This window comes from Mycobacterium sp. SMC-11 (assembly GCF_046250095.1).
Taxonomy (GTDB): domain Bacteria; phylum Actinomycetota; class Actinomycetes; order Mycobacteriales; family Mycobacteriaceae; genus Mycobacterium; species Mycobacterium heraklionense_A.
In genome coordinates this window covers 3,594,381-3,652,051 of the sequence record NZ_CP176430.1, presented here as the reverse complement: position 1 = coordinate 3,652,051, position 57,671 = coordinate 3,594,381, and the positions used below count along the sequence as shown (strand labels likewise).

At 67.3% G+C, this 57,671-nt stretch carries 45 protein-coding genes and 5 riboswitches (2 of these 50 cut by a window edge); of the genes, 25 read left to right on the top strand and 20 right to left on the bottom strand.

All coding sequences use genetic code 11. From position 1 onward, the window contains the following. Both ACKY0X_RS17365 and ACKY0X_RS17360 read right to left on the bottom strand, forming a co-directional pair. A protein-coding gene (locus ACKY0X_RS17365) for an RND family transporter (RefSeq protein ID WP_409427048.1) crosses the window boundary here: on the bottom strand, positions 1-2,756 show its 5' portion. It extends 142 nt beyond the left edge of the window; only the first 2,756 of its 2,898 coding nucleotides appear in the window; it begins with the start codon at positions 2,754-2,756; its stop codon lies off the left edge, out of view. Continuing rightward, positions 2,753-3,184 (bottom strand): MmpS family protein, encoded by a 432-nt coding sequence (locus ACKY0X_RS17360; protein ID WP_046283431.1) that lies wholly within the window; start codon positions 3,182-3,184, stop codon positions 2,753-2,755. Before ACKY0X_RS17360 ends, ACKY0X_RS17365 begins: the two co-directional genes overlap by 4 nt. 113 nt (positions 3,185-3,297) lie before the next feature. On the opposite strand from ACKY0X_RS17360, the gene ACKY0X_RS17355 reads away from it, so the two are divergent. Beyond that, a complete protein-coding gene (locus ACKY0X_RS17355) occupies positions 3,298-6,582 on the top strand; it encodes an error-prone DNA polymerase (protein WP_409429678.1) in 3,285 nt (1,094 codons plus the stop codon). Between the two features lie 134 nt (positions 6,583-6,716). Then, entirely contained in the window at positions 6,717-7,364 is a 648-nt protein-coding gene (locus ACKY0X_RS17350; protein WP_409427047.1) for a nitroreductase family protein, read from the top strand. A gap of 15 nt (positions 7,365-7,379) precedes the next feature. Here ACKY0X_RS17350 and ACKY0X_RS17345 read toward each other — a convergent pair whose 3' ends face one another. The 4 genes from ACKY0X_RS17345 to ACKY0X_RS17330 form a co-directional block, all read right to left on the bottom strand. Further along, on the bottom strand, positions 7,380-7,862 hold the full coding sequence (locus ACKY0X_RS17345) for a hypothetical protein (RefSeq protein ID WP_409427046.1): 483 nt from the start codon (positions 7,860-7,862) through the stop codon (positions 7,380-7,382). A 24-nt stretch (positions 7,863-7,886) separates the two neighbouring features. Next, positions 7,887-8,267, bottom strand: a complete 381-nt coding sequence (locus tag ACKY0X_RS17340) for a hypothetical protein (RefSeq protein ID WP_409427045.1) — start codon at positions 8,265-8,267, stop codon at positions 7,887-7,889. A gap of 59 nt (positions 8,268-8,326) precedes the next feature. Continuing rightward, positions 8,327-9,043, bottom strand: a complete 717-nt coding sequence (locus ACKY0X_RS17335) for a DUF1326 domain-containing protein (RefSeq protein WP_409427044.1) — start codon at positions 9,041-9,043, stop codon at positions 8,327-8,329. Between the two features lie 150 nt (positions 9,044-9,193). Then, positions 9,194-9,646 (bottom strand): tRNA (cytidine(34)-2'-O)-methyltransferase, encoded by a 453-nt coding sequence (locus ACKY0X_RS17330; RefSeq protein WP_409429677.1) that lies wholly within the window; start codon positions 9,644-9,646, stop codon positions 9,194-9,196. A 293-nt stretch (positions 9,647-9,939) separates the two neighbouring features. On the opposite strand from ACKY0X_RS17330, the gene ACKY0X_RS17325 reads away from it, so the two are divergent. From ACKY0X_RS17325 to ACKY0X_RS17300, 6 genes are all read left to right on the top strand, one after another. Then, positions 9,940-10,272, top strand: coding sequence for a DUF732 domain-containing protein (locus ACKY0X_RS17325; RefSeq protein WP_409427043.1), 333 nt, complete (start codon positions 9,940-9,942; stop codon positions 10,270-10,272). 411 nt (positions 10,273-10,683) lie between these two features. Further along, the gene (locus ACKY0X_RS17320) at positions 10,684-13,602 is read left to right on the top strand and encodes an ATP-binding protein (protein ID WP_409427042.1); all 2,919 of its coding nucleotides are present in this window, start codon (positions 10,684-10,686) and stop codon (positions 13,600-13,602) included. Continuing rightward, positions 13,602-14,045 carry a roadblock/LC7 domain-containing protein gene (locus ACKY0X_RS17315; RefSeq protein ID WP_409427041.1) on the top strand — a complete coding sequence of 148 codons (444 nt, stop codon included), beginning with the start codon at positions 13,602-13,604 and terminating at the stop codon, positions 14,043-14,045. Before ACKY0X_RS17320 ends, ACKY0X_RS17315 begins: the two co-directional genes overlap by 1 nt. Before the next feature lie 17 nt (positions 14,046-14,062). After that, on the top strand, positions 14,063-14,488 hold the full coding sequence (locus ACKY0X_RS17310) for a DUF742 domain-containing protein (RefSeq protein ID WP_409429676.1): 426 nt from the start codon (positions 14,063-14,065) through the stop codon (positions 14,486-14,488). Then, a complete protein-coding gene (locus tag ACKY0X_RS17305) occupies positions 14,466-15,065 on the top strand; it encodes a GTP-binding protein (protein ID WP_409427040.1) in 600 nt (199 codons plus the stop codon). The genes ACKY0X_RS17310 and ACKY0X_RS17305 overlap by 23 nt, the downstream gene beginning before the upstream one ends. Then, on the top strand, positions 15,062-15,631 hold the full coding sequence (locus tag ACKY0X_RS17300) for a pentapeptide repeat-containing protein (protein WP_409427039.1): 570 nt from the start codon (positions 15,062-15,064) through the stop codon (positions 15,629-15,631). Before ACKY0X_RS17305 ends, ACKY0X_RS17300 begins: the two co-directional genes overlap by 4 nt. A 9-nt stretch (positions 15,632-15,640) precedes the next feature. Here ACKY0X_RS17300 and ACKY0X_RS17295 read toward each other — a convergent pair whose 3' ends face one another. Beyond that, a complete protein-coding gene (locus tag ACKY0X_RS17295) occupies positions 15,641-17,662 on the bottom strand; it encodes a DUF1214 domain-containing protein (RefSeq protein WP_409427038.1) in 2,022 nt (673 codons plus the stop codon). Positions 17,663-17,796: 134 nt separating this feature from the next. Beyond that, entirely contained in the window at positions 17,797-18,396 is a 600-nt protein-coding gene (locus ACKY0X_RS17290) for a TetR/AcrR family transcriptional regulator (RefSeq protein WP_409427037.1), read from the bottom strand. 123 nt (positions 18,397-18,519) lie between these two features. Between ACKY0X_RS17290 and ACKY0X_RS17285 the strand changes: the two genes are divergently transcribed. Continuing rightward, positions 18,520-19,704 carry a cytochrome P450 gene (locus tag ACKY0X_RS17285; protein WP_409427036.1) on the top strand — a complete coding sequence of 395 codons (1,185 nt, stop codon included), beginning with the start codon at positions 18,520-18,522 and terminating at the stop codon, positions 19,702-19,704. Between the two features lie 28 nt (positions 19,705-19,732). On the opposite strand, the gene ACKY0X_RS17280 is transcribed toward ACKY0X_RS17285, so the two are convergent. Together ACKY0X_RS17280 and ACKY0X_RS17275 are read right to left on the bottom strand one after the other, a co-directional pair. Next, entirely contained in the window at positions 19,733-22,408 is a 2,676-nt protein-coding gene (locus ACKY0X_RS17280; RefSeq protein WP_409427035.1) for an ATP-binding cassette domain-containing protein, read from the bottom strand. Positions 22,409-22,418: 10 nt separating this feature from the next. Next, the gene (locus tag ACKY0X_RS17275; protein WP_409427034.1) at positions 22,419-23,603 is read right to left on the bottom strand and encodes an NADH:flavin oxidoreductase; all 1,185 of its coding nucleotides are present in this window, start codon (positions 23,601-23,603) and stop codon (positions 22,419-22,421) included. 62 nt (positions 23,604-23,665) lie between these two features. Here ACKY0X_RS17275 and ACKY0X_RS17270 point away from each other — a divergent pair, with 62 nt between their 5' ends. The 7 genes from ACKY0X_RS17270 to ACKY0X_RS17240 all read left to right on the top strand — a co-directional run bounded on the left by ACKY0X_RS17270 (position 23,666) and on the right by ACKY0X_RS17240 (position 29,989). Then, positions 23,666-24,514 (top strand): bifunctional methylenetetrahydrofolate dehydrogenase/methenyltetrahydrofolate cyclohydrolase, encoded by an 849-nt coding sequence (locus ACKY0X_RS17270; RefSeq protein WP_409427033.1) that lies wholly within the window; start codon positions 23,666-23,668, stop codon positions 24,512-24,514. Beyond that, positions 24,511-24,801 (top strand): DUF3017 domain-containing protein, encoded by a 291-nt coding sequence (locus ACKY0X_RS17265; protein WP_409427032.1) that lies wholly within the window; start codon positions 24,511-24,513, stop codon positions 24,799-24,801. The genes ACKY0X_RS17270 and ACKY0X_RS17265 overlap by 4 nt, the downstream gene beginning before the upstream one ends. A gap of 313 nt (positions 24,802-25,114) precedes the next feature. Beyond that, a complete protein-coding gene (locus ACKY0X_RS17260) occupies positions 25,115-26,005 on the top strand; it encodes a cyclopropane mycolic acid synthase family methyltransferase (protein WP_409427031.1) in 891 nt (296 codons plus the stop codon). 26 nt (positions 26,006-26,031) lie between these two features. Further along, entirely contained in the window at positions 26,032-26,892 is an 861-nt protein-coding gene (locus ACKY0X_RS17255; RefSeq protein ID WP_409427030.1) for a cyclopropane mycolic acid synthase family methyltransferase, read from the top strand. 32 nt (positions 26,893-26,924) lie between these two features. Continuing rightward, the gene (gene kasB, locus ACKY0X_RS17250) at positions 26,925-28,178 is read left to right on the top strand and encodes a 3-oxoacyl-ACP synthase KasB (RefSeq protein ID WP_409429675.1); all 1,254 of its coding nucleotides are present in this window, start codon (positions 26,925-26,927) and stop codon (positions 28,176-28,178) included. Between the two features lie 39 nt (positions 28,179-28,217). After that, positions 28,218-29,081, top strand: a complete 864-nt coding sequence (locus ACKY0X_RS17245) for a cyclopropane mycolic acid synthase family methyltransferase (protein WP_409427029.1) — start codon at positions 28,218-28,220, stop codon at positions 29,079-29,081. 8 nt (positions 29,082-29,089) lie between these two features. Next, positions 29,090-29,989 carry a cyclopropane mycolic acid synthase family methyltransferase gene (locus ACKY0X_RS17240; protein ID WP_409427028.1) on the top strand — a complete coding sequence of 300 codons (900 nt, stop codon included), beginning with the start codon at positions 29,090-29,092 and terminating at the stop codon, positions 29,987-29,989. On the opposite strand, the gene ACKY0X_RS17235 is transcribed toward ACKY0X_RS17240, so the two are convergent. After that, positions 29,986-30,423, bottom strand: a complete 438-nt coding sequence (locus ACKY0X_RS17235) for a DUF732 domain-containing protein (RefSeq protein ID WP_409427027.1) — start codon at positions 30,421-30,423, stop codon at positions 29,986-29,988. The genes ACKY0X_RS17240 and ACKY0X_RS17235 overlap by 4 nt on opposite strands. A gap of 260 nt (positions 30,424-30,683) precedes the next feature. Between ACKY0X_RS17235 and ACKY0X_RS17230 the strand changes: the two genes are divergently transcribed. After that, entirely contained in the window at positions 30,684-32,861 is a 2,178-nt protein-coding gene (locus ACKY0X_RS17230; RefSeq protein WP_409427026.1) for a cellulase family glycosylhydrolase, read from the top strand. 245 nt (positions 32,862-33,106) lie between these two features. Beyond that, positions 33,107-34,609 (top strand): PE-PPE domain-containing protein, encoded by a 1,503-nt coding sequence (locus ACKY0X_RS17225; RefSeq protein WP_409427025.1) that lies wholly within the window; start codon positions 33,107-33,109, stop codon positions 34,607-34,609. A 36-nt stretch (positions 34,610-34,645) separates the two neighbouring features. Here ACKY0X_RS17225 and ACKY0X_RS17220 read toward each other — a convergent pair whose 3' ends face one another. The 4 genes from ACKY0X_RS17220 to ACKY0X_RS17205 form a co-directional block, all read right to left on the bottom strand. Continuing rightward, positions 34,646-35,509 (bottom strand): cyclopropane mycolic acid synthase family methyltransferase, encoded by an 864-nt coding sequence (locus ACKY0X_RS17220; protein WP_409427024.1) that lies wholly within the window; start codon positions 35,507-35,509, stop codon positions 34,646-34,648. A gap of 115 nt (positions 35,510-35,624) precedes the next feature. Next, on the bottom strand, positions 35,625-36,377 hold the full coding sequence (locus ACKY0X_RS17215; RefSeq protein ID WP_409427023.1) for a class I SAM-dependent methyltransferase: 753 nt from the start codon (positions 36,375-36,377) through the stop codon (positions 35,625-35,627). Beyond that, positions 36,374-37,513 (bottom strand): homoserine O-acetyltransferase, encoded by a 1,140-nt coding sequence (locus ACKY0X_RS17210; RefSeq protein WP_409427022.1) that lies wholly within the window; start codon positions 37,511-37,513, stop codon positions 36,374-36,376. Before ACKY0X_RS17210 ends, ACKY0X_RS17215 begins: the two co-directional genes overlap by 4 nt. A gap of 11 nt (positions 37,514-37,524) precedes the next feature. Next, positions 37,525-38,865, bottom strand: a complete 1,341-nt coding sequence (locus ACKY0X_RS17205; protein ID WP_409427021.1) for a bifunctional o-acetylhomoserine/o-acetylserine sulfhydrylase — start codon at positions 38,863-38,865, stop codon at positions 37,525-37,527. 140 nt (positions 38,866-39,005) lie between these two features. Further along, positions 39,006-39,125, bottom strand: a riboswitch (SAM riboswitch). A 144-nt stretch (positions 39,126-39,269) separates the two neighbouring features. Between ACKY0X_RS17205 and ACKY0X_RS17200 the strand changes: the two genes are divergently transcribed. Both ACKY0X_RS17200 and ACKY0X_RS17195 read left to right on the top strand, forming a co-directional pair. Continuing rightward, the gene (locus ACKY0X_RS17200; RefSeq protein WP_409427020.1) at positions 39,270-41,504 is read left to right on the top strand and encodes an NADP-dependent isocitrate dehydrogenase; all 2,235 of its coding nucleotides are present in this window, start codon (positions 39,270-39,272) and stop codon (positions 41,502-41,504) included. A 92-nt stretch (positions 41,505-41,596) separates the two neighbouring features. Beyond that, positions 41,597-41,749, top strand: a riboswitch (cobalamin riboswitch). Between the two features lie 33 nt (positions 41,750-41,782). Further along, positions 41,783-43,381, top strand: a complete 1,599-nt coding sequence (locus ACKY0X_RS17195; protein ID WP_409427019.1) for a PPE domain-containing protein — start codon at positions 41,783-41,785, stop codon at positions 43,379-43,381. Here ACKY0X_RS17195 and ACKY0X_RS17190 read toward each other — a convergent pair. Beyond that, entirely contained in the window at positions 43,363-44,019 is a 657-nt protein-coding gene (locus ACKY0X_RS17190) for a pyridoxamine 5'-phosphate oxidase family protein (protein ID WP_409427018.1), read from the bottom strand. The two genes, ACKY0X_RS17195 and ACKY0X_RS17190, sit on opposite strands and share 19 nt — an antisense overlap. 40 nt (positions 44,020-44,059) lie before the next feature. Between ACKY0X_RS17190 and ACKY0X_RS17185 the strand changes: the two genes are divergently transcribed. Further along, positions 44,060-45,367, top strand: a complete 1,308-nt coding sequence (locus tag ACKY0X_RS17185; protein ID WP_409427017.1) for an aminotransferase class I/II-fold pyridoxal phosphate-dependent enzyme — start codon at positions 44,060-44,062, stop codon at positions 45,365-45,367. Positions 45,368-45,432: 65 nt separating this feature from the next. Next, positions 45,433-45,550: riboswitch (cobalamin riboswitch) on the top strand. A 97-nt stretch (positions 45,551-45,647) separates the two neighbouring features. Next, positions 45,648-47,384 (top strand): PPE family protein, encoded by a 1,737-nt coding sequence (locus tag ACKY0X_RS17180; protein ID WP_409427016.1) that lies wholly within the window; start codon positions 45,648-45,650, stop codon positions 47,382-47,384. Positions 47,385-47,520: 136 nt separating this feature from the next. Here ACKY0X_RS17180 and ACKY0X_RS17175 read toward each other — a convergent pair whose 3' ends face one another. The 4 genes from ACKY0X_RS17175 to ACKY0X_RS17160 are packed head-to-tail and all read right to left on the bottom strand — an operon-like array spanning position 47,521 to position 52,160. Then, entirely contained in the window at positions 47,521-48,099 is a 579-nt protein-coding gene (locus ACKY0X_RS17175) for a hypothetical protein (RefSeq protein ID WP_409427015.1), read from the bottom strand. A 13-nt stretch (positions 48,100-48,112) separates the two neighbouring features. Beyond that, positions 48,113-49,930, bottom strand: a complete 1,818-nt coding sequence (locus ACKY0X_RS17170; protein ID WP_409427014.1) for an ATP-binding cassette domain-containing protein — start codon at positions 49,928-49,930, stop codon at positions 48,113-48,115. Continuing rightward, positions 49,927-50,967 (bottom strand): FecCD family ABC transporter permease, encoded by a 1,041-nt coding sequence (locus ACKY0X_RS17165; protein WP_409427013.1) that lies wholly within the window; start codon positions 50,965-50,967, stop codon positions 49,927-49,929. Before ACKY0X_RS17165 ends, ACKY0X_RS17170 begins: the two co-directional genes overlap by 4 nt. Next, positions 50,964-52,160 (bottom strand): ABC transporter substrate-binding protein, encoded by a 1,197-nt coding sequence (locus ACKY0X_RS17160; protein WP_409427012.1) that lies wholly within the window; start codon positions 52,158-52,160, stop codon positions 50,964-50,966. The genes ACKY0X_RS17165 and ACKY0X_RS17160 overlap by 4 nt, the downstream gene beginning before the upstream one ends. Before the next feature lie 56 nt (positions 52,161-52,216). Then, a riboswitch (cobalamin riboswitch) is annotated at positions 52,217-52,368 on the bottom strand. Positions 52,369-52,377: 9 nt separating this feature from the next. Next, a riboswitch (cobalamin riboswitch) is annotated at positions 52,378-52,503 on the top strand. Positions 52,504-52,531: 28 nt separating this feature from the next. Between ACKY0X_RS17160 and cobN the strand changes: the two genes are divergently transcribed. The 3 genes in view from cobN to ACKY0X_RS17145 are tightly spaced (each overlapping or abutting the next) and all read left to right on the top strand, a layout consistent with a single transcriptional unit that may run on beyond the window. After that, positions 52,532-56,125 carry a cobaltochelatase subunit CobN gene (gene cobN, locus ACKY0X_RS17155; protein ID WP_409427011.1) on the top strand — a complete coding sequence of 1,198 codons (3,594 nt, stop codon included), beginning with the start codon at positions 52,532-52,534 and terminating at the stop codon, positions 56,123-56,125. Then, on the top strand, positions 56,122-56,859 hold the full coding sequence (cobF, locus tag ACKY0X_RS17150; protein ID WP_409427010.1) for a precorrin-6A synthase (deacetylating): 738 nt from the start codon (positions 56,122-56,124) through the stop codon (positions 56,857-56,859). The genes cobN and cobF overlap by 4 nt, the downstream gene beginning before the upstream one ends. Beyond that, on the top strand, positions 56,859-57,671 hold the 5' portion of the coding sequence (locus ACKY0X_RS17145; protein WP_409427009.1) for a cobyric acid synthase. The gene runs 639 nt beyond the window's last position; only the first 813 of its 1,452 coding nucleotides appear in the window; the start codon lies at positions 56,859-56,861; the stop codon falls past the right edge of the window. The genes cobF and ACKY0X_RS17145 overlap by 1 nt, the downstream gene beginning before the upstream one ends.

The window sequence follows — 57,671 nt, the reverse complement described above, 5'->3', positions numbered from 1 at the left end:
AGGGTGTCGATGAGCAGACCCAGTCCGATGGTGGAGCCCACCTGGCCGATCACGCGCAGGTCGGAGACCAGCATCGACATCATGGTGAACGCGAACACCAGGCCCGCCGAGGTGACCACGGAGCCACTGCCGCCCATCGCGCGGATGATGCCGGTCTTGAGTCCGCCGTGCAGCTCTTCCTTCATCCGGGAGACCAGCAGCAGGTTGTAGTCCGAGCCGACCGCCAACAGGATGATCACCGACATCGCCAGCACCATCCAGTGCAGGTCCAGGCCGATGATGTGCTGCCAGATCAGCACCGAGATACCGAAACTCGTGCCCAGCGAGAGCAGCACCGTGCCGACGATCACCGCCGAGGCCACCACGGCCCGGGTGATCAGCAGCATGATGATGAAGATCAGGCACAGCGAGGCGATACCGGCGATGATCAGGTCGTAGGCCGACCCGTCCTTCATGTCCTTGAACATGGCCGCGGTGCCGCCGAGATAGACCTTGGAGCCCTCCAGCGGGGTGCCCTTGAGCGCCTCGTGCACCGCGTGCTTGATCGGCGCGATGTGGCTGACGCCCTCCGGGGACATCGGGTCGCCCTCGTGGCTGATGATGAACCGCACCGCGTGCCCGTCGGGGGACAGGAACATCTTCATGCCGCGCTTGAAGTCGGGGTTGTCGAACGCCTCGGGCGGCAGGTAGAACGAGTCGTCGTTCTTGGACTCGTCGAACGCCTTGCCCATGGCGTTCTGGCCTTCCATCATCTTCTCCATCTGAAGCTGCAGGCCCTCCATGGTGGACTGCATCTTCAGCTGGGTGGTCCGCATGTTTTCCATCGTCTCGATCATCGGCGGCATGATCTCGAGCATCCGCGGGATCAGCCGGTCGAGGTTGTCGATGTCGGGCAGCACCTTTTCGAAATCCTCGGTCATCTGGTCGAGGCCGTCCATCACGTCGAAGATCGACCGGATCGACCAGCAGATCGGGATGTCGAAGCAGTGCGGCTCCCAGTAGAAGTAGCTGCGCATCGGACGCCACATGTCGTCGAAGTCCGCGATCGAGTCGCGCATCCGCTGGATGTCGTCGAGCATGTGGTGCATCTTGAGGTCCATGCTGTGGGTTGTCTCGGACATCGCGCGGGTGACTTCGAGCATGTCCTTCATGCTCTGAACCGAGACCGCCATGTCGTCGCCCATCTTGAGCATGTTCTTCATGCTGTCGAGCTGGTACTTCATGTTCAGCTGCTGGGTGGTGCCCTGCATGCTGATCGCGAACGGGATCGTGGTGTGTTCGATCGGCGTGCCCAGCGGCCGGGTAATGGTCTGCACCCGCCCGATACCCGGCACCTCGAACACCCGCTTGGCGATCCGGTTGATCACCAGGAAGTCGGCCGGATTGCGCAGGTCGTGGTCGGTCTCGATCATCAGCAGTTCCGGACTCATCCGGGCCTGGGAGAAGTGCCGGTCGGCGGCGGCGTAGCCGATGTTGGCCGGCACGTAGTCCGGCAGGTACTGCCGGTCGTTGTAGTTGGTCTTGTACCCAGGCAGCGTGAGCAGGCCGATCAGGCAGACCGCCGTGGTGGCCACCAGCACCGGCCCCGGCCAGCGCACGATCATCGCGCCGATCCGCCGCCAGGTGCGGATTCGCATCGCCCGCTTGGGCTCCAGCATGCCGAAGCGGCTGGCCACCGCCACGACCGCCGAGCCGAAGGTGAGGGCGGCCAGCACGATGACCAACATGCCGATCGCCAGCGGAACGCCCAGCGACTGGAAGTAGGGCAGTCGGGTGAAGTGCAGACAGAAGGTTGCACCGGCGATGGTCAGACCCGAGCCCAGGATCACGTGCGCGGTGCCGTGATACATGGTGTGGAAGGCCGATTCTTTGTCCTCGCCGAGCGCTCGGGCCTCTTGATAGCGGCCTAGCAGGAAGATCGCGTAGTCCGTCGAGGCGGCGATCGCGAGTGTCACCAGCAGGTTCACCGCGAACGTCGACAGGCCGATGATGTTGTAGTAGGCCAACACGGCCACCACGCCGCGGGCAGCGCTGAGCTCGAAGACCACCATGCCCAGCACCAACAGCACCGTGCCGACGGAGCGGTAGATCGACAGCAGCATCGTGATGATCACCACGAAGGTCAGCGCGGTGATGATCTTCAGGCTTTTGTCGCCGGCGATGTGCTGATCGGCGTTGAGGGCGGCCCCACCGGTGACGTAGGCGTGCACCCCCTCAGGTGCCGGGGTGTCGGCGATGATCTGCTGGACGGCCTCGACCGATTCGTTGGCCAGGGTCTCGCCCATGTTGCCGGCCAGATACACCTGAACGTAGGCGGCCTTGCCGTCCGGGCTCTGCGATCCCGCCGCGGTCAGCGGGTCGCTCCAGAAGTCCTGGATGTGCTCGACGTGGGTGTGGTCGGCCTCCATCTTGGCGACCAGTTGGTCGTAATACTTGTGCGCGTCGTCGCCGAGCGGCTGGTCGCCTTCGAGGACCACCATCGCCGAGCTGTCCGATTTGAACTCGTCGAACACCTTGCCGATGCGCATCATCGCGATCATCGACGGAGCGTCGCGGGGGGCCATCGACACCGCGCGCATCTTCCCGACCTCGTCGAGCTGCGGTACGACGACGTTCACCAGTACGGTGATCGCCAGCCAGGCCAAGATGATGGGCACCGCGAGCCGGCGGATCCACGCTGGGATACCGCCGCGCTTGGGCGGCGGCGTGGCCGGCAGGGTGTCGGTCGGGGTGTCGTCGCTGGTGTGCTTGCTCATGCGGATTTCACAATGCAGAAGGTCTGGGCGCTCACGGGGCCGGTGGCGATTCTTTCTTCTTTGATGACGCCGTCGATGGTGACGCGGCAGCCGATGGTGGCGCCGTCACCTTGGGCGACGATGTTGGGGCTCACCGCCGGGTTGGTGGTCGACAGGGTCAGCGACCACGGCAGGCTGGCGCCGTCGATCCGCTGCGGCGTGGCATCGAGGTCCAGGTAGTTGATGTCGGCGTAGGTGCCGTCGGGGCTGAAGATGTCGTAGACCACGACCTTGGGGTGGAACGGCTTGGTGTCCTCGAACGGGACGGTCCCATTGCCGCTGTCGTCGGCTCCGAAGTAGCCGCGGACTCGCTGCACGGTGAACCCCCCTACCGCGACGACGACGATGATGAGCAGGGGTAACCACGCGCGTCTGAGAGCGCCGAACATGAAAGCAGTGGCCCTTTCGCATCGTGCCGGAACTGACACAGATTAGTGCATCAAAGTTCTTTTTCACACCCTTCCCAGGGTGTTTCGTACATATGTTCGATATCTTAGGGGGTGTGGGCTGGGGTAGCGGGCCGCCGAGCTGGGCGGAAATGGAACGTGTTCTAGATGGTAAGCCTCGTCACACCGATATCGCGGCCGGTGTGTCGACGGATCACGGCCCGTCGTTCCCGCAGGTCGAGCCACTTCGGCCGGCAGGGCGGACCGTGCCCTACGCCGAGTTACATGCGCACTCGGCGTACAGCTTTCTGGACGGGGCCAGCAACCCGCAGGAGCTGGTCGTCGAGGCTGCCCGGCTGGGCCTGCGGGCGATCGCGCTGACCGATCACGACGGTTTGTATGGGGTGGTGCGGTTCGCCGAGGCGGCCGCCGAGCTGGACGCTGCGGGCCTTCAGATTGGCACCGTGTTCGGCGCCGAGTTGTCGCTGGGGAGGGTGGCGCGCACCGATGCCCCGGACCCGCCCGGTCCGCACCTGCTGGTGCTGGCCCGCGGGCCGGAGGGTTATCGGCGGTTGTCGCGGCAGATCGCCGCCGCGCACTTAGCCGGCGAGAAGGGCAGGCCGCGTTTCGATCTGGATGCGCTGACCGAGGCGGCGGGCGGGCACTGGCACATCCTGACCGGCTGCCGTAAGGGCCATGTTCGCCAGGCGCTGGCCACCGGCGGCCCGGATGCGGCCGCCGCCGCGCTGGCCGATCTGGTGGATCGGTTCGGGGCCGCGCGGGTCAGCGTGGAGCTGACCCGGCACGGAGACCCCTACGACGACGAGCGCAACGCCGCACTGGCCGCGCTGGCGCCCCGGTTCGGGGTGGGGCTGGTGGCCACCACCGGCGCGCATTTCGCCCGGCCGGATCGGGGCCGGCTGGCGATGGCGCTGGGTGCGGTGCGGGCCCGCCAGTCGCTGGATTCGGCCGCCGGCCGGCTGGCTCCGCTGGGCGGCTCGCATCTGCGCTCGGGCGCGGAGATGGCTCGGCTGTTCGCGGCGCATCCGGCGGCGGTGCCGGCGGCGGCCGAACTCGGTGAGCGGTGTGCTTTTCCGTTGACGCTGATCGCCCCGCGGCTGCCGCCGTTTGCCGTCCCAGACGGTCACACCGAGGACAGCTGGCTGCGACAGCTGACCCTGGCTGGCGCGCTCGGGCGCTACGGCCCGCCCGACCGCATGCCCGCCGCGTACGCCCAGATCGAACGCGAGCTGGAAGTCATTGCGCAACTGGGCTTTCCCGGATATTTCCTGGTGGTACACGACATCACCCAGTTCTGTCGGCGCAGCGACATCTTGTGCCAGGGCAGGGGATCGGCGGCCAACTCCGCGGTCTGCTACGCCCTCGGGATCACCGCGGTGGACCCGGTGACCAATGGACTGCTGTTCGAGCGCTTTCTGTCGCCGGCCCGCGATGGCCCGCCCGACATCGACATCGACATCGAATCGGATGAGCGCGAAAAGGTGATCCAGTACGTCTACGACAAGTACGGCCGAGACCACGCCGCCCAGGTGGCCAACGTCATCACCTACCGGGGCCGCAGTGCGGTGCGGGACATGGCCCGCGCGCTGGGCTATTCGCCGGGGCAACAGGACGCCTGGAGCAAACAGCTGAGCCGATGGGGCCGGCCCGGCCGGGAGGACGACTCCGATCTTCACGGCATCCCCGAACAGGTGATCGAGCTGGCCGATCAGGTCGCCGACCTGCCCCGGCATCTGGGCATCCACTCCGGCGGCATGGTGATCTGTGACCGCCCGATCGCCGACGTGTGCCCGGTGGAATGGGCCCGGATGCCCGGACGAAGCGTGCTGCAGTGGGACAAAGATGACTGCGCGGCAATCGGTTTGGTGAAATTCGACCTGCTGGGGTTGGGGATGCTGTCGGCATTGCATTACGCGATCGACCTGGTGGCGCAGCATTGCGGCGTCGAAGTGGATCTGGCCGCGATCGATCTGTCCGAGCCGGCGGTGTACGAGATGCTCGCGCGCGCCGACACGGTCGGGGTGTTCCAGGTGGAATCGCGCGCGCAGATGGCCACCCTGCCGCGGCTGCGCCCACGGGAGTTCTACGACTTGGTGGTGGAGGTGGCGCTGATTCGGCCTGGGCCGATCCAGGGCGGATCGGTGCACCCCTATATCCGCCGCCGCAACGGTATCGACCCGGTGACCTACGAGCATCCGTGCATGGCGCGGGCGCTGGAGAAAACCTATGGGGTTCCGCTGTTTCAAGAACAGCTGATGACGCTGGCGGTGGACTGCGCCGGATTCACCGCGGGCGAAGCCGACCAGCTGCGCCGCGCGATGGGGTCCAAACGATCACCGGAGCGGATGCGCCGATTACGCGACCGGTTCTACAGCGGCATGGCCGAGTGTCACGGCATCACCGGCGAGGTGGCGATGCGGATCTACGAGAAGCTGGAAGCCTTTGCCAACTATGGATTTCCGGAGAGTCACGCGATGAGCTTCGCGTCGCTGGTGTTCTACTCGGCCTGGTTCAAGCTGCACTACCCGGCGGCGTTCTGCGCCGCGCTGCTCCGAGCCCAACCGATGGGCTTCTATTCGCCGCAGTCGCTGGTCGCCGACGCTCGCCGGCACGGGGTCGCGGTGCACCGCCCGGACGTCAACGCCAGCCTGGCGCACGCCACGCTGGCCGAAGCCGGCACGCAGGTCCGGCTCGGACTGGGTGCTGTCCGTGGCATCGGTACGGACCTCGCCGAGCGGCTGGTGGCCGACCGTGAGGCTCACGGTCCATTTACTTCAATGCTGGATCTGACTGCGCGGGTGCAGCTTTCAGTTCCCCAGACTGAGGCGTTGGCAACCGCCGGCGCGTTCGCCGATTTCGGGGTGTCACGCCGGGAGGCGCTTTGGACGGCCGGGGCTGCGGCGGGGCAGCGGCCGGACCGGCTGCCCGGGGTGGGGGTTTCGACGCATACCCCGGTGTTGCCCGGGATGAGTGAGATCGAGTTGTCGGCTGCCGACGTATGGGCCACCGGGGTGTCCTGCGACAGCTTCCCGACCCAGTTTCTGCGTGCCGATCTCGATGCGCTCGGGGTGGTTCCGGCGGCGCGGCTGACCGCGGTTCCCGACGGCACCCGGGTGCTGGTGGCCGGGGCGGTGACGCATCGGCAGCGGCCGTCGACCGCGCGCGGAGTCACGTTCGTCAACCTCGAAGACGAGACCGGAATGGTCAACGTGCTGTGTACGCCGGGGGTGTGGAAGCGGCATCGACGGCTGGCGCAGACCGCGACGGCACTGCTGATCCGCGGGCGGGTGCAGAACGCCAGTGGGGCGGTCACCGTGCTGGCCGATCGGCTGGGGTCCCTTGAGTTGACTGTGAGTTCGCGCTCTCGGGATTTCCGGTAGTGCCCGGCGGTCAGCGAGGTTCGACGCAGGAGAGCCGAAGCTGGACCGCCGCAGCAAGCCCGGCGGTCAGCGAGGTTCGACGCAGGAGAGCCGAAGCTGGACCGCCGCAGCAAGCCCGACGGTAACCTCCAGCCATGAACCTCAACTTGTCCGCCGACGAAGTCCTGACCACCACGCGATCGGTCCGCAAACGCCTCGATCTCGACAAGCCGGTTCCCCGCGAGGTGCTGATGGAGTGTCTTGAGATCGCCCTGCAGGCACCCACCGGTTCCAATGCTCAGGGCTGGCAGTGGATGTTCGTCACCGACCCGGTCAAGAAGCAGGCGCTCGCCGACATCTACCGCGCGAACGCCATGCCGTATCTGAACCGGATGCGGCCGGACTACGGCGAGGGCGACGTGCGCAGCGAGCGGATGGAGTTCGTCAGCGGCTCAGCCCGATACCTGGCCGAGAACCTGCAGGACGTGCCGGTGCTGATGATCCCGTGCCTGGAAGGCAAGCCCGAAACCGCGTCGTTGGGGTTCGGCGCATCCTTCTGGGCGTCACTGTTCCCGGCTGCGTGGAGCTACTGCCTGGCGCTGCGCAACCGCGGGCTGGGTTCCTGCTGGACGACGCTGCACCTGCTGGGCGACGGCGAGCAGCAGGCCGCCGAAGTGCTCGGCATCCCGTTCGAAGAGTACAGCCAGGGCGGGCTGTTTCCGATCGCCTACACCAAGGGCACCGACTTCAAGCCGGCCAAACGGCTGCCGGCTGAGCAGGTCGCGCACTTCGACACTTGGTGATCGCAAGCGCTGCGGTCAGCAGTCCATTCCGCCCCACAGCGACTGGGCGCCGGTGTGGCCGATGCGGATGACCAGCCAGGTCGACACAGCCGCGAATATCAGGGTGCCTGCCCCGGTGGCGACAATGCCGATGCGACGGATCGCCGGTGGCAGCGCTCCCACCTCATCGGCAAACAGTGGGGTATGCAGCGCCCACCAGACGATCATGGCGACGGCGAGCAGTGCGGACCACAGGACGAGCTGAGCTCCCAATGCGGCGTGGCGATGGAGGATTTCACCTCCCATCACCCGTTGTTGGAGCCAACTGCCGGCCGTTGTGGTCAGCGGGATCGCCACCAGCGTGCCCACCGCGACGAACGACGCGGCGCCACTGATGCGGCGGCGTGCGGCGGGCCAGAGCACGGCAACCACGGCCAGTAGGGCAGTCGCGGGTACTAAGACCGCTACCAGGTGTGCGAGCAGTGGATGTGCCGGCAGGCCATCAATGGTGTCAAGCATGAAGACTCCCTGTCCGGTTGCGAATCACGCTTTGTCGCAGCACTTTTTGTCCGACTTGTGCATGGGCATGCCCGGCTTCATAGGCTTCTTGTTCGGTCCCATTTCGCCGGGGGGCATCTCGCCGTGCTTCTTCATGTTGGGGCCCATTTCACCGTGCTTCTTCATGTTCGGACCCATCTCACCGGCGGGCATCGGCGAGCCATCGGAATCATGGCCGTGGGGCGCGGGCGAATGCATCGCGTGGGACGCCGCGGTCGGAGTCGTGCCTAAAGTGAGTGCCCCGGAGGACCCTGCCCAGGCTCCGGCGACGAAGACTGCCACCGCGAGGCCGGTGAAGGCCAGGGTGCCGGCGACTCGGCGCTTGTGCTCGCCGAACTTGGTACGGAGTTTGCGGAAGATTGCCATCGTGTGTTCCTTTCGGTGCTGGTGGGATCGCTTCTTCTACAGTCGATCTGACGGTGGGCTTAGGCGTTGCACTGGCAGCCTGAACGGCTTTCAGCGCCGGGACTGTCTTGCAGGGCACCGTGGTCATCCGGGTGCGGTTGCCAGTCGAACGGGAAGTGCTTGCTTGAACCGCCGCGGTATTCGTGGGAGAAGTCGAAACCCTGTGCCTGATCGCGTTTGACCACGCCCCAGGTCGCGACCTGGCCCGGGCCGACCTCCGCGCCCGGCGCGTTGGCGGTGGTGACCCGCCGGTTCGGATCCGACGTCGGGCCGGTGAGCGCCTCGACGCGTACGTCGACCTTGCCCGGTATCTCCGCGCGCCAGTACGCCAGATCATCCGCGGCCTGGAACGTGATCGGTGCGTACTCGATCCTGTCCAACGTGCCGATCAGGCTGCCGAATTCACCCGGCCAACCGCCCTCTTTCCCGGTAAAGATGCGCTCGAGGGCATACCGCTGGTCCATGTCTGCTTTGGCGTCGATGTAGAACATCAATTTCATCGTGGCGTTGGGATCCTCGATCCACATGTTGCCCTCGAACTCACCGAGGGCGATCACGCCCAGGTCGGCGAGTTCGACGTCGCCGTAGTGCCCCTCGTGGATCTGCCAAACCAGGGTGAACAGGCAGTCTCCGTGGGTGGGCTCCTGGGCGAAACTGCACGGGCAGGGCAGCTTGCAACTGCACACGTCAAACCACTCGCCTCGCAAATGCCAATCCACGGCCGTCGGTGTCGTCATGAACTCCTCCTCGGTAGATACCCCTAGGGGGTAGGGGTATGCGCAAGACCGTACATGGTCCCGCCGAGTGGTGACAAGTGCTTCGGCTCGCGGACCGGTTGGCCTGCGCCGCCGGAAGAAGGTCCCGCTCCCTGACGGGGGCTGGAGGTGCTACACCCCGTCGGCGAACCCGTGCTGGCGCCACGCCTCGTAGACCGCGACGGCGGCGGCGTTCGACAGGTTCAATGAGCGCCGCCCGGCCAGCATCGGGATGCGCACTCGCGCGGTGATGTGCGGGTCGGCCAGCGTCGCCTCGTCCAGGCCGGTGGGTTCGGGGCCGAACATCAGCACGTCGCCGGGCTCATAGCTCACGTCGGTGTAGGGGATGTGGGCGCCGGCGGTGAACGCGAACACCCGGGCCTCGCCCAGCGCCTCCCATGCCGCCGGCAGCGACGAGTGCACGCGCACCCAGGCCAGGTCGTGATAATCCAAGCCGGCCCGCCGCAGCTTTGGTTCGGACAGGTCGAAGCCCATGGGCTCCACCAGGTGAAGCTCCGCGCCGGTCGCCGCGACCATCCGAATCGCATTGCCGGTGTTGGGCGGGATGCGGGGCGAATAGAACATCACTTTGAACACAGGCAGCATCCTTGTATGACGGCAGGCCGAGAAGCGAACGGCCTCCGGTCGCCGCGTATCGGGCAGGGTATTCCTGGCGAGGCCAATCGAGACGTTCACGTGTGGGATGCCGGGCCGGTCCGGGGGCTCGAAAATCGTCGACAAACGCAGGTAATGGTCGTCGGGAACTGGATCCGGTTTTCGCTCCGAGACGAATTCCCGGGACGAATCGCGAACCTTGTTCGGGCGCGGTAATCTCGCATTCCGGGCTATGCCGATCACAAAAAGAATAGGGAACCGAAATGCTTGTTGGTAAAGCGGGGGTAGTTGCTCCCATTGCGGCGATGGGACTCTCGGTCGGCGTTTTGACTGCGCCCGCAGCGCACGCCGATGAGCAGACCTTCATTGACGCACTGCGCGAAAACGGTTGGTCGGGTGTGAGTTTCGGAGCGACGGGCCACCCGCTGGCGCCGGGGCTGATCACGCGTCCGGATGTCGCGATCGCGAGCGGTCACGACGTGTGCAACCAGTTGCAGCTCGGGTTGACGCCAGACCAGATGGTCGCAACCACGCTCCCGGCTGCTCAGGATAATTATCGGATTTTCATAACGGCCGCGCAGCAACATTTGTGCTGACTGGCTAGCGCCGTAGTTATGGCGCGTCCTTTCTTCGGGGCAGGCGCTAGGGACCCGTCTTGTCGGGGCTTGGTGCCTGCCCTGTTTATTCGACCGTCGCGCCGGCGTGGAGGCTGCCCGCGTCGTGGCAACTGCACCTGACGCAGGCGTGCCAGCGGCTTATGGGGGTCGAACACGGCGAGTCGGTCTGTTTGCTCGACCGAAGTACGCCAAGACACGCGAAGGTCTCGGAAAGTGTTCTGTTCAGTAAAAATTCTGGTCAGGCCTGCGGTCGACTGGCATACTCGTCGAATTGCTATGCCGTGAAACACACCGCAACCCGCTGTGCGGGTGCGATGTCCCGGAGAGTCCGATGAATGAGGCGCAGACGGTGAATTTCAGCCGAGCGGTCGGCGAATCGGCCGCCGACCGGTGACGCTCTTTGACCACCCGGAAGAGGTGGACCAGGTCTTTGGGGAGTCAGCCGAACCAGCCGAGGGCGGCCACAAGCCGGAATCCGCAGCCGTCAAACGTCCGTCGCGATGGTCGGTGCGCAACTGGCCGGTGCGATGGAAGGTGTTGGCGATCGCGTTGCTGCCGCTGACGCTGGCCGGGCTGTTCGGCGGGCTGCGTATCTCCAATGCGCTCACCGAGGCCAACCGGCTTCGGCTGGTCGCCGACCGCGCCGAGATGATTCCAGCGATCACCAATTACATGTCGGCGTTGGGCGACGCGCTGGTGGCCGCTTCCTCAGACGGCGATGCCGAAGGCGCCCGGAAGAACTTCGAGAACCGCAAGTACGAGCTGCAGTCTCGGCTGTCGCACACCGACGTAGCGATCGATGTGCGGTCCGGGGTGGAGTCGCTGATCGAACGCGGTCAGGGGTTGCTGAGTTCGGTCTCGACCACCGGTGTCGGCCTGCGCGACGAGGTGACCGGCTACGCGCCGATCCTGCTGACCGCCGAGGACGCCATCAACGGGTCGGTCCGGGTGGACAGCGAGCGGATCCGGGCGCAGACCGAGGGCCTGAGCCGTGCCGTCGGCGCGCGGGGCCAGATGATGATGCAGGAACTGCTGGTGAATCGGGGAGGCGAGCTTCCCGATCCGGAGCTGCGCAGCTCGATGATGACCTTGGCCGGTACCGAGCCGTCGACGCTGTTCGGGATGAGCGAGGTGCTCGGGGTGGACTCCCCGGACGCCAAGTCGCTGCAACAGCAGCTGGTGACCCGGATGTCGATCATGTCCGACCCGGAGCAGGTGCTGCCCAACAACCCGGTGCTGCGTGACTCCATCCGTACCACCGACCAGATCGCCGCCCAGCTCATCAGCGAGAACACCGGGGCAGTCACTGCGGCGGTGGAAGACCGGGCCGCGGACCGGCGCGCCGCCGCCCTGCGCGACATCGTGCTGGTGCTGGCCGCGATCACCGCCACGCTGCTGGCGGTGTGGCTGGTGGCGCGCTCGTTGGTGCGCCCGCTGCGGACCCTACGCGACAGCGCCTTGCAGGTCGCCCACGTCGACCTCGAACAGGAGATCGCCCGGTTGCGTGCCGGTGTGCCCGGTTCAGACCGCGACCCCGACCCGCTGCCGGTGTACACCACCGAGGAGGTGGGGCAGGTCGCCCACGCGGTCGACGAGCTGCATGCCCAGGCGCTGCTGCTCGCCGGTGATGAGGCACGGCTTCGGCGCCTGGTCAACGAGATGTTCGAGACGATGTCGCGGCGTAACCGGTCCCTGGTCGATCAGCAGTTGGCGCTCATCGACCGGTTGGAGCGCAATGAGGACGACCCGGATCGACTCGAGAGCCTGTTCCGGCTGGACCACCTGGCCGCCCGGATGCGGCGCAACGGCGCGAACCTGTTGGTGCTGGCCGGTGCGCGGGTGCCGCATGAGCGGGGCAGGCCGGTTCCGCTGGCGACCCTGATCAGTGCGGCCGCCTCAGAGGTGGAGGGCTACGACCGGGTGCAGACCGTGCTGGTGCCCGACACCACCGTGATCGGCGCCGCCGCCGCGGACTGCATACACCTGCTCGCGGAACTGATCGACAATGCGCTGCGCTATTCGGCGCCGACGGAGCCGGTGCGGGTGGTAGCCGGTTTCGAGAACGACGGCGGGGTCGTGGTCGAGGTCGTCGATGTCGGATTGGGGATGACCGACGCTGACCTGCGGATGGCCAACATGCGTCTGGCGGCCGGCGGCGAGTTCAGTCCGGAGAACGCCCGCCACATGGGTCTGTTCGTGATCTCTCGACTGGCCGCTCGCCACGAGATCGAGGTCCGGCTGTTCCCGGCTTCGCAGGGATCTCGTGGCATCACCGCCGAGGTGTATCTGCCGCCGCACCTGCTGACCGCCAGGCCGTTCGAGGAGTCGTCGCCGGTACCCGCGACGCCCGCCCAGCCCTACTTCGCCCCCGCCGAGCAGCCGCAGCCCGCACCGCAGCGGTATGAGCCCGAACCCGAACCATACGAATACGAGCCCGAGCCCTACCAGTCGTATGCGTCCTACGAGGACGCCGAACCTGCCGAACCCGGTCCCGTCGTCTCACTGCTGCCGCGACGTACCCCGGGGTCCAGCGGCATCACCGGCGTGCCCTCTGAACAACCGGCACAACCGGCGCCGCCGCCGACCGCCCCCGAGCGAGTACGCCGCGAGCTGCCGCAACCGTGGTGGGAGGCCGAGGAGCGGGGCGCAGGGCAGCCGGAAGCGCCGGCCCCAGCCCCGCACGGGGTACCCGAGCCGGTGGCCGAGAAGTTTGCTCCCGCTGATACGTCGGGGTATTTCGCGGCGCGTGCCCGGCTCGGCGCCGCTGCCTCTGAGCCTCAACGCGAGCCCGAGCCCGAGCCCGAGCCCGGGCTCGAGAGTGAGACCGACTCGATTTACCAGCGGATGCTCTCGGAGTCGGTGGGCATCGACCCCAACGAGCCCAGCCTGCGCGCCGATCTGGACTGGCAGTCGGTCTGGGACCGCGGTTGGTCGGTAGCCGCGGAAGCGGAGAACGTGCCGGTGGTCGCTCATACCGAACACGGCCTGCCGGTCCGCGAGCCCGGTGCTCGCCTGGTGCCCGGCTCAGCCGCGGCAGAGGCGCCGGCCGAGGAAGACCCTGATGCCGCAGCGCACGATCCGGCTGACGCAGAACGGCCGGTAACATCCAACGGCGTACCGCCCCAACCCTCCCACGAGCCACTGGAACGGGATCCCGCGGCGATCCGCACTTCGATCAGCAGTCACTTCGGGGGAGTGCACGCCGCGCGATCGCAGGCCCGAGAAAACGGCCTACAAGGCGGCTTGGAGAAGGGCCTAGAAAAGGGCCCAGACAATGGCCTCGACACCGACCAGGGACAGAACCAGTAATGACTTTCCCAACCGATCCCACCGCGCAGCGCCGTCCCGCCGAAAGCTCGTTGGACTGGCTGGTCTCCAATTTCGCCCGCGAGGTGCCCGGGGTGTCACATGCGGTGCTGGTGTCGGTCGACGGTCTGACAGTGGCGGCCAGCGAGCACCTGCCTACCGAGCGGGCCGACCAGCTGGCGGCGGTGGCGTCCGGATTGGCCAGCCTGGCGACCGGGGCGTCGCAGTTGTTCGAAGGCGGCCGGGTTCTGCAGTCCGTGGTGGAGATGGAGCACGGCTACCTGCTGCTGATGCGAGTCGGAGACGGCTCGCACCTGGCGACATTGGCGAGCACGTCCGGCGATATCGGCCAGATCGGGTACGAGATGGCGGTTCTGGTGGAACGGGTCGGAGCGGTGGTCCAGTCGGCGCGCCGGTCGGCGCCGTCGCGGGGCAGCCACTCGTGAGGTGCCGGTGAATGGTGATGGACATGCCCGAGCGTTGGTCGCGCCCGCAGGCGCCGCAGGTCTCAGAGGCCCCAGAGGTCCTGGAGCACCTTGAAACTGAGGCCAACTTGGTCCGCCCGTATACGCTGACCGCCGGTCGAACCCACACCGACGTGCCGTTGCCGCTGGAGGCCCCGGTGCAGACCCTGCGGGTAGCCCAGCCCAATCAATGGCCGGCCAGCGATCCGCGTGGGCGGATCGTCGAACTGTGTCAGGGCGCGCCGTCGGTCGCCGAGATCTCTGCCCGGCTGAACCTGCCACTGGGCGTCGCGCGGGTGCTGGTGGGTGATCTGGTCACGTCGGGATACCTTCGAGTGCGTGCCACACTGACTGAGGCATCCACCCGGGACGAACGCCGAGACCTGATAGGAAGGACCCTTCGTGGCCTACGAGCGCTCGGATAGGTCCTGGGATAGGCCAGCTCCGCGAGACTCGGCATCGACGAAGATCGTCATCGCCGGCGGATTCGGGGTCGGCAAGACCACGTTCGTCGGTACGGTCTCGGAGATCATGCCGTTGCGCACCGAAGCGCTGGTCACTGATGCTTCGGCCGGTGTCGACGGTCTAGAGGCCACCCCCGACAAGCGGACCACCACGGTGGCGATGGACTTCGGTCGCATCACGCTGGCCGAGGACTTGGTGCTCTACCTGTTCGGTACGCCGGGCCAGCGGCGGTTCTGGTTCATGTGGGACGACCTGGTGCGCGGTGCGATCGGGGCGATCATCCTGGTCGACTGCCGCCGACTGCAGGACAGCTTCGCCGCTGTGGACTTCTTCGAGCACCGCAATCTGCCTTTCCTGATCGCGGTCAACGAGTTCGACGCCGCGCCGCGTTATCCGGTCGCCGCGGTGCGCAAGGCGCTGGCTCTAGCCGAACACATCCCGGTGATCGCCGTCGACGCCCGCGACCCCCGGTCGGCCCGCGATGCGCTGATCGCGATCAGCGAATACGCGCTGTCCACCCTGGCGCCGCAGACTTGAGCGACACACAAGAGTGGACCGGGCGTGAATTCGCCGGCCACGACTTTCGCGATGCGGACCTGTCGCGGCTGCGCACCGAGCGGGTGGTGTTCGACGAGTGCGACTTCACCGGTGCCGACCTCGGTGAGTCGGTGCACCGCGGATCGGCGTTCCGCAACTGTCGCTTCGAGCGGGCCTCGCTGTGGCATTCCGAGTTCGTCCAGTGCAGCATGCTCGGCTCCCAATTCGTGCAGTGCCGGATGCGGCCGCTGGTGTTCGACGAGGTGGACTTCACCCTGGCCGGGCTCGGCGGCTGTGACCTGCGGGCGGTGGACCTGAGCGGCTGCCGGCTGCGAGAGGCCAACCTGGTGGAGGCAGACCTGCGCAAAGCGGTGCTGCGGGGCGCCGACCTGAGTGGCGCCCGGACTATCGGCACTCGACTGGACGAGGCGGACCTGCGTGGCGCGCGAGTCGACCCCACGTTATGGACCACGGCCTCGCTGACCGGCACGCGGATCGACATCACCCAGGCGCTGACCTATGCGGCCGCCCACGGGCTACGGCTGGACAGCGAATCCGGCAGTTGAGTGGACGCGTCAGAAAAGCGAATTCAGCTCGGAAAAAGCCGAACTCAACAGTCCGGCGATGTTGGACAGTGAGCTGTCCGCGTCCAACTGGGTCAACTGCGGCATGAGGCTCCACTGCAGGGTGCTCAGCAGGCCTGCCTCGGTCGGGAAACCCCCGTTGGCGGTCATGACCGCGGTCGCCAGATCATCGCGGGCGTTGAGGATGCCGGCGGTGATGCTGGTGTTGGGGTCGAACAGCGCATCGTTGAGGATCGAAAACAGTTGTTGGCCACCGGCTTGTAAGTCGGTGAATACCTGAACCCAGTTGCCGGACGCCATGCCGGCCTGCACGGCTTGAAAGGTCTCGGTGAAGTTCTGCCGCAACAGTTCTTGGGTCAGCAGGATCGGCAGGTTGATGTCATGGCCGGCCAGGGGCAAGGCGTTGAAGAACGCCGTGAGGCTGCCAGCCGGGTTCGTCAGGAAGTCCTTGGCGACGGCAAACATGTCGGGGCTGAGCGCCGGTGTCAGCCGCAGCCACATGGGAGTGAACGGATCCTCGCCGAACACAGCGGCGAATTGACTGGCGCCCATGGCATCCCGGAGGTCGTGCATCCATAACTGCTGGGTGACCCATTCAGTGTTGGCAGCTCGCGCGACGTCCATCGCGTAGTCGTAGGTCAGCACGCGTTCGTTCATCATGGCGGCGAACTCGGCCGGGCTCACCGTAGGCGTGTCGGCCGGCAGGTACTGGCTCACATCTGCCACCGGAACCACTTGCGTGGTCACGGCCAGGCCCGTCAGGTCGGTGCCTTCGGGAAGGTTCAGGTACCGCGCGTAGACGGCGCCGCTTTCTAGACCGCCGGTGTCCAGCCAGTTCGCCACACCCGGGTTCTGCGCGCTGACCACGTAGTAGGTGTAGCCGTCCTCGGAGTGAAATGACTGAGTGTTGTTGTAGCTGTTGATTGACAAGGGGTAGGGCAGTGTTTGGCCCCAGGCGGTGTAGAGGTTGATCCCGCCGTACTTGGCGACATCGACGTCGGGCACTTTGACGATCAGCGCCTGGTCCGGTTGGAGGTTGAAGCTTCCTGCCGAGTTGTACTGGGCGGCCGCGGCCCCGATGACGCCCGCGCTCGCATTTGCGAAGGGGCTCATCGTGTTCTCGGGCACAGTGATTCCGCCTTGCTGGGCCAGCGCGAGCATGGTGCCATTGGTCCGGGCCATCCCGTCGAGCACGCTCCGCAAGGCCGATTCGATGGCTTCGGGGGACAGTCCGGTCGCGGTCACACCTGTGGTGGCGGAGGAGCATTCCGCGACACATTCGATGTTGATGGTCGAGGGGCCCAATCCCCAATCGCCCATGGTGGACCTGGCCAGCAGGTAGTTGGCGTCGGCACTGCTGACCCAGTTGACTGAGTCGTCGTCGGGCTTATGCGGAGAGACGTAGATGGTGTAGGTGCCGTCGGGATTGATCTTCAAGCCGGTCTCGAGCTCCAGCGAGTCCACGGTATGACTTCCCGTCGGGCCGATCGAGTTGGTGTTCACGCTGAGTTCTGCAGAGCCGGAGGCGAACTTCCCGCTGATGACGTAGCTGGAATCGGGGTTCAGGCCCTGCGTGATCCGGTAGAAGACATCGGGGTTGTTCAACAGCGCCCATTGCCGCACATTGGCGGCATTTCCGAGTGTCAGGTCCGGTATCTGCGCAAACAGCTGGTCCGGGTTCTGGGCGTGCAGCGCAAGTATCAGTTGTTGCAAAAGCAGGTTCTGCCACAGGCCGGGCAGTAGCTCGATGTTTCCCGGCGTCGCCCACGGCATCGCGCTGTCGGCGGTGACCATGGCCTGCTGACCGGCCAGGATCTGGTCGATGACGGACTGTAATGCCGCATCGGACGACGTCAGTAACACCGGCAGTGCGGTCGCGCCGGCTGTCGTGGGGGCGGCGAGGGTCATGGCCATCACGGTCGTGGCGACTCCGGCCGCGCGCATGGCGGGACGGGCGGTGAGCCCGCGCCGGTGTGTGCGTGCTACCTGGCCGGGCGCCTTCGGGTGTGCCATGGGGAGTCCTCTCTGCAGATTCCTCAGATAGCCATTACAGGCTGTAATGTCATGTTGTAACGACAAAATAGCAGGCGCTGTTTTCGACGGTCAAGGGTCTGTTTGTCGTCGGCCGGGCCGCGCAGGCTAGCTGCTCACGCGGGTCGCTCGGAGTCACGCGCAAGGACTCCGTGCAGCAGGGCTTCGGTCAGTGACTGCGCGTAGGCGTCGAGGTCGGTCACGTTGCGAATCGACAGTGCCTGCATCGCCGCGCCGACGATCATGTCCAGCACCGTGTCGGGGTCGACGGGGCGCAACACTTCGCCGTTGCGCGCGAACAGTTCCCGTAGGTCGGCGCTGAACACCGCGCTGTGCCGTTCACCGATGCTGGCCTGCAGTGCGGGATCGGAACGCATGTCGACGATCAGGCCGGGAAGCGCCGCGGCCGCCGCGGGATCGCCCAGCCAGCTGACGATGTTGTGGATCAGTGTTTTGAGCTCGATTACGGCGTCGCCGGACGGTTCGACTCGGGTGGCATCGGCGGGAAAGGCGGCGTCGTAGACGACGTGGGCCTTCGACGGCCACCGGCGGTAGATGGTGGGCCGGCTGACGCCGGCGGCCTCGGCGATGGCGTCCACCGAGGTGTCGCGGTAGCCGCGTTCGATCAGCAGTCGGCGGGTACTGGACAGCACCTCGCTATCCACATTCGGGTCACGAAAGGGGCCCAAGCGATGCTGACCGTCGCCGCGCGTCATGAAATCTCCCACCGTCGGGCGTCCTAGGACATTGCGGAGGCCAAGCCTAGCCAGCCGCGACTCCTTGACTGTCATTACAGCATGTGTTTACAGTCCGTATCGACAACGAGCGCAGGAGGCAGCGTGACAGTCCTGATCGACGGTGCGGACATCGATTTCGGCACCGATGAACTAGCCGATCTACACGGCGCTTTCCGGGTGCTGCGTAGCCGCGGCCCCTATGCGCGGACGACGTACCGCGGCATGCCCGCCGTGGTGCTGCTCACCCACGAACTCGTCAACGCCGGGTTCAAGGACGAGCAGACCTTCCCGGCGGCGGCCATGTACAACCTGACCACACTGCCGGTGATGGGCAAGACCATGCAGTGCATGACCGGCCAGGAACACCGCATGAATCGGGCCCTGGTGTCGGGGGAGTTCCGGCGCTCCTTAATGTCGACCTACACCGCGGAACTTCTCGAACCGATCGCACACCGGCTCGTCGACGGATTCGTCGGCAGTGGGACCGCTGATCTGACCGTCGATTTCACCAGGCAGTTCCCGCTGCAGGTCACCAGTGCGATGCTTGGCCTGCCGATGGCGGACTGGCCGAATTTCGCGCAGTGGGCCCACGACCTGTTCTTCTACCCGACCGATCCCGAGGCGGCCCTGCGCGCCTCGGCGGCGTTCACCGACTATCTCAAACCGTTCGTCGCCGAAAAGCGCGAGAACCCCGGCGACGATCTGGTGTCCAAGCTGGTGACCGCCGAGGTCGACGGTGTGCGGCTCACCGATGAGGAGATCTACGTCTTCACCCGGCTGCTGTTTCCCGCCGGGGTCGACACCAGCTACCCGAGCCTGGGCAACCTGTTGTGGGCGCTGCTGACCCATCCCGAGCAGCTCGACCGGCTCCGCGCTAACCCTCAAGCCATCCGGTGGGCGGTGCAGGAGGCGATGCGGTGGGAGCCGGGGCCGGCGATCGTGCCGCGGCTCGCTCCAGCCGACCTGACCTGGCGGGGTATCGAGATGCCCGCCGGTACGTGGGTATTGCTGGCCATCGCCGCGGCGAACCGGGACCCACAGGTCTATCCAGATCCCGACCGGTTCGATATCGGCCGCCACGCGGTCGCAGCGGTGAGTTTCGGCAGCGGGCCGCACGTGTGCCTGGGCCAGTTCCTGGCGGTGGCTCAGCTGGAGACGGCGGTGCGGGTGCTGCTGGATCGCCTGCCGGGGCTGCGGCTGGTCGAGCCCGAATCGGTGCGGATCGCCGGTCTGCTGGGCCCCGAGTTGCGTGGTCCGTCGCAGCTGCGAGTCGCCTTCGATACCTAAATCGCCTGAGACGCCGGCGCTCAGAACCTCAGCGCTTGAGCCGGATCTTCCACCACACCATCACGCTGTAGAACACCGACAGCAGCGCCAACATCCCCATGTCGAGCAGGAAGATGCCCTTGGTGTGGTCCCACAGGTGGTCCTTGGGGATCTGCGGCACATTGACCAGTTTGTTGAAGTCGATCGCCGAGGCGCCCGCGGCGTAGCCCCACCGGCCCGGGGTCACCCAAGCCGCCTCCGCGAGCCCGACCCGGCCCGTCACCGGGATCATGCCGCCGGCCAGCACCAGCTGCGACATGATCGAGACCACCAGCATCGGCATGATCTGCTCGTTGGACTGCGCGAAAGACGACAGGGCCAAGCCCAGAATCGCCGAGGCCACACAGGTTCCGGCCACCGCCAGGAACAGGTCGAAATTCGCGCTGCCGAACATCACCGCGCCCTGTGTCGGCCCGCCTTTGCCCAGAATCACGATGAAGGTGGCGACCGCCCCCTGCGCCGTGGCGAACGCGCAGAAGACCGCTATTTTCGCCAGCAGGTAGGCCAGGGTCGACAGGCCCACGGCCTGTTCTCGTTTGAAGATCGGGCGTTCGCCGATCAGATCTCGAATGGTCAGCGCGGTGCCCATGAAGACCGCGCCGATGATGAGCAGCACCATGATGTACTGCGGCTCGGTCGGTGCATCCGGCCCCGGCATTCCGAGGCCCCCTTTGCCTTTCACTGTCAGCGACAGCGCGCCCACGATGAAGGGCAACACCCCCAGGAAGATCGAATAGCCCCGGTCGGAGACGATCAGCCGAACCTGCCGGCGCGCGATCGTGGACAGCTGCTTTCGCAGGCTCTCCGCCGGCGGGCTGCCCAGGTCGGCGGGCGGCGTGGAGGGGACGGAGGCCGCGGCACCCCGGTGGCCGCCCTCGCGCTCCAGGAACCGCCGGTTAGCTTCGTCGGGGTCGGCGCCGACGTTGGCGAAGATGTCGGCGTAGTTGTCGGCGCCCATCGCGTTGAACACTTCTTTGGGCGGGCCGCTGTAGGCGGTCTTGCCGCCGGGGGCGATCAGCAGAATCTGATCGCACACGTCGAGGTAGGACACCGAGTGGGTGACCACCATGACCACGCGGCCGGCATCGGCCAGACCGCGCAGCATCAACATCACCTGGCGGTCCAGGGCCGGGTCCAGTCCCGAGGTGGGCTCGTCGAGCAACAGCAGCGACGGCCCGGTCAGCAGTTCCAGGGCCACCGATGCGCGCTTGCGCTGGCCGCCGGAGAGCTTGTCCACCCGGGTGTCGGCATGCTTGGTCAGTTCGAGTTCCTCGAGGACCTGCGCGACGGCCTTGTCCCGGTCGGCTTTACTGCTGTCCGGCGGCAGCCGCAGTTCGGCGGCGTATCCCAGAGCCTGGTTGACGGTGAGCTGCCGGTGCACCACGTCGTCCTGCGGCACCATCCCGATCCGGCTGCGCAACGAGGCGTATTCGGTGTGGATGTTGTGGCCCTCGAAGGTGACCGAGCCGGCGGTGGGTTTGGTGTAGCCCGCGATCAGCCGTGACAGTGTGGTCTTGCCGGCACCGGAGCCGCCGATGATCGCGGTCAGGGTGCCCGGCCGGGCGGTCAGCGAGATGTTGTTGAGCAGCCGCTTGCCGCCTTCGACGTCGAAGCAGACGTCGCGAACTTCAAGCCCTCCGGTCCTCGTCGCTGCCTCGGTGCGGCGCAGCAGCGTGCCGCCGGTGAACTCCAGGTCGACGTTGCCGATCGTGACCAGGTCGCCCTCGGTCAGGATCGCCGAGCCGATCCGCACGCCGTTGACGAACGTGCCGTTGATGCTTCGGCTGTCGCGGATCTCGGTGCCCAGGGGCGTGGGAATCAGCATGGCGTGGTGGCGGGAGGCCAGCACGTCGGAGATGACCACATCGTTGTCGGTGGCGCGGCCGATGGTCAGGGCCCCGACCGGCGCGTCCGGTGCGGAGCTGGAGGCCGGCCGCAGGATGTCGATCATGCGGGTGGCGATGTTGCCCGCCTCCGGCGGTTTGGCCGCCACCGGCGCCATCCGGGTGGCCGGTTGCTGTGGTGGGAACACGTCTGCGGGTGCCGGCGGTTGGGCGGGAGACTGATAACCCGGACGCAGTGCCGCATCGGGAGCCGGGCTGGGGGGAACCGACTGATACGCCGGCGGCCGGTGCGGGGCAGGAGGCGGGGGATACGGCGCCGGTCCGGACGGGGGCCGGTAGGGCTGCTGCACGCCGGGGTGCCCCGCCGACCGCGGATCTGCATACGGTGCGGGTTCGGGTGATGCCGGCCAACCCGACGGTTGTGGCGGCCGGGCCGGGCGTGCGATCCCTGGCTGGCCGGGCTGCGGTACCTGGATCGAAACGGTCTGCGGCGGCCGACCGGCCTGGCCCTGGTGCCGTCCCACCTCAAAGGAGACCCGCGGTCCGTCCGGGTTGCCGAGGTTGACGGCCTGTCCGTCGCGGATGTCGACGACGGGCACCCGCTGGCCGTTGACGTAAATGCCGTTCAGGGAGCCGTTGTCGATCCCGAGCCACCGGCCCTGCTCAAAGCGCAGTAGCAGATGAGCCCGCGAGACCAAGGGATGCGGGATGCGGACGTCGGCCCGCAGGTCGCGTCCGATGACCACGTCGTGGCCTGCGGAGAACGTGCCTTGCGACCCGTCGTGACGGACGGTCAGCACCGGCGGGGCTGGGTGACTCATCGAGTCAACTCTAGCGAGTTGCGTCCGGTGCGCCCGTAACGACGCAGTGCGTGCGCCGGTAGATCGTCGGCATGCACTGGTTGCAGTGCGTGCAGACCGACAGCGTCGTAGATTCCTGCGCGATCCGGTTGACCAGGTCCGGTTCGGCCAACAACGCCCGGCCCATTGCGACGAACTCGAATCCCTCGGCCATCGCCTGATCCATCGTCGCGCGGTTGGTGACGCCGCCCAAAAGGATCAGCGGCATCGACAACTCGGCGCGGAACAGTCGCGCGTTGTCCAACAGGTAGGCGTCGGTGTAGGGGTACTCGCGCAGAAATTTGTTGCCGGTCATCCGCATGCCCCAGCTCAACGGCGGGGGGAAGACGCTCGCGAATTCCTTCACCGGGGCGTGCCCGCGGAAGAGGTACATCGGGTTGACCAGCGAGCTGCCGGCCGTGAGTTCCAACGCGTCCAGGCCGCCGTCGTCCTGCAGCCATTTAGCGGTGGTCAGCGACTCGTCCAGGTTGATCCCGCCGCGGACCCCGTCGGCCATGTTCAGTTTGGCGGTCACCGCGATCTGTCCGCCCACCGCCTTGTGCACGGCGGCCACGATGCCGCGGGCCACCTTGGCCCGGTTGGCCAGCGACCCGCCGAACTCATCGGAGCGGCGGTTGATCAGCGGAGAAAGAAATGAACTCGCCAGGTAATTGTGGCCGAGATGGATCTCCACGGCGTCGAACCCGGCATCCACGGCGTAGCGCGCGGCGTCGGCGTGCTGGGCGATGACCTGGTCGATGTCGTCGCGGGTGGCCTTCTTGGCGAAACGCATGCCGATCGGGTTGAAGAATCGGACCGGGGCCAGGGCACGGGCCTTGTTGGAGCGCGCGTCGGCGACCGGGCCGGCGTGACCGATCTGAGCGCTGACCAGGGCTCCCTCGGCGTGCACCGCATCGGTGAGCCGGCGCAGCCCGGCGACCGCCTCCGGGCGCATCCACAGCCCGTCGTTGGAGGTGCGCCCGCCCTGGGAGACAGCGCAGTAGGCCACGGTGGTCATGCCCACCCCGCCGGCGGCCGGCAGCCGGTGATACTCGATGAGGTCGTCGGAGGCCAGCGCGCCAGGTGTGCGGTTCTCGAACGTCGCGGCCTTGATGATCCGGTTGCGCAACGTGATCGGGCCGAGTTTGGCGGGGCTGAAGACGTCGGGAACAGGCATAGCGGGAGCTTAGTGACGGATCGTCATCGTTGGAACTGCGGGTGGCATGCCAGACTGTCCGCGTGGGTGCGATTACGTTGGACGGCAAGGCCACGCGCGACGAGATCTTCGTCGACCTTCAGGCACGGGTGGCGGCGTTGTCCGCCGCCGGCCGCACACCCGGTCTGGGCACCATTCTGGTGGGAGATGACCCCGGGTCGCATGCCTACGTGCGTGGCAAGCACGCCGACTGCGCCAAGGTCGGTATCACCTCGATCCGCCGCGACCTGCCCGCGGACTGCAGCCCGGCGCAGCTCAACGACACCATCGACGAGCTGAATGCCAACGATGACTGCACCGGCTACATCGTGCAGCTGCCGCTGCCCAAACATCTGGACGAGAACGCCGCCCTCGAGCGTGTCGACCCGGCCAAGGACGCCGACGGGCTACATCCGACCAACCTGGGCCGGTTGGTGCTGGGCACCCCGGCGGCGCTGCCTTGCACCCCGCGCGGCATCGTGCACCTGCTGCGCCGCTATGAGGTGCCGATTGCGGGCGCCCATGTCGTGGTGATCGGACGTGGCGTGACGGTCGGGCGTCCGCTGGGACTGCTGCTGACCCGCCGGTCGGAGAACGCCACCGTCACGTTGTGCCACACCGGGACCCGCGATCTGGCTGAGCTGACCCGCCAAGCCGACATCATCGTCGCCGCGGTCGGCGTGCCACACATGCTCACCGCCGACATGGTGCGTGCGGGGGCGGCCATCGTCGACGTCGGGGTGTCGCGTACCGACGCCGGACTGGTCGGCGATGTGCATCCCGACGTGTGGGGGGTGGCCGGCCACGTGTCGCCCAACCCCGGCGGGGTGGGTCCGCTGACCCGGGCGTTCCTGCTGACCAACGTCGTGGAAAGAGTCGAGAGCACGCTGTGACCCTCGCCGATGTCCGCCGGGTGATCGCCGCGCAGTGGCCGATCTTGCTGGTCGGGCTGATCTTCACGGCGGCATTCGTGCTGGCCGGGGCGAACTTCTGGCGGCGCGGCGCGCTGCTGATCGGGATCGGGACCGGGGTGGCGGCCGTGCTGCGCCTGGTGCTGTCCGAGGACCGGGCCGGGCTGCTGGTGCTGCGTGAGCGGGGGCTGGACTTCGCGACGATGACGACCGCGGCGACGGTGATGCTCTATGTGGCCGCGACGATCGATCCGCTGGGGACTAGCTAGTCGTTTTTGACCGGACCGACAATATTTCGGCCGGTGCGACGGCGCGGATTCGCCCGCCTCCCAGTCGGATCGGCTGCCGTGTTTGATGGCCCTGTTCTGGGGGAACTCGTGTCCGGTCGGCCGGTGTGTGTCGGCTGTGTCGGGGAGGGGGCTGTGCCGCAATGAATTCATCGCACAACAGCCCTTTTGAAGACAGCTGGTCGTGTTGAGCGCAGCTCGGGAATCGTTCGATCCCCCCGGGAACACGGCGTGAGTTGCCGCGTCGTCGAGATGACGGACGCCTTTGAAGTCGCTTTGTGCAGCGGAGGAACAGATGAGCGACGTTGAGCTGATGCCGGATGTCGATCACATCCGGTCGCATTACGACCGGTCCAACGAGTTCTTCCGGTTGTGGCTGGACCCGACCATGACTTATAGCTGCGCATATTTCGAGCGCGAGGACATGACGCTCGAACAGGCTCAGATGGCCAAGGTGGACTTGGCATTGGGCAAGTTGGGACTGCAGCCCGGGATGACGCTGCTCGACATCGGGTCCGGTTGGGGTTCCACCATGCGGCGGGCTGTCGAGAAGTACGACGTCAACGTCATCGGGCTGACGCTGAGTGAGAACCAAGTGGTTCATTGCGAACAGAAATTCGCCGAGATGGACAGCCCGCGCAGCAAGCAGGTGCGACTACAGGGCTGGGAGGAATTCGACGAACCGGTGGACCGCATCGTGTCGCTCGGCGCCTTCGAGCACTTCGCCGATGGCGTCGGAACCTACGAGCGCTACGACGACTTCTTCGCCATGTGCCACCGCGTGCTGCCCGACGACGGCGTGATGCTGCTGCATTCCATCGTGGTGCCCACTGCCGAAGAGGGCGAGCGGCGGGGACTGAAAAAGACGATGTCGCTGCTGCGTTTCATCCATTTCATCTTGACCGAGATCTATCCCGGGGGCCGGTTGCCGCAGATCTCCATAGTCGACGAGCACGCGACCCGCTGCGGCTTCTCGATCACTCGCCATCAGTTGATCGGGTCCAACTACGTACGCACGCTGGACACCTGGGCCAAGGCGCTTGAAGCGCACAAAGACCAGGCGATCGAGCTCAAGGGCGAGCAGACCTACGAAACGTTTCTGAAGTACCTGACGGGTTGCCGGGAGCTGTTCCGTGACGGTTACACCGACGTCTGCCAGTTCACGATGGAAAAGACAGTGGTGTAAGCGATTCGGAGGACATGGTGACGCAGATGACTGACCTCAAGCCGTACTACGAAGAGTCTCAAGCAGCATATGACATCTCCGATGAGTTCTTCGCGCTGTTCCTCGATCCGACGATGGCCTACACCTGTGCGTACTTCGAGCGCGACGACATGACGCTGGAGGAGGCGCAGAACGCGAAGTATGACCTGGCATTGCGCAAGCTCAACCTCGAACCGGGAATGACGGTGCTGGATGTCGGTTGCGGGTGGGGAGCGGGCCTGGTTCGGGCGGTGACGGAGTTCGACGTCAACGTCATCGGAATCACGCTCAGTCGCAACCACTGCGCGCGCAGCGCGGCCACTCTGGCGAGGCTCGGTACCGAGCGTCGTGCGGAGGCGCGCCTGCAGGGGTGGGAAGAGTTCGACGAGAAGGTCGATCGGATCTTCACCATCGAGGCGTTCGATGCGTTCAAGAAGGCCCGCTACGCCGCCTTCTTCGAACGCGCCTACGACATGCTGCCCGACGACGGCCGAATGTTGTTCCACAGCATATTCACCTACCCGCAGACCTATTGGCGCGAGCACGGCATCAAGGTAACGATGAGCGATCTGCGCTTCGTCCGGTTCCTCGGCAAGGAGATCTTTCCCGGTGGGGAGATGGCGGGTCGCGACGACATCTACGAGTACTCGCAAGGCGCCGGATTCCATATCCAGGACGCCTTTTTGATGCCGGAGCACTACATCCGGACCCTGGACATGTGGGCGGACAATCTGAGGCACAACCGCGAACGCGCCATCGCCATCCAGTCCGAGGAAGTGTATGAGCGCTACCTGCGCTATCTGACCGGCTGCGCGGACCTCTTCCGCAGAGGAATCAGCAACGTCGGGCAGTTCATCCTGACCAAATAGCGTCCTGGAAGCGAGGCGCGGACATGGCCCGAATGGCTCGGCTCTCCACCGGCAGTGGCCTTCCCGAGGTCGTGGTCACCGGTGTCGCGATGACTACGGCGCTGGCGACGGACGCCGAGGATACCTGGAAGAAACTGCTGGACGGACAGAGCGGCATCCGTAAGCTCGAGGACCCCTTCGTTGAGCGGTTCGATCTCCCGGTGCGTATCGGCGGGCATCTGCTCGAGGACTTCGACCACGAGTTGAACCGCAAGGAACTGCATCGACTGTCTTACCTGCAGAAAATGGCGGTCATCCTGGGTCGTCGGGTCTGGGCGAATGCCGGTTCGCCAGAGGTGGATCCACGCCGATTGCTGGTATCGATCGGTACCGGGCTCGGCTCCCCGGAGGAACTGGTCTGGGGATACGAAGGCATGGTGGAGCGGGGCATGAAGGCGGTTTCGCCGCTGGGCGTACAGAAATACATGCCCAATGCCGCGGCCGCTGCCGTGGGTCTGGAGCGTGGCGCCAAAGCAGGTGTCTTCACCCCGATCTCGGCGTGTGCTTCCGGCGCCGAGGGTATCGCGCAAGCCTGGCGCAACATCGTCTACGACGAGGCCGACATCGCAATCTGCGGCGGAGTCGAGACCAAGATCGAAGCGGTCCCCATCGCGGGATTCGCCGCGATGCGTATCGTGTTGTCCACTCACAACGACGACCCGGCCGGCGCGTGCCGACCATTCGACGCCGACCGCAGCGGGTTTGTATTCGGTGAGGCGGGCGCGTTGATGGTCATCGAGACTCTTGAGCACGCAAAGGCGCGAGGCGCAACCATTCTCGGCCGGCTGATGGGAGCCGGAATCACCTCGGACGGCCACCACATCGTGGCGCCCGATCCGCAGGGCGAGCGCGCGGGCTACGCGATGACCCGGGCGATCGAACTTGCGGGCTTGGCTCCGACCGACATTGACCACATCAACGCACACGCCACCGGAACCCGGATCGGCGATCTGGCCGAGGCCCAGGCGATCAACAACGCCATGGGCGTGCACCGTGCCGCGGTGTATGCGCCGAAATCCGCTCTCGGGCACTCGGTCGGGGCGGTCGGTGCGGTGGAGGCGATTCTGACGGTGCTGGCGCTGCGGGACGGCGTAGTCCCGCCAACGCTGAACCTGCACCGCCTCGACCCGGAGATCGATCTGGACGTTGTCGCCGGCGACGCACGGACCGGCGATTACCACTACGCGATCAGCAACTCCTTCGGATTCGGCGGCCACAACGTGGCGCTTGCGTTTGGAAAGTACTAGAAGGGAGCCGCTTTCGGCCCCAGCCGAGAGCACATTGCCATGCCGAAAAACCTGACACCGCATTTCAAAGACGTGCAGGCACACTACGACCTGTCTGATGACTTCTTCCGGCTCTTCCTCGATCCGACCCAGACCTACAGCTGCGCCTACTTCGAACGCGACGACATGACGCTCGAACAAGCCCAGCTCGCCAAGATTGACCTGGCGCTGGGCAAACTGGGCCTACAGCCCGGCATGACGCTGCTCGACATCGGCTGCGGCTGGGGGGCCACCATGCGGCGTGCCGTCGAAGCTCATGACGTCAACGTCATCGGACTGACGCTGAGCAAGAACCAGGCCGTCCACGTGGAGGCGATGTTTGCCGGCATGGACAGCCGGCGCACCAAGCGGGTGCTACTGGAGGGTTGGGAGAACTTCAGCGAACCGGTCGATCGGATCGTGTCCATCGGCGCCTTCGAGCACTTCGGCCATGAGCGCTACGAGGACTTCTTCACCATGGCCCACGCCGTTCTACCGCCCGATGGAGTGATGCTGTTACACACCATCTCCGGGTTGACGCTGCCGCAGATGGCCGACCGTGGCATGCCGCTGACCTTCGCGATGGCCCGGTTCATCAAGTTCATCGCCACCGAGATCTTCCCCGGCGGGCGACTACCCACCATCGAGATGGTTGAAGAGCATTCCGCCCGTGCGGGTTTCACTCTGACCCGGAGGCATTCGCTGCAGCCCCACTACGCCAGGACCCTGGACTGCTGGGCGGCAGCGCTGGAAGGCAACAAAGACAAGGCCATCGAGATCCAGGGCCAAGAGGTCTATGACCGCTACATGCATTACCTGACCGGGTGCGCCAACGGATTTCGCACCGGCTACATCGACGTCAACCAGTACACGTTGCAGAAGTAGGTCTGGCGATGACTGATACTCCGGCGGCCAAGACCTTACGGCCGCATTTCGCCGACGTCCAAGCTCATTACGACCTCTCCGATGACTTTTTCGCGCTGTTCCAGGATCCGACCCGCACTTACAGCTGTGCCTATTTCGAGCCGCCGGAGCTGTCGCTGGCGCAGGCCCAGATCGCCAAGATCGACCTCAATCTCGACAAGCTCGATCTGCAGCCCGGAATGACGCTGCTCGATATCGGCTGCGGTTGGGGCTCGACGATGAAGCGGGCGCTCGAGCGCTACGACGTCAACGTCATCGGGCTCACCCTGTCGAAGAATCAACATGCCTACGCGCAGCGGCTACTGGACGCCGTCGACACCGATCGCGAGCGCCGAATACTGCTGCACGGGTGGGAAGAGTTCGACCGGCCGGTCGATCGGATCGTTTCCATCGAGGCGTTCGAGCATTTCGGGCACGAGCGCTACGACGATTTCTTCGCACGGTGTTTCGACATCATGCCTGCGGACGGGCGAATGACGATCCAGAGCAGCGTCAGCTATCACCCCTACGATCTGAATGCGCGTGGAAAGAAGCTGACGTTCGAGACCGCCCGCTTCATCAAGTTCATCCTCACCGAGATCTTTCCCGGTGGACGACTGCCCACCACGGACATGATGGTGGAGCATGGACAGAAAGCCGGTTTCACTGTCCCCGAAGCACTTTCGCTGCGGCCGCACTACATCAAGACCCTGCAGATCTGGGCCGATGCGTTGGAGGCCAACAAGGAAACGGCCATCGAGATTCAGTCCGACGAGGTGTATCAGCGCTACCTGAAGTACCTACGCGGCTGCGAGTATTACTTCATCGATGAAGTTCTCGACGTCAGCTTGGTCAGCTACCTCAAGCCCGGCGCCGCGACGTGCTCCTAGAAGCCGGGAATGGCGGGAATGGCCGGGATTCCACCGGACAGGCCGGGGATGCCGACCGACATCCCCGGGATCTGCGGCAGATCCGGCACCTGGCCGCTGGCCAGTTGAGACAGCATCTGCGGGCAGTAGATCTGCACGGCGATCTCGGTGAACAGCTGCGCCATCTGGGGCGACATGCTGGGTCCGCCACCCAGGCCGGCGACCGGGGCCGCCACCGATGCGGCGGTGCCGGCGGGCTCGGTCAGCATCGGGCACACGGATTGGCCGAGAGCAGCCGTTGCGGCGGGGTCGGCGACCGGGATACCGGCCCCGGCCAGATCGGACAGGAACGAGGTGTCGACCGGGCTCGCCTGCGCCGGTGCCGCCAACCCAGTGCTGGCGATCAGGCCTACTAAGCCCGCCCCCGCGCCCGCCTTGCTCATGAAGCCACGCATGCATCCCCCTCGTCCTGGTTCGGCGCCGGGCGGAGCCCGGGATCTGTCCGAACGTTGTTGTTGAAATCCTGCATCAAAGCGGTAACACCGGCGAGTCGGTCGGGTCACGGTTTGCCTACGGCGCTGTCTCGCCCTGGCCAGTGCCGCAATTTGGGGACTTTGGGCCGAAATCGGGGCTGTGCCCGCTAGGTTGTTGGAATCGTTCATGGTGAACACATCAAATACTCAGCTTTGTGGGACGCGAAAGAGGTCCACGCCAGATGACTCGACGTCGTATCGGGAAGTTGAATCGTCGGCGAGTGGGGCTGGGCGCCGCAGTCGGCTCGGCACTGGTGGCCGGCGTGGCCGTACCGGTCCCGGCGAGTGCCGAAGTGATCGACGACGTGCTCGAGCAGGTGATGGCACCGTTCGTGGATGCGGCCACTCAGAGCGTGGACTGGTCCGCGCTGTCGAGTCCAGCGGCCTGGGACGCATTCTTCGACCCGGCACGTTGGAACGACGTCTTGGCCGGGTGGTCCGCAGAGGCGGGTGCGGGAGCAGCCGATGCCACGACGTGGCTGCAGCAGCTCATCTACACGCCGCTGCACACCGGCATCGAAAACTGGATCCATGCCGCCGGACCCACACCAATCCTGGACGGACTCAACGACTTCAGTAGGGCGTTGGGCTGGGGTGCGATGATCGCGGACGGCACGGCAGGGACCGAGGCGCATCCCGACGGCGGCGACGCGGGCTGGCTGTTCGGCGACGGCGGCGCCGGCTGGGACAACACCGCCGGTGGTGGCGGCGGGGCCGGGGGAGCGGCGGGCATGGTCGGGAACGGCGGTGCCGGCGGCGACGGGGGTGAGGGCGGCCTCGGCGGTAATGGCGGAGACGGCGGTGCCGGCGGTTGGTTGATCGGCGTCGGCGGTGCCGGTGGGGACGCCGGCAATGGGGTCTATGCCGGCGCCGGAAGCCTGCCGGCGCTGGGCGGTGCGGGCGGCGCGGCCGGCATGTTCGGCAGCCACGGTGCGGTCGGGCATTTCGGCACGCTGGCCGGCGCCCCGGACGGCGGCCCCTACACAGGCCTGTCCACCACCGGCGCCTGGATCACCGACAGCGACGGCAGGGTGGTGATCCTGCACGGGCTCAACCAGGTCTACAAGATCGCGCCGTACACCCCGGGCGCCGACGGGTTCGGCGACGATGACGCCGCATTTCTGGCCGCTAACGGCTTCAACGCCGTCCGGGTAGGCGTGCTCTGGGCCGGTGTGGAGCCGCAGCCCGGCGTGTTCGATCCCGACTACCTCGCCGCGATCAAGCAGACCGTGCAAACCCTGTCCGATCACGGCATCTACAGCATCCTCGACTTCCATCAGGACTTCTACAGCGCAGGCTTCGGGGGCGACGGCGCGCCGGAGTGGGCGGTGCTGACCGGTGGGTTGCCCAACCCCGACGTGGGCCAGATCGGTACCTACTTGTTCAACCCCGCGCAGCTGCACGCCTGGGATGCGTTCTGGTCCAACGCCAAAGCCGAGGACGGCATCGGTCTGGCTAACCACTACGCGCGATCGTGGCAGTACGTCGCCGACTACTTCAAGGACGATGCCAGCGTGGCCGGCTACGGCATCATCAACGAGCCGTGGCCGGGCTCGCCGTGGTTGTCGGGCGTGCTGGGCAGCCCGCACTTCGATGCCCAGACCCTGACGCCGTTCTACAACCAGATGTCCGCGGCGATTCGCTCTGTCGACCCCAATACCCCAGTGTTGTTCGAGCCGACCTTCCTGTTCAACACGGCGATACCGACGTCGCTGGGCGCCGTGGACGATCCGCACGGGATCTTCGCGTTCCACAACTACTGCCTGGCGAATTCGGTCTTCGAAATCGACTTCGGCTGCGGGCTGAATTTCGACATCCTGTTGAACAACGCTGCGGCATATGCCGACTCGCACAACATTCCGGCGCTGATGACCGAGTTCGGTGCCACCGCCAACGCCGGTGTCATCGCCAACACGCTGCAGCACACGAACCCCTTCCGGTACGGCTGGCTGGAGTGGGCTTACACCGGCGGTGACGTCGCCAGCAGCTCGCCGGAGGGCCAGGCGCTGGTCTTCGACACCAATCTGCCGCCGGTCGGCGACAACGTCGACGCCGCCAAACTCGCAGCGCTGGCCGAGCCGTACCCGCAGACGATCGCCGGAGTGCCGAATTCCTGGTCGTTCAGCTCGGATGGTTCTGGCATCTTCCACTTCAGCTACTCCACTGCGATGGCTGACGGTTCGGGCAGTTTCGCCGCCGACGCGCAGACCCGGATCGTGGTGCCGGCTCTGCAGTACCCGAACGGCTACCAGGTCGACGTCATCGGCGGGCACGTGGTGTCGGGGCCGGGGGCATCGGTGTTGATCATCGCCGCCGATTCCGGTGCCACCATCGTCGAAGTCCAGGTGAAGCCGGCCTGACACCCGGCGGCGGGGCCGGCGGGACTGTCTGGGGCCGGCCGGTCAAACCTTGGCGTTTCCTCCGGGCATGCGGACAGTCAACAACATAAGTCATCGTATGGTCCATGGGCGGGAGAAAAGCCCTGTTCGGCGGAAGTTTTCACAGTAGAAAGTTTGAGTTATTCAGAAATGATTCAGGTAGTCATCATGTGAGCGTTAGTGTGCTGCAAGCAACAAGCAGTTCCGCGCGCGCCTCGGAGGTCGCCATGAAGGTAAGCCCCACGTTCCACTCCCTGGGAGTTGCGGCAGTGGCCGTGACCAGCGCCGCCGCGGTGCTCGCCTCGCCGGTCATCACGCCGGCGCTGGCGGCCTCGATCTCTGGGGCGCGCACCGTGGTCGCCGATGTGGCGCTGCTCGACAACGTCGCCCTGGTCATGGGCGGCAGCGGCACCCCCATCCCGGGAAACTGGGACTTTCACTGGGCCGACCAATACCTCGCACACCTCGGCTACGACGGCTACACCATGCAGGGTGTCTTCACCCCCGAAGGCCTGTACCCGGGCACCGGCGTCAAGAGCCTGCCGCTGGACACCTCGGTCGACCAGGGTGTGCGGATGCTCGACTCGACCATCCGTGACCGCATCGATGCCGGCGACAACGTGGTGGTCTACGGCGTCTCGCAGAGCGCCGTCCTCTCCTCGATCGAGATGAACCATCTGCTCAGCTCCGGCAACGCCCCCGACCCCGACCAGTTGTCGTTCGTCTTGATCGCCAATGAGATGTTCCCCAACGGCGGCCTGCTGTCGCGCTTCGCCGTCCCCGAAGTCCCGCTGTACATCCCGTCGATGGGCATCGACTTCTATGGGGCCACGCCCGACACCCCGTACGCGACCGACATCTACATCGCGGAGTACGACGGCTTCGCCGACTTCCCGCGCTATCCGCTGAACTTCCTGTCGGTGCTCAACGCCGTGCTGGGGATCGCGCTGGTACACGGCCCCGGCTACAGCCGGCCGGACTCCATCGACAGCGCCCAGCTACTGCTGGGATCCACCAACTACGACGGACCCCTGACCCTGCCGGACGGCGCCTCGGCCGCCCTCAACACCGACTACTACATGATCCCGACCGAGATCCTGCCGCTGCTACAGCCGCTGCTCGGCATCCCGGTGATCGGCGAACCGCTGTATGACCTGCTGGAGCCCGTCACCCGGATCCTGGTCGACCTGGGCTACGGCAACGTCGACACCTACGTCGACGGCGAATTGACCCATGGCGGCTGGGACCAGGGCCCGGCCAACGTGCTCACGAACTACGGCGTGCTCCCGGACATCGACGTCATGACGCTGCTGAGCTCGCTGTGGCAGGGCGCGCAGCATGGCTTCAACGACTTCGTCTACGACCTCGGGCACCTGTCGTTCGGGGGCCCGGCCGAGGCGCTCGGTTCGGGGATGGACTTCGCGCTGCCAAGTCTGCTCGACGTCGTCAACACCTTCTCCAGCGCGGCCGCCACGCTGTATTCGGTGCTGCTGCCGACCGCGGACATCATCAACGCCTTGTTGACCACCATGCCCGCCTACGACATCAGCATGTTCTTCAACGCATTCGGCAACGGCGACGACCTGCTGACCACCCTGACGAACGCCATCGGAATGCCGATCGCGGCCGACGCCGGGCTGATCCCCACCGCCATCGGGTTCGAGCTGATGAGCGTGATGAGCGCGTTCCAGTCGATCGCCAACGACTTCACCGACTTGTTCAGCGCGTAGCGGGAATCGCCGTCCGGGGAGGGGCGGTGGCTTCGGCTACTTGGCCAGGGTGAACTGGTTGACGTCGAAGCGGCCTTCCCGGAACTGCTCGGCGGAGCCGGTCAGGTAACGCATGTAGCGCTCGTAGACCTCTTCGGACTGCAGCGCGATGGCCTCGCACTCGTGCGCTTCCAGCGCCTGCGCCCAGTGGTCGAGGGTCATGGCGTAGTGCTGTTGCAGCGACTGGATGCGGTTCACCCTGAACCCCGCCTTGACGGCGTGCTCTTTGACCAGCGCTACCGACGGCAGCTCGCCGCCGGGGAAGATCTCGGTCATCAGGAAGATCTGAAAGGCAGCCAGCTCGTCCGTCAGCGCCATGCCGTACTCGACCATTTGTTGCGGGGACAAGCCGCAGATGGTGTGCAGCATCATCACCCCATCGCTGGGCAGTGCCCGGTAGGCCATCTCAAAGAAGTCGTCGTAGCGGTCGTAGCCGAAGTGCTCGAACGCCCCGATAGACACGATCCGATCGACCGGTTCGTCGAACTCCTCCCAACCTGCCAACAGCACTCGTCGGCTGCGCGGGGAGTCCATCGCGGCGAACATCGATTGCACGTGGACGGCCTGGTGCTTGCTCAGCGTCAGCCCGACCACGTTGACGTCGTACCGTTCGATCGCCCGCTGCATAGTGGCGCCCCAGCCGCAGCCCACGTCGAGCAGCGTCATGCCCGGGCGCAGGCCGAGCTTGCCGAGCGAAAGATCGATCTTGGCGAGTTGGGCTTCCTCCAGCGTCAAGTCGTAGCGCCGGAAGTAGGCACAGCTGTAAGTCTGGGTCGGATCCAGGAAGAGTCGAAAGAAGTCATCGGACAGGTCGTAATGGGCTTGGACGTCAGCGAAATGTGGAGTCAGGCGGTGAGTCATGTGCTGTGGCCCTTCGGACGGCCGGGGCCATGTCAGGTGCCAACCGTAGGGCCCCCTGGTTCCGGTCGACCGAGGCGGCATACCCGCTGTCGGCCGGCGTAAACACCTGCTTGCGCTAGGAATCCGAGAGCGTGGCCCGGGTGCACACCGTGATGTAGGGCAGTGCCAGTCCGGTGGACCCGACCAACGCCGGGTGGGTGGCCAGCAGGTTGCGAACCTGGTCGAGTGTCTTGGTGCGCACCGCGTGCGGTGAGGTGATGCAGTAGCTGCGGGAAGCGACCAGATCGATCAGGGCCTGCGGCGTCAAGTAGTTGGTCCACTCCACCTGGTGGCTTTCGATGTCGCCGAACGGTGCGGGCAGACTCACCCCGGCGTCGACCACGTCACGGGCGTCCTCGCGGCCGATGATCGTGCCGAGTTCCTTGACCCAGCCGAGTCGTTCGTCGCGGGTGTTCCACACCAGCCCCAGCCGGCCGCCGGGCCGCAGCACCCTGACCAGCTCGGGGATGGCCCGCGCGGGGTCGAACCAATGCCAGGCCTGGGCCACCAGCACCGCGTCGACGCTGTTGTCGGGCAGCGGGATCTGCTCGGCGGACCCGAGCAGCGCCGGAGTGCCCGGCAGGGCGCTGGCCAGCACCTCGAGCATTTCGGCGATCGGGTCCACCGCCACCACGTCCAAGCCGCGCTCCACCAGCCGCGCGGTGAGCTTGCCGGTGCCGGCACCCAGATCCAGGACGTCGCGGGCGCCCGGCGGCAACAGCCAATCGATCGCCTCCGGGGGGTAGGACGGGCGGCCCCGTTCGTACGCGGCGGCCTGCGACCCGAACGACAATGAGCGGTCGCGCCGGCCCTGCTCGGACGGGCTCACCGTCGGCGTTCCCGGGCAGAGCTCGCCAAGTCCAAGGTCTGGCGGATCAGCTCGCCGACTCGGGCGGTGTCCAGCAGGAAGCCGTCGTGTCCGCAGTCGGAGTCAAGTACCTGTAGTCCGTCGCAGCCCGGCAGCAGTTCGGCCAGCTCGGCCTGCAACCGCAGCGGGTACAGCCGGTCGGAGGCGATCCCGGCGACCACCGCGGGAACCGGGCAGCCACGCAATGCCGCGGCCACCCCGCCGCGTCCGGCGCCCACGTCGTAGCTGGACAGCGAGTCGCTCAGGACCACGTAGCTGCCCGCGTCGAACCGTGACACCAGCTTGTCGCCCTGATGTTCCAGGTAGCTCTGCACCGCGTAGCGCCCGCCGTCAGCCGGGTCTTCCCCGTCCTGGGCGGCATTGGCGAATCGCAGGTCCAGCTCGGCCTCACCGCGGTAGGTCAGGTGTGCGATGCGCCGGGCGATGGCCAGTCCGGCGTCGGGGCTGCGGCCGGTGCCGTGGTAGTCGCCGCCCTGCCAGTCCGGGTCGGCTTTGATGGCGGCGATCTGGGTGCTCTGCGTGCCGATCTGGTCGGCGGTGGCCCGAGCGCCGACCGCCAGCAGCAAGCCCGCGCCCACCTGATCGGGGTGACCCACCATCCACTCCAGCCCGCGGGCGCCACCCATCGAGCCGCCCAACACGGCGGCCACCTCGGTGATACCCAGCGCGGCCAGCGCGGCGATGTCGGCCTCGACCTGGTCGCGAATCGTTATTGCGGGAAACTTTGAGCCCCAAGGCTTTCCGTCGCGGGCCAGCGATCCCGGGCCGGTCGACCCGCGGCAGCCGCCCAGCACGTTGGTGGCCACCGCACACCAGCGGTCGGTGTCGATCGGAGCGCCGGGGCCGATCACCCCGTCCCACCAGCCCGGGGTGGGATGGCCCGGACCGGCGGGCCCGGTGACGTGGGAATCCCCGGTCAGTGCGTGCAGCACCATGACCACGTTGTCGCGCTGGGGCGACAGCTCGCCCCAGCGCTGCACGGCGATGTGGACGTCATCGAGCACCGCGCCGCTCTGCAGCGTCAGCGACCCGATGGCGACCACGCCGGTCTCTCCCTCGGCGGGCAGTAGCTGCCTGGACACGTCGGAGATCGTCACCGGGGACCGCCTCAACGGGCCGCCAGCGCCGACGAGTCGCCGAGCTGTGCCGAGGCCGCGGCGAAGCCGAGTTCCAGGTCCGCCAGGATGTCGTCGATGCCCTCGATGCCGACCGCCAGGCGAACCAGGCCCGGGGTGACACCGCTGGCCAGCTGCTCTTCGGCGCTGAGCTGGCCGTGCGTGGTCGACGCCGGGTGGATCACCAGCGAACGCACGTCACCGATGTTGGCGACGTGGCTGTGCAGCTTCAGTGCGTCGACGAACGCCTTGCCGGCCTCAATACCGCCGGCGAGCTCGAACGAGAGCACGCCGCCGACACCCTTCGGTGCCAGCTGCTGAGCCCGCGCGTGCCACGGCGAGCTGGCCAGGCCGGCGTAGTTGACGCTCAGCACGTCATCGCGGGCCTCCAGGAACTCCGCGACCCGCTGGGCGTTCGCGACGTGCCGCTCCACCCGCAGGCTCAACGTCTCCAGGCCCTGGGCGATCAGGAAGGCGTTGAACGGCGAGATCGCGGAGCCCAGGTCGCGCAGCAACTGCACGCGGGCCTTGAGCGCGAACGCGGGCGCTCCCAGGTCGGCGAAGACCGCCCCGTGGTAGCTCGGGTCGGGTGTGGTGAAACCGGGGTGGCGGCCCTGCGTCCAGTCGAAGGTCCCACCGTCGACGATGACGCCGGCGATCGCCGCGCCATGCCCGCCCAGGTACTTGGTGGCCGAGTGCACCACGATGTCGGCACCGTGGGCCAGCGGCTGGATCAGGTAGGGGGTCGCCACGGTGTTGTCGACGATCAGGGGAACGCCGTTGTCGTGGGCCACGCCCGACACACCCGGAATGTCGAGTACATCGATCTTCGGGTTGGAGATGGTCTCGGCGAAGAAGGCCTTGGTGTTGGGCCGCACCGCCGCCCGCCAGGACTCCAGGTCATCGGGGTCCTCGACGAAGGTGGTCTCGATGCCCAGCTTGGTCAGCGAGTAGTGGAACAGGTTGTAGGTGCCACCGTAGAGCCGCGGGCTGGAAACGATGTGGTCGCCGGCGCCGGCGAGATTGAGGATCGCGAAGGTCGCCGCGGCGGACCCGGAGGCCACCAGCAGCGCCGCGACCCCGCCTTCGAGCGCGGCGATGCGCTGCTCGACGACGTCATTGGTCGGGTTCATGATCCGGGTGTAGATGTTGCCCGGAACCTCCAGGCCGAACAGCTTGGCGGCGTGATCGGTGTTGTCGAACGTGTAGGAGGTGGTCTGGTAGATCGGCAGCGCGCGGGCATTGGTGGCCGCGTCGGGAACCTGCCCGGCGTGGACCTGCTTGGTCTCGAACGACCAGTGCGAACTGGGGTCGATGTTGGTGTCGTCGGTCATCGCTGAATGGTTTCCTCGGAGGTGTTGTCGCTGGGTGACGTGCGGATTAGGCGTGGGTTCAGCGACAACAGCAACGGGTGAGCGGGCGCAAGGAGGCACGCATCAGGTTCCCCTGTCTACTCGGGGGGCCCGTTGTGGCGGACCCGCGCTTGCCGCGTAGCCGATCGTGGCTACTCAACCCGGTCATCACCCGGGGCACCCCACCGCGGTTGGAGGGTTGCCGGCCAGCAAGCCGGGGCTTCGCGCTGGCACTCATGACCGCCACGCAGCCTATCGCATCTCATAGAGGTGTCGCCACCTGCTCACCGGCCGTGAACGTCAGCGGAGCGGTACGCGATACTGATGCCGCCGTGTACAACGCGGGACAATCGAACACCTAAGCCCCTGACGCCGGGAGAACAGCCATGTGCGCCGACCAGCCGACCATCATCTACACGCTGACCGACGAGGCGCCGCTGCTGGCGACGTACTCGTTCCTGCCGATCGTGCAGGCCTTCACCGGGCCCGCGGGAATCGACGTCCAAGCCAGTGACATCTCGCTTGCGGCCCGCATCCTTGCCGCATTCCCCGACTGCCTGACCGAAGATCAGCGGGTGCCGGACAACCTGGCCGAACTCGGCCGGCTGACCCAGCTGCCCGACACCACGATCATCAAGCTGCCCAACATCAGTGCCTCGGTGCCGCAGCTCGTTTCCGCCATCAAGGAGCTGCAGGGCAAGGGCTACAAGTTGCCCGACTACCCCGAGGACCCCAAGACCGACTCTGAGCGCGACATTCACGACCGCTACGCGAAGTGCCTGGGCAGTGCGGTGAACCCGGTACTGCGGGAAGGCAACTCGGACCGTCGCGCGCCCAAGGCGGTCAAGGAGTACGCGCGCAAGCACCCGCACAGCATGGGCGAGTGGTCACAGGCCTCGCGCACCCACGTGGCGACGATGCGCCACGGCGACTTCTACCACGGTGAGAAGTCGATGACGCTGGACCGCGACCGCGACGTCAAGATGCAGCTGACTACCAAGAGCGGCAAGACGATTGTGCTCAAGGAGAAGGTGGCTTTGCTGGACGGCACGGTCATCGACTCGATGTTCATGAGCGTCAAGGCGCTGCGCGAGTTCTACGAAGAGCAGATGGAGGACGCCCGCAAGACCGGCGTGATGTTCTCGCTGCACGTCAAGGCGACCATGATGAAGGTCAGCCACCCGATCGTGTTCGGCCACGCCATCAAGGTGTTCTACAAGGACGCATTCGCCAAGCACCAGAAGCTCTTTGACGACTTGGGCGTCAACGTCAACAACGGTCTGGTTGACCTCTACAACAAGATCGAGACCCTGCCGGCCTCCCAGCGTGAGGAGGTCATCGAGGACATGCACGCCTGCCACGAGCACCGTCCCGAGCTGGCGATGGTGGACTCGGCCAACGGCATCACCAACTTCCACTCGCCGTCGGATGTGATCGTGGACGCCTCGATGCCGGCCATGATCCGGGCCGGCGGCAAGATGTACGGCGCCGACGGGCGGCAGAAGGACACCAAGGCCGTCAACCCCGAATCGACGTTTGCGCGGATCTACCAGGAGCTGATCAACTTCTGCAAGACCCACGGCCAGTTCGACCCGGCCACCATGGGCACCGTTCCCAACGTCGGGCTGATGGCGCAGAAGGCCGAAGAATACGGCAGCCACGACAAGACCTTCGAGGTTCCCGAGGCCGGCGTCGCCGACATCGTGGACCTGGCCACCGGCGAGGTGCTGCTGACCCAGAAGGTGGAGGCCGGCGACATCTGGCGGCTGTGCACCGTGACCGACGCCGCCATCCAGGACTGGGTGAAGCTGGCTGTCCAGCGGGCACGGGCGTCGGGCATGACCGTGGTGTTCTGGCTGGACACCGAGCGTCCGCACGAGGCGGAGCTGCGCAAGAAGGTCAAGGCCTACCTGAAAGAGCATGACACTGAAGGCCTGGAGATCCAGATCATGCCGCAGGTGTGGGCCATGCGCTACACGCTGGAGCGGCTGATCCGCGGGCAGGACACCATCGCCGCGACCGGCAACATCCTGCGCGACTACCTCACCGACCTGTTCCCGATCCTGGAGCTGGGCACCAGCGCCAAGATGCTGTCGATCGTGCCGCTGATGGCCGGCGGCGGCATGTACGAGACGGGCGCGGGCGGTTCGGCCCCCAAGCACGTCAAGCAGCTGGTGGAGGAGAACCACCTGCGCTGGGACTCGCTCGGTGAGTTCCTGGCGCTGGGTGCCAGCTTCGACGACCTGGGCGCCAAGACCGGCAATGTCCACGCCAAGATCCTGGGTGAGACGCTGGACTCGGCGATCGGCAAGCTGCTGGACGCCAACCAGAGCCCGTCGCGCAAGACCGGTGAACTCGACAACCGCGGCAGCCAGTATTACTTGGCCAAGCACTGGGCGGAGGAGCTTGCCGCGCAGACCGAGGACGTCGAGCTGGCCAAGCACTTCGCGGGGCTGGCAAACACGCTGGCCAAGAACGAGGACGTCATCTTGGGCGAGCTCAATGTGGTGCAGGGCAAGGCGGTGGACATCGGCGGCTACTACGCGCCCGACCACGACCTGACCTCGGCGGTCATGCGGCCCAGCGCGACGCTGAACGCCGCGATCGACGCCAAGGACTGAGGTCGGGCGGCTCCCTGCCGCCTCGGCCCCGCCGAGTGGGGATCTCCCGACGGACACGCCGACGGAGTCGTCGTGGATTTCCCACTCGGGGGTGCCGGCGACGCTCAACGTGCGACAATTCGCCGGTAAGGCGATGACGATGTAGGAATCCGGTGCGAAGCTTCAATTCCGGAGCGGTCCCGCCACTGTGATCGGGGGAGTGACCTCACCCGAGAGCCAGACACGCACGTCGTCGCAACCTCCGATTCGGGGCGGGTAACCCGAGAGAGCTGACGACCGTGACCGCGCCCATCTGGATCGCGTCTCCACCCGAAGTCCACTCGAGCTTGCTGTCGGCGGGCCCGGGGGCGGGTCCGCTGTTGGCGTCGGCAGCCGCATGGAGCACGCTGAGCGCCGAATACAGTGCGGTCGCCGACGAGTTGACGGCGCTACTGGGGGCGGTGCAGGCCGGGGCGTGGCAGGGTCCTAGCGCCGAGGCGTATGTGGCGGCGAATCTGCCGTATCTGGCGTGGCTGATCCAGGCCGGCGTTACCAGTACCCTGACCGCCACCGCCCAGCAGGCCGCGGCCACCGCCTACAGCACCGCACTGGCCGCGATGCCGACGCTGGGTGAGCTGGCCGCCAATCACGCCACGCACGCGGTGCTGGTGGCCACCAACTTCTTCGGTGTCAACACCATCCCGATCACGCTCAATGAGGCCGACTACGGCCGGATGTGGTTGCAGGCCGCCACCGTGATGGCCACCTATCAGGCCGTCGCGGGCACCGCGGTGGCGTCGAGCCCGCAGACGTCGGCAGCGCCACAGATCGCCAAAGCGCAGTCCGCGGATGCCAGCCAGCCGCAGCTGCCGCCGGATCGACAGAACGAGATCATGGAATGGCTGCAGAACAGCGGCTACACCGACTTTTACAACAAGGTGCTGCAGCCGATGATCGATGAGCTGGCGAGCAACCCGTTCTTCCAGTCGATGTTCGGCGGGTTCGACCCCTGGCTGCCGGTCCTGGGCAACCCGCTGAGCTTCCTGAGTCCGTACAACCTCGCGTTCGCGATCGGCTATCCGATGGACTTCGGCTCGTTCGCCGCCTACCTGTCGCAGACATTCGCCTTCATCGGCGCCGACATCGCGGCGGCGTTCGCCTCCGGTAACCCCAGCACCATCGCGTTCACGCTGATGTTCACTGCGGTGGAGGCGGTCGGCACGATCATCACCGACGTGGTCGCGCTGCTCAAGACGCTGCTGGAGCAGGCTCTGGTGCTGATTCCGGTGGTGCTGCCGATGCTGACCGCCGCATTGGCGCCACTGGCCGCGGCACCGCTGGCCGGCTTGGCGGGGTTGTCCGGCCTGGCCGCGCTGCATGCGGTTCCGGTTCCGGTGGTTCCGGTCATGCCCCCGCCGTTCGCCGGGCTGACGGTCGCTCCGACGCCGCCGGTTCCCGCTCCGTCTCCGGCCCCCGCCCCGGCCCCCGCTCTTGCACCGGTGCCGCCCGCAGCGCCGCCGGCGCCCCCTCCGCCGCCCGCGCCGCCGCTGTCCCCGGGGGACAGCCTGGCCGCGATGTATCTGGTCGCCGGCGCGAGCCAACAGGCCCGCCGGGCCGCGGGCACCAGCGCGCGCCGACGCAAGGCCCCGGAGCCCGAGGCCGCCGCGGCGCCCGTGGAGGCCGTGGTCGCCGAGGAGCAGGTCAAGGCCCGCCGGCGTCGGCGCGCAAAGGCCGACATGCTCGGCCGCGGGTACGAATACATGGATCTGGAAGACGCCTCGGATGCCGTGCTGCCGAGCGGACTCACCGCCCTGGCGGCCGACGCTTTCGGCGGAGGTGCCACCACTCCCATGACGCCGGGCACCTGGATGCCGGAGTATCAGCGCGGTCTGCGGTAAGACTCCAGGTAAGGCGGCAGCGCGATCGCCGGGTCGAGGTCGGCGGCCGGCTCCGGGCGCCCGGCGACCATTCGCAGCGGAACCACGCCCGCCCAGTGCGGCAAGGCGACGTCCTCGGGTTCGTCGTTGGGTCCACCGTCGCGCACCGAGGCGGACACCTTCACCAGGTCGAGCGCCAGCACCGCCGTGGCCGCCAGTTCCCGGCGGTTGGGCGGCCGGGCGTCGGCGGCCCGACCGGGTGCGACGTGATCGAGCAGTGCGTTCAGCCCGAGCCGCTTCTCGGCTTCGTCGTCGACCAGGCGGGCGGCGCCGATGACAACCACCGAGCGGTAGGCCATCGAATGGTGCAGCGCCGAGCGGGCCAGCACCAGCCCGTCGACCAGGGTGGCGGTGACGCAGACCGGCAGACCGCCTGGGCCGGCGGCCAGCACCGGGCCGCTGCCGGTGGAGCCGTGCAGATACAGCGTCTCGTCGACCCGGGCGTGTGTGGTCGGCAGCACCACCGGATGGCCGTCGCGGGCGTATCCCAGGTGGCAGATCAGCGCCTCGTCCAGGATGCGGTGCACGGTGTGGCGGTCGTAGCGGGCCCGTTCCCGATACCGGGTGGGGGTGGTCTGGGGCGTCGGCGCATAGGACACGGGGTTGCCTCCATTAATGTACTAGTGCAATATGAGAGATGTGTCAGTACAATACAGCATTACCGGTGGGGGAGCCGAGGCCATCGCGGCCAGCGTCGAGGAGGGCATCGCGCGCGGCGCGTTGGCGCCCGGGGCTGCACTGCCGCCGATTCGCGGGTTGGCCCAGCAACTCGGGGTGAACCCGAACACCGTCGCCGCCGCCTACCGGCTGTTGCGCGACCGCGGCGCGGTCGAAAGCTCCGGCCGCCGTGGCACCCGGGTGCGCGATCGGCCGGCGACCACACCGCGCTCGCTGCGCGGACTGGCCGTGCCGCCGGACGTGCGGGACTTGTCCACCGGAAACCCCAACCCGGCGCTGCTGCCGGTCGTCACCGCTGCGTCGGCACCTGTTGTGCTCTACGGGCATCCGGCGATCACGCCGGCGCTGGCCGAGCACGCCGCGGCCGAGCTGGCCGCCGACGGTGTGCCGGCCGACCATCTGGCGGTCACCTCCGGCGCCCTGGACGCAATCGAGCGGGTGCTCTGCGCCCAGCTGCGTCCCGGTGACCGGGTGGCCGTCGAAGATCCGGGGTGGCCCAACCTGCTCGATCTGCTCGGCGCACTGGGGCTGACTCCGGAGCCGGTCGGAGTCGATGACGACGGTCCGCTGCCTGCCGACCTGGACCGCGCTCTGCAACGCGGGGTGCGCGCCGTGGTGGTGACCAGTCGCGCCCAGAACCCCACCGGCGCAGCGGTTTCCGTTGAACGAGCCGATGCCCTGCGGGTGCTGCTGGAAGGAGCCGACGTCCTGGTGGTCGAAGACGACCACGGTGCGGCGATCGCCGGGGTGCCGCTGCATCCGCTGGCGGGCGTGACCCGGCACTGGGCGTTCGTTCGGTCGGCGGCCAAGGCGTATGGCCCGGACCTGCGGCTGGCGGTGCTGGCCGGTGACCAGCGCACCGTCGAACGCGTGCAGGGTCGCCAGCGACTCGGGCCGGGCTGGGTCAGCCACCTGCTGCAGAACCTGGCCGTCGACCTGTGGCGCGACGAGGCGGCGACGCGGCGGGTGGCCGAGGCCGAAGCCGCCTACCGCGCGGCCCGCGACGGGCTGTGCGCGGCGCTGGCCGATCGGGGCGTGATTGCGCACGGCCGCTCAGGGCTCAACGTGTGGATCCCGGTGCCCGACGAGGCGGTGGCGATGACGGCGTTGTTCGCCGCAGGCTGGGCCGCGGCGCCGGGGGCGCGGTTCCGGATTCGGGGCACTGCGGGCCTGCGGGTCACCATCGCCGAGTTGGCTCCCACCGACATCCCCGCGCTGGCCGATGCGGTCGCCGCTGCGGTGCGCGGCCCGGGCCGGGCCAGCGTGTAGGCGCGCTTTCCGGGCGTTGCGCGCCGCAGCGTGCGATAATGCCCCGGTACGGCAACGATGGTGCAGGAAGCCGGTGTGAATCCGGCACGGTCCCGCCACTGTGATCGGGGAGCGACCCTCAACTGCCACGGCTCTGAATCGAGCTGGAAGGCGAGGCGAGCGATGATCCGAGAGTCAGGACACTCACATCGTCGCATCCTGCGACCCGGGGCGGTGTACCCCGAGAGAGCTGAAAACCCCATATGTTGCGCCCTTTTCGGGTGGCATCCGGTGGTGTGCGATGACTGCGCCGATCTGGATGGCCTCTCCGCCAGAAGTACATTCAACGTCACTGTCGGCCGGCCCCGGGGCTGGCCCATTATTGTCATCGGCTGCCGCGTGGAGCGCGCTGAGCACTGAATACGCCGCGGTCGCCGACGAACTGACGTCGGTGCTGGGTGCGGTGCAGGCCGGGACGTGGCAGGGCCCGTCCGCTGAGGCGTTCGTGGCCGCCAATGCCCCGTATCTGGCCTGGCTGCTGCGCGCCGGTAGCGATGCGACGGTGACGGCGGCGCAGCAGCAGACCGCGGCGGCGGCCTACACCGCTGCGTTGGCGGCGATGCCGACCATGGCCGAGTTGGTCGCCAACCATGTCACCCACGCAGTGCTGGTGGGTACAAACTTCTTTGGTGTCAACACGATTCCGATCGCGTTGAACGAGGCCGACTATGCGCGGATGTGGGCGCAGGCGGCCGCCGTGATGACCACCTATCAGGCGGTGGCCGGCGCGGCGGTGGCGACCGCGGCGACAGCTCAGACCGAACCGGCGCCGGCGGTGCTCAAGACGCCCGGCAGCGCGGCCGACACTGCACCGGAGCCACCGCAGTGGTTTCTGGACTTCGCCAAATGGCTCGAAAGCCTGGTCCCGCATCCGCCTTATCCCGACAGCGGCCAGTACCCGCTGTATGCCGAGCTGCAGGAGTTCTTCAAACAGATCGGATTCACCGGTCTCGCGGACCCGCTTGCCGAATTCTTCGCCAGTCTGCAGAACGGTTCGTCGTTGCTACCGCCGTGGGGCGTCCCCGGGTCGTGGCTGGGCTGGACGGGCAACCCGCTGAGCTTCTTCAACCCGGGGAACCTGGCCTACATCTTCTCGGTGCCACTGGACCCGGGCTCGTACTTCGCGTTCACCAGCATCGTCATCATCGACGACCTGATCGCGATCATGTACACCGCGCTGTTCAATCCCCAGGGCCTGGGGCTGGTCGTGCCGTTGGCGATGGTCGAGATTGTCACCTCGACGATCGGCAACACCATCCAGGCGCTCAACTACCTGATCACTCAGACGGCGCTGCTGCCGGCGTTGCTGCCGGCGCTCGCCGCCACGACCGTACTGGCTCCGGCCGGGGTGATCGGCGGTCTCGGCATCGGGGCTCTGGCACACCACGCGGTGGCAGCAGCGGTGCCGCCGCCTGCCCCGCCGCCACCCGGGCTGGCGATGGCTTCGCCGCCGGCACCGGCTCCCGCGCCGGCTCCTGCTCCGGCGCCCGCGCCCGCCCCGGCGCCTGCACCGGCCGCGGCTGCCCCGCCGCCGCCCGGCGCGCCGCCGCCGACTCCTGCGGGCCCACCGTCGGTCACGATGCCGGCTCACATGTACATGGTTGGGGGCCTGGACATGGGCGCTCGCCGGGGATCGGGCACCAGCTCGCGTAAGAAGACGGCGCCGAAACCCGACAGTGCCGACGTTCCCGCCGTAGAACCGGCGGAAGAGGCTGCGCCGCAACGCCGTCGGCGCCGGCCTAAGGTCGGCATGCTGGGGCGCGGGCACGAGTATATGGACTTGGAGCCGGATCCGGTTCCGGAACTTGCCGGGGCGGTTGCCTCGAGTAGAGGTACCGGTTCGCACGGCTTCGCCGGTGGAACCCACCGGGTGGCCAGCGCACGGCCGAGCGGGCTGACCGCCCTGGCCGACGACGGGTTCGGCGGTGGTGCGGTCAGCCCGATGATGCCCAACACCTGGGCGGCAGAACCGGACTAGACGGACCGGCGGCGTTGAAATTGCAGCCAGGGCTGTGCCCGCTCTCCGCGCACAGCCCTGGATGCAAAATCAACACGCTCCTAACCGCCGGGTCTATTACGGCGGTCCAGTTTCGGCTCTCCTTCGTCGAGTCTCGCTAACCGCCGCAGCGGATCCGGTTTCCGCCGCGGTCCAGCGGGTCGGGCCCCAGGCCCAGGTACTTCTCGCGCAGCTTGTCCCACAACTCCAGCTGGCCCCACTCGGGCTCGTCGCGCATCTGCTGGTCGTTGGTGAGGAACGGGTTCGGCAGCATCACGGTCATCATCTGCTCGTCGCGCCCGTTGAACAGGCGCACGCCCCACGACTGGGGGTTGCCGTCCTTGCCGATTCGGCGGTACAGCTCGGCCCGGCTACAGCGCCGGATACGGCCGAGCTCCGAGCCGCTGGCCCGATGCTTGCCGATGCACAGGTGAAAGTGCCAGCGGCCGAAGTCGATGGTGGCGTAGCCGTCGAGCATGCCGATCTTGCGCGGCGCGTTAGGGGCAGCCACCTCCCAGGCGGCGCCTTCCATGATGATGCCGAACCAGATCTCGTTCCAGTACTCGTCGAAGCACAGGTGCAGTAGATCCAGCAGGCTCTGCTGATCGGTCGGCAACGGCCAGCGTTGTTCGCGACCGCGGTCTTCGGTGTCGACGATCGGAGGATCGGCGACGACGGTGCCGGTGTTCTCGGTCATGGGAATCCTTCTTTCATCGGTCCAGACAAGGTTTGTGAGTCAGGGCGCAGTCACCGCACAGGCCGCCGCCCGGCGTGCGATAGAACAGGCAGCAGCTGGTCCGGCGATAATCCGTACTGGAGTCGTCGAAACGTACTGAGCCGTTGAGATGTTCGTGTTCGCAGATGTTGCGTGCGAGTTCCCAGCTCGGCTCGTCCGCCAGACTTCCACCGTGATGCCAGCACAGGGCGCGGGCGGCACCCAGAGCTGCGGAGGCGGCATTGCCGTGCAGCAGCCGCTGCGAGATCGGACCGAGCCGGCGCACCGCGGCGGCCAACGGCGTCAGGTGTTCGGTCAGGACCATCTCGGCCAGCATCGGCTCCAGATCCGCAATGGCCGATGATCCCTGCCAGGCCACCGGGTTCGGCAGGTGAAGCCGGACGCTACCGCCGCATTCGGAGTACCAGAGGTGATCGGGATCCAGATCGACCAGCACCCGGTGTTCGGCGAGCCCGCCCAGCCCGATCGACCACAAGCGCGCGGCATACCCGAGGTAGAAGGTGGACACCGCCACACGAAGATCCGATGCCCCGATGCGGTCCTGCACGCCGGAAACCACGCCGGCCAGCAGGTCGGTGTCGGTGTAGAGCTGTGTCACCGGACGCCAGTCGGCGTCGTCAGCGGTCCCGGTCGAGACCGCGAAATAGGAGCTGACAGCGGACAACTCGGCCAGTGCCGCAAGCGTCCGATCCTGGGGGGTGCAGCGATACGGGGTCGCGGGCAGGGTGCGCAGTCGCTGCGGTAGGTCGCGCAGCGCGATGACCTGGTTGCCGCCGGCGGTACGAGCCGTGATGGCGCCGGGATCGGTTGCGGTGAGCACGATTTCGGCAGGCTCGCCGATGCCCCAGCCCTCCCGCGACAGCACCCGTGTCAGGGCGGAGCGCAACGGCTCTGCAGCGTCGACGCGGGCGGTGCGTGCCGCACGATCGTTGTCGGCGCGGGTACTGAGCTCGAACATGCCGCTGGCTGGGTCGAAACGCAGGGTTTCGTTGCCGAACATGTCTCCGATGCGCCCGGACAACATCAGCTCTTCGCCCACGGTGTCCACGAGGGTGCCGGCCGGATCCATCAGCCACACCCGATCAGCCACTCGCAGCGCCAGTTCCAGATCGTGGGTGCTCAGCACCACCGCCAACTGCTGGTCGCGGGCGAGCTCACGCAACAGGCCGAACAGGGCGGCCCGCGAAGACACATCCAGAAACGCGGTCGGCTCGTCGAGGATCAGCAGACCCGGCTGCTGGGCCAGCGCACGCGCGGTCAGGACGCGCTGGCATTCACCGTCGGAGAGTTCGGCAGCCGGCCGCGACGCCAGATGCTGAGCACCGGTCGCCGCCAGCGCCCAGTCAATGATCTCCTCGTCGGCCGGGCGAAGTCGGGCACCCAGCCCCAGGTGGGGAATGCGGCCCAGCCCGACGAGCTCGCGCGCCGACAACAAGCCCGGATCGACGCGTTCGGTCAGCACCACCGCGACCCGGCGGGCCAGCTCGTCGCGGGGGAGCGCGGTCAGGTCAGCGCCGTCCAACAGGACGCGTCCGCCGAGCGCGGGCTGCAACCCCGCCAGGGTGCGAATCAGGGTGGACTTGCCGGCGCCGTTGGGCCCGATCAGCACGGTCAGCTCGCCGCGGCGAGCCTGGGCGGCCAGTCCGGTCGCCACTGTCGTCGACCTGCGCCGGCTGCGGTAGCCGATCGCCAGGCCGGCAAGCTCGACGGCTGGTGTGGCCGAGGCCGTGTTCGTGGGGTGGTCCCAGCTTTGCCTCTCCTCCGTCGAGCCTCGCTGAACCGCCGGGTTCATGACGGCAACCCCGATCCGCGCCGGGCCCGTAGCAGCACGACGATCACCACCGGCGCCCCGACCAGCGCGGTGACCGCGTTGATCGGGATGACCAGATCGCTGCCGGGCACCTGGCTGACGATGCCGCAGCCCAGCGCGGCGACGGCGCCCAGCAAGACCACCGCCGGGACCACCACCCGGTGGTCGGAGGTGCCCACCACGATGCGGGCCACGTGCGGCACCACCAGCCCGAGGAACGCGATCGGGCCGCAGAACGCGGTCGTCACACCCGCCAGCAGCGACGCGGAGACGACCGTGACGATCCGGGCCCGGTGTACGTTGATGCCCATCGTTGCCGCGTAACTCTCGCCGAGCAGCAGGGCATTGAGCGGCCGGATCGTCATCGCCGCGGTCAACAGCCCGACGGCCACCAGCGGCAGCAGCAACTCCAAATCGGCCCAACCGGTTCCGGCGAAGCTGCCCAGGCCCCACAACAGGTACTGCTGCACCCGCTGCGGATCGGAGTACACCAGCGCCAAGCTCACCAGCGCGGTGCTGGCCGCGCCGATCATCACACCGATCAGCAGCAGCGTCGCCGCCGAGCGGGTCCACCGCGACAGCACCAGAACCAGCGTCAGCATGGCCGCCGCACCCAGGGCCGCTGCGATCACCTCCGCGGCGCGGCTGGCACCGGCCACCGCGGTGGTGAAACCGCCGCCGGCCGCCCCGCCGAGCAGCACCACCACCGCGACGCCCAGGCTCGCCCCGGAGCTCACGCCCAGAATGTAGGGATCGGCGAGGGTGTTGCGGAACAGGGTTTGCAGCTGCAGGCCGGCGACGCCCAGGGCGGACCCGGCGGCCAGCGCGGTCAGCACCCGCGGCAACCGCATGTTCCACACGATCACCTGCCAGCGTGGGTCGGAGGGTTCGGCGCCGAACAGCACCTGCACGGTATCGAGCACCGGCACCCGCACCGGCCCGAGCACCAACCCCAGCACGGCCAGCAGAACCACCGCGGCGCTCAGCGCGGCCAGCACCAGGGCGATACGCGGCTTCATCGCGGCACCCGCCGGTAGAACTCGAACGGGTGGTCGGCGGCGAGCTCGGGATGCAGGATCGCAACGAGGTCGCCGAGCAGCAGATCCGGTCGTGCCGTGCCGCGTTCCCAATAAAGGTTGCCGCCAGCGGGTGTCATTGCCTTGGTCGCCGACCACACATGGCCGGTCCGCAGCGCGGTCAGCTCGCCGTAGCGGCTGTCACGGGCCACCGCGTCGCCCAGGGTTTGCCAGTCGTCGGTGACCAGCCAGACCGGTGCGGTGCCGGCACGGGTGTACACCGACTCGAAATTCAGGTGCCGGGTCTCGGCGCCGGTCTCCGACAGCCAGGGGTAGGTGCCGCCGGCGTCGGCGACCAGACGCCCCGAGTAGCTCTCGCCGGTGGGCATCGACCAGCTGCCCGAGTACATGGTGCCGACCAAGACCTCGACGGGCTTGGCTGCGGCGGCTTGCGCCGCCAAGGCGCGGTAACGGTCCCGGATGGCCTGGTAGGCCTGCGCTGCTTGGTGTTCGGTCCCGGTCAGCGCGGCGAACACCTTGATCCATTCGGCCCGGCCCAGCGGGGTCGGCTCCAGCCATTCGGCGTCGGCCAGCACGGGGGTACCGGCTTCGCGCAGCTTGGGATAGCCGGGGTCGTCGATGCCCTCGGTAACCAGCAGGTCGGGGCCCGCGCCGATCACGCGCTCGATGTTGATCTGCCCGCCGGGGGCGTAGCCGACGATCTCACCGGCGTCGATGCGCGCACGGATCTGCGGGTCGGCGACGGCTGCCGGGCTGGCCACACCGGTGACCACGCCCGCCTGGCCCAGTTCGGAGATCATCGCCAGATGCGTCGTCGAGCCCGAGTAGAGGCTCCGCACCGGGACGGTGATCCGCTGGGCATTGGCCAGCTCCCCGGTCAACGCCGGCGCGGGCGCACCGCAGCGCACCAACACCCACGACACCGGCTTGCCGCCGAGGTAGGGCCGCTTGACCGTCAGAACCTGGTAACTGCCGTGGTAGGTGATGGCGAAGTTGGTGGCCTCGGTCAGCGTCGACTTGTCTGGGAAATAGTCGGTGGCCGGATCGAAGTCGGTGATGCAGCCGGCACGCGCTTGCGGTGTGCGGGTGGTGGGTTCGCCCAAGCAGCCGGCCAACGACAGCGCGGTGGCCAGCGCTACCAGGAGCGCAGCAACTACCCGCAACGCACGGGACATCAGCGTGAATCAGCTTCCTCGGGGTACACCGCCCCGGTACGCAGGACGCGTTGACGTGAGTCTCCTGGCTCTCGGATCACTGCTCGCCTCGCCTTCCAACCCCACAAGTGGCGGGCCGTGGCTGATGAGGGTCGCTCCCCGATGACAGTGGCGGGACCGCGCCGGATTCGCACCGGCTTCCTCATTCGTCATCGCCTTACCGGCGACATTGTTACACGCCGCGCTGCGTTAGGCTGGCCGCCGTCTCGTGGCGTCAGGAACCCGGTGCAAATCCGGGGCGGTTCCGCCACTGTGAGGGGTCGCGTGCCCCCAGCCAGATACGGCCACGAGACATCCGACGACGAGGGGCGAGAACCCCGAGGAGGCCCCTGATGGCGCAGGCACGCCGTATCGCGTTGCTGTCCACTTCCGACACCGACCTGCTGTCCGCGCGGGCCAGCGGCGCGGCCTACCGGCTCGGGAACCCCGCACGCCACGACATCGAACCGCTGGTCAACGGCGCCGACGTCGTAGTGCTGCGCATCCTGGGGTCGTCGGCCGAGATCGCCGAGGAACTGAAGCTGCTGCGCGCGACCGGACTGCCGTTGGTGGTGCTCGGCGGGGAACGCTCGCCCAACGCCGAGCTGATGGAGTGCTCCACGGTCCCGATCGGCCTGGCCGCCCAGGCGCACGCCTACCTCGCCGAGGGCGGGCCCGCCAACCTCGCGCAGCTGCACGCGTTTCTGTGCGACACAGTGCTGCTCACCGGGGAGGGCTTCGAGGAACCGGCGGTGATCCCGGAGTGGGGTTACGGCCAGCGGGAGAGGCGGAGCGAGTCCGCTGAGTCTCCCGACGCGGTGCGGATCGGGGTGCTGTACTACCGGGCCCACGAGGTCAGCGGCAATGCCGGTTTCGCACACGCCCTGGCCGACGCGATCGATGCGACCGGCAGGGCCGTCGGGGTGCCGATCTTCGCCGCGTCACTGCGCAACGCCCCCGAGGAGCTCTTCGCGGCGCTGGGGCAGCTCGACGCGGTGGTGGTCTGCATGCTGGCGGCCGGTGGGGCGATGAACGCCACCGCCGGGGTCAGTGCCGGCGACGACGACGGCGCGTGGGACATCGAACAGATCGCGGCGCTGGACATCCCGGTGTTCCAGGGACTGTGCCTGGCGTCCACGCGGGCGGACTGGGAGGCCAACGACGACGGCGTGACCCCGCTGGATTCGGCCACCCAGATCGCCATCCCGGAATTCGACGGCCGGATCATCACCGTCCCGTTCTCCTTCAAGGAGATCGACGACGACGGGCTGCCGCACTACGCCGCCGATCCCGAGCGGTGCTCCCGGGTGGCCGGGGTCGCGGTGAATCACGCGGTGCTGCGCCGTATCCCGAACGCACAGAAGAAGCTGGCGTTGGTGTTGTCGGCCTATCCCACCAAGCATTCCCGGGTGGGCAACGCCGTCGGTCTGGACACCCCGGTGTCGGCGGTGCGGCTGCTGCGGCGGCTGGCGGCGGAGGGCTACGACGTCGGGGACGGTTTCGGCGTGCTCGACGTCGCTGACGAGACGCAGGCCGGGGATCGCCTGATCCACACCCTGATCGAGGCCGGCGGTCAGGACGAGGACTGGCTGTCTGCGGCGCAGCTGGCCGGCGCACAGGTGCGGGTCACCGCGCAGCAGTATGCGCAGTGGACCGCCGAGTTGCCCGACGGCCTGCGCGATGCCATGACGACGGCGTGGGGTCCGGCGCCGGGCCAGCTGTTCGTCAACGATGCCGGCGAGATCGTGTTGGCAGCACTGCAATCCGGCAATGTCGTGCTGATGATCCAGCCGCCCCGTGGGTTCGGGGAGAACCCGGTGGCGATCTACCACGACCCGGAGTTGCCGCCCAGCCACCACTACCTGGCCGCATACCGTTGGCTGGCACACGGTTTCGGCGCACACGCGGTGATACACCTGGGCAAGCACGGATCGATGGAGTGGCTGCCCGGTAAGACCGCGGCGTTGTCTTCCGCGTGCGCCACCGACGCGATGATCGCCGACCTGCCGTTGATCTACCCGTTCCTGGTCAACGACCCCGGCGAGGGCGCGCAGGCCAAACGCCGGGCGCACGCCACGATCGTCGACCACCTGATCCCACCGATGGCACGTGCGGAGTCCTACGGCGACATCGCGCGCCTCGAGCAGCTGCTCGACGAGTACGGCAACATCGCGTCCATGGACCCGGCCAAGCTGCCGGCGATCCGCGGTGAGATCTGGAACCTGATGCGGGCCGCGGAGATGCACCGCGACCTGGGGCTCGATGAGCGGCCCGAGGATGAGGAGTTCGACGACTTCCTGCTGCATGTCGACGGCTGGCTCTGTGAGATCAAGGACGCCCAGATCCGGGACGGCCTGCACGTGCTCGGCGGTGCTCCGACTGGACCGGAGCGGGTGAACCTGGTGCTGGCGATCCTGCGTGCTCCGCAGGTGTGGGGCGGGGTAGACCATGCGGTGCCCGGCCTGCGGGCCGCGCTGGGCCTCAAGGAAGACGCCGTTGCGACGGTCGTCGACGAGATCGAGGGCCGCGCCCGCGCGTTGGTCGAAGCCATGGAGGCCGGCGATTGGGAGACCGGCCTGGCCGACACGCTGCATCCCGAACCTGAGGTATGTCGGGTGCTGAGATTCGCTGCCACCGAGGTGGTTCCGCGGCTGGCCGGCACATCGGCCGAGCTGGACTCGGTGCTGCACGCGCTGTCCGGCGGGTTCGTACGACCGGGGCCGTCCGGGTCGCCGTTGCGTGGTCTGGTCAACGTGTTGCCCACCGGGCGCAACTTCTACACCGTCGACCCCCGCGCGGTGCCGTCCCGGCTGGCGTGGCAGACCGGGCAGGCGATGGCCGACTCGTTGGTGCGGCGCTACCTCGATGACACCGGTGACTATCCGGAGTCGGTCGGGCTATCGGTGTGGGGCACTTCGGCGATGCGCACCTCCGGCGACGACATTGCCGAGGTGCTGGCCCTGCTCGGCGTGCGTCCCGAGTGGGATGAGGCGTCGCGGCGGGTGTCCGGGCTGGCGGTCATCTCACCCGAAGAGCTCGGCCGGCCCAGAATCGACGTGACGGTACGCATCTCGGGGTTCTTCCGGGATGCCTTCCCGCACGTGGTGTCGATGCTCGACGACGCGGTGCAGATGGTCGCCACCCTCGACGAGCCCGACGACGCGAACTTCGTGGCCGCGCACGCTCGCGCAGACCTCGCCGAACACGGCGATCTGCGTCGCGCCACCACCCGGATCTTCGGTTCGGCGCCCGGGTCGTACGGTGCGGGAATCTTGCAGGTCATCGAATCCGGGACGTGGCGTGACGACAAGGACCTGGCCGAGGTCTACACCACCTGGGGTGGGTTCGCCTACGGCCGGGGACTGAGTGGCGCGCCGGCTGCCGACGACATGCGCATCAACTACCGCCGGATCAAGGTGGCCGCCAAGAACATCGACACCCGCGAGCATGACATCGCCGATTCCGATGACTACTTCGTCTATCACGGCGGCATGATCGCGACCGTGCGCGCGCTGACCGGTGCGGACCCGAAAGCCTATGTGGGCGATTCGACCTCGCCGGATGCCATCCGCACCCGCACGCTGGCCGAAGAGACCGCCCGGGTGTTCCGCGCGCGGGTGGTCAACCCGCGCTGGATCTCCGCGATGCGTCGCCACGGCTACAAGGGCGCGTTCGAACTGGCCGCCACCGTCGACTACCTGTTCGGCTTCGACGCCACCGCCGGTGTGGTGCACGACTGGATGTACGAAAAGCTCGCGGCCGAATACGTCTTGGACCCGCAGACCCGGGATTTCCTCGACAAGTCCAACCCCTGGGCGCTCCAGGGCATTGTGGAACGGTTGACCGAAGCCGCCGACCGCGGCCTGTGGGAGCACCCCGACCCCGAGACCATGGCGGCGTTGCGGCAGGCTTACCTGGACGTAGAAGGCGACCTGGAGGATCGGTGAAAGTCTGGATTCTCGGAATCGGTATGGGACCTGCGCACGTCACCGCCGAGGTCGCCAGCGCACTGCAGTCGGCCGACTACATTGTGGCATCCGAGAAATCCTCCGACGACAGCCTTTTGGCGTTGCGGCGATCCATCGTCGACACCTACGCCGCCTCGACTCCTATCGTCGCGATCGCCGACCCGGCCCGCGACCGTTCCCCGGGGCTGACCGAACCCGGCTACACCCGCGCCGTGGCCGACTGGCATGCGGCACGGGCGCAGCGCTACGCCGACGTGCTGCGGGACCGCGGCGGCACGGCCGCCTTCCTGGTCTGGGGTGACCCGGCGCTGTACGACTCGACGATCCGCATCGTCGAGCAGGTGAAAGCCCTTGGCGTTGAGTTGGATTACGACGTGCTTCCCGGGATCAGCGCCCCGCAACTGCTGGCTGCCCGGCACCGGATCGTGCTGCACGAAGTGGGCCGTCCGGTGCACATCACCACCGGCCGGCGGCTCGCCGAGGCGGTTGCAGCTGGCCAGGACAACATCGTCGCGATGCTCAACCCGGACCGGCTCGATCTTTCTGCGGTGGCCGACTGGACGATCTGGTGGGGCACCAACCTCGGCGCCGGCGGGGAGCGGTTGGTCACCGGCCGGGTCCCTGAGGTCGTCGAGGAGATCGCGGCCGCCCGCGATGCGGCCCGGGCCGAGGCGGGCTGGGTGATGGATGTGTTCCTGGTGCGGCGGACCTGATGGCGGGCGTTCTGATCGCCGGAACCACCAGCGACGCCGGTAAGACCGTGGTGGCGACCGGGGTGTGCCGGGCGCTGGCTCGCCGCGGCGTGCGGGTGGCGCCCTACAAGGCGCAGAACATGTCGAACAACTCCATGGTGTGTGTCGGCGCCGAGGGTGTGGCGGCTGAAATCGGGCGGGCGCAATGGATTCAGGCCTGCGCAGCGCGGGTCGACCCGGAGCCGGCCATGAACCCGGTTCTGCTCAAACCCGGCAGCGACCAGCAAAGCCATGTGGTGCTCATGGGCAGGCCGTGGGGGACACTGTCGTCGTCGAACTGGAGGCACGGCCGTGAAGCGTTGGCGCAGGCCGCGCACCGTGCCTACGACGATCTCGCCGGACGCTATGACGTGATTGTCGCCGAGGGGGCCGGCAGCCCGACCGAGATCAACTTGCGCGCCGGCGATTACGTGAACATGGGCCTGGCGCGCCACGCCGGCCTGCCGGTGGTGGTGGTCGGTGACGTGGACCGCGGCGGGGTGTTCGCGGCGTTCTTCGGCACCGTCGCGCTGCTGTCGGAACAGGACCAGGCGTTGGTGGCGGGGTTCATCGTCAACAAGTTCCGCGGGCAGCTGCGGTTGCTGGAGCCCGGGCTGGCCGATCTGCAGCGCCTCACCGGCAGGCGGGTGTTCGGCACTCTGCCGTGGCACCCGGAGCTGTGGCTGGACTCCGAGGACGCGCTGGATCTGGACGGCCGACGCTCAACGCGCACCGGGGCCCGACGGGTCGCGGTGATCCGGTTCCCGCGGATCAGCAACTTCACCGACCTGGAC

Coding starts and splice junctions, on each gene's coding strand:
- ACKY0X_RS17310 (WP_409429676.1), top strand. CDS start 14,063: ATGGACATGCCCGAGCGTTGGTCGCGCCCGCAGGCGCCGCAGGTCTCA.
- ACKY0X_RS17180 (WP_409427016.1), top strand. CDS start 45,648: ATGACTGCGCCGATCTGGATGGCCTCTCCGCCAGAAGTACATTCAACG.
- ACKY0X_RS17345 (WP_409427046.1), bottom strand. CDS start 7,862: ATGCTTGACACCATTGATGGCCTGCCGGCACATCCACTGCTCGCACAC.
- ACKY0X_RS17200 (WP_409427020.1), top strand. CDS start 39,270: ATGTGCGCCGACCAGCCGACCATCATCTACACGCTGACCGACGAGGCG.
- ACKY0X_RS17360 (WP_046283431.1), bottom strand. CDS start 3,184: ATGTTCGGCGCTCTCAGACGCGCGTGGTTACCCCTGCTCATCATCGTC.
- ACKY0X_RS17245 (WP_409427029.1), top strand. CDS start 28,218: ATGCCGAAAAACCTGACACCGCATTTCAAAGACGTGCAGGCACACTAC.
- ACKY0X_RS17205 (WP_409427021.1), bottom strand. CDS start 38,865: ATGACCGACGACACCAACATCGACCCCAGTTCGCACTGGTCGTTCGAG.
- cobN (WP_409427011.1), top strand. CDS start 52,532: ATGGCGCAGGCACGCCGTATCGCGTTGCTGTCCACTTCCGACACCGAC.
- ACKY0X_RS17340 (WP_409427045.1), bottom strand. CDS start 8,267: ATGGCAATCTTCCGCAAACTCCGTACCAAGTTCGGCGAGCACAAGCGC.
- ACKY0X_RS17230 (WP_409427026.1), top strand. CDS start 30,684: ATGACTCGACGTCGTATCGGGAAGTTGAATCGTCGGCGAGTGGGGCTG.
- ACKY0X_RS17165 (WP_409427013.1), bottom strand. CDS start 50,967: ATGAAGCCGCGTATCGCCCTGGTGCTGGCCGCGCTGAGCGCCGCGGTG.
- ACKY0X_RS17235 (WP_409427027.1), bottom strand. CDS start 30,423: ATGCGTGGCTTCATGAGCAAGGCGGGCGCGGGGGCGGGCTTAGTAGGC.
- ACKY0X_RS17315 (WP_409427041.1), top strand. CDS start 13,602: ATGACTTTCCCAACCGATCCCACCGCGCAGCGCCGTCCCGCCGAAAGC.
- ACKY0X_RS17240 (WP_409427028.1), top strand. CDS start 29,090: ATGACTGATACTCCGGCGGCCAAGACCTTACGGCCGCATTTCGCCGAC.
- ACKY0X_RS17275 (WP_409427034.1), bottom strand. CDS start 23,603: ATGCCTGTTCCCGACGTCTTCAGCCCCGCCAAACTCGGCCCGATCACG.
- ACKY0X_RS17220 (WP_409427024.1), bottom strand. CDS start 35,509: ATGACTCACCGCCTGACTCCACATTTCGCTGACGTCCAAGCCCATTAC.
- ACKY0X_RS17175 (WP_409427015.1), bottom strand. CDS start 48,099: ATGACCGAGAACACCGGCACCGTCGTCGCCGATCCTCCGATCGTCGAC.
- ACKY0X_RS17295 (WP_409427038.1), bottom strand. CDS start 17,662: ATGGCACACCCGAAGGCGCCCGGCCAGGTAGCACGCACACACCGGCGC.
- kasB (WP_409429675.1), top strand. CDS start 26,925: ATGGCTCGGCTCTCCACCGGCAGTGGCCTTCCCGAGGTCGTGGTCACC.
- ACKY0X_RS17290 (WP_409427037.1), bottom strand. CDS start 18,396: ATGACGCGCGGCGACGGTCAGCATCGCTTGGGCCCCTTTCGTGACCCG.
- ACKY0X_RS17255 (WP_409427030.1), top strand. CDS start 26,032: ATGACTGACCTCAAGCCGTACTACGAAGAGTCTCAAGCAGCATATGAC.
- ACKY0X_RS17350 (WP_409427047.1), top strand. CDS start 6,717: ATGAACCTCAACTTGTCCGCCGACGAAGTCCTGACCACCACGCGATCG.
- ACKY0X_RS17335 (WP_409427044.1), bottom strand. CDS start 9,043: ATGACGACACCGACGGCCGTGGATTGGCATTTGCGAGGCGAGTGGTTT.
- ACKY0X_RS17280 (WP_409427035.1), bottom strand. CDS start 22,408: ATGAGTCACCCAGCCCCGCCGGTGCTGACCGTCCGTCACGACGGGTCG.
- ACKY0X_RS17160 (WP_409427012.1), bottom strand. CDS start 52,160: ATGTCCCGTGCGTTGCGGGTAGTTGCTGCGCTCCTGGTAGCGCTGGCC.
- ACKY0X_RS17170 (WP_409427014.1), bottom strand. CDS start 49,930: ATGAACCCGGCGGTTCAGCGAGGCTCGACGGAGGAGAGGCAAAGCTGG.
- ACKY0X_RS17260 (WP_409427031.1), top strand. CDS start 25,115: ATGAGCGACGTTGAGCTGATGCCGGATGTCGATCACATCCGGTCGCAT.
- ACKY0X_RS17330 (WP_409429677.1), bottom strand. CDS start 9,646: ATGTTCTATTCGCCCCGCATCCCGCCCAACACCGGCAATGCGATTCGG.
- ACKY0X_RS17225 (WP_409427025.1), top strand. CDS start 33,107: ATGAAGGTAAGCCCCACGTTCCACTCCCTGGGAGTTGCGGCAGTGGCC.
- ACKY0X_RS17325 (WP_409427043.1), top strand. CDS start 9,940: ATGCTTGTTGGTAAAGCGGGGGTAGTTGCTCCCATTGCGGCGATGGGA.